We start from the raw sequence: 57,671 nt of genomic DNA, 5'->3' as shown, positions 1-57,671 counted from the left end.
ACCAGTTCGACATGGATCACCTGGACCCGGCCCAGGTCTACGTCTCGACCGAGATCTGCATCACCGCCCCCATCATGCGTGCCCTGACCGGCTACAAGATCGACGACAGGGGCGGTTGCACCCTCGTCGGCGACGCGGCCACCGACGCCGGCACCATGAAGGACGGCGGCAAGACCTGGTCGTTCACCCTCAAGGACGGACTGAAGTGGGAGGACGGCACGGACGTCTCCATGGACGACGTCCAGCACACCTTCGAGCGCCTCTTCGCCGACTTCGTCACCGAGGGTCCGCGCTACGTCCAGCAGTGGCTGGTCGGCGGTGACAAGTACAAGGGCCCGTACGAGGGCAAGCACCTCGACTCGATCGAGATCTCCGGGAAGACCATCACCTTCCGTCTCACCGAGGCGCGCAGCGACTTCAACTTCACGCTCGCCGAGCGTGCGTACTCCCTGGTGTCCAAGAAGCACGACACCAAGCAGAAGTACGACAAGCGTCCGTTCTCCTGCGGCCCCTACAAGATCGGCGACCGCAAGTTCGGCAAGTCGCTGACCTACGTGCGCAACGAGCACTGGGACGCGAAGACGGACCCGATCCGCAACGCCTACCCGGACAAGTACGTCTTCCAGTTCGGCTTCGAGCTGGTCGCGTCCACCGACCGCTACATCGCGGACCAGGGCAACGACCAGTACACGATGTCGATCTTCAACGAGGTGGCTCCCGAGCGCATCGCGCAGGTCCTCACCAACCCCCAGCTCAAGAAGCGCGTCCTCACGCAGGTCGACACGGTCACCTACTACTGGCCGATCAACATGACCCGCGTCAAGGACCTCAAGGTCCGTCAGGCCATCAACTGGGCCTGGCCGCACCAGCAGCTGCAGACCATCCGCGGCGGCAAGGCCACCAGCGAGCTGGCCACCACCATCCTCAGCCCGGTGACCCCCGGCTACACGAAGTTCGACCTCTACGGGACGGACAAGAAGCCCGGTGGCGACCCGGCCAAGGCCAAGGCCCTGCTGAAGGAGGCCGGCAAGCTCGGCCAGAAGCTGGTCATCGCCTACCAGCACTCGGACAGCATGGTCAAGCAGGCCGTCGCGATCAAGAACGCCCTGGAGGCCGCCGGCTTCAAGGTCGTCAACAAGCAGGTCGACAAGTCGACCTTCTACACCCAGATCGGCAAGATCGACAACGGCTACGACCTGTTCTCCGCCGGCTGGAGCCCGGACTGGCCGGGCGGCTACTCCGTGTTCTACCCCTGCTGGGACGGCAAGAACATCGGTGACGGCCGCAGCAACTACGCCCAGCTGAACAACGCGAGCGTCAACAAGGCGATCGACGCGGCGTCGAAGATCGCGGACCCGGAGCAGGCCAACAAGGCCTGGGGCGCCATCGACCGCCAGATCATGGAGCTGGCCCCGGTGGTCCCGGACTACCACTCCATCCGCAACTGGATGCACGGGTCCAAGGTCGGCAACGTCATCTTCGACCCGGGCAACACCTGCGTCGCGGTCTGCAAGATGTACGCGATGAAGTAAGAGCGCTCGACGCTCCGGGGGCGGCCACGACCTGGCCGCCCCCTCCGGCCCACCCCCTCACCCCGGCGACGGCGCCCCGTCCGGAAAGTCACGCCCTCATGCTCCGCTTCCTTGTCCGCCGAGTCCTCGGCGCGCTGGTCATCCTGTTGATCATCAGCGCGGTCACCTTCTGGCTCTTCTACGCCATCCCGCGTGACCCCGCCATGATGTCGTGCGGCAAGAACTGCACGCCCGACATGCTCGCCAAGGTCCGGCACAACCTGGGCATCGACCACCCGGTGCCGGTCCAGTACTGGTACTGGCTCAAGGGCGTCTTCGTCGGTCGCAGCTACGGCGACTTCGGCGACTGCAGCGCACCGTGCCTCGGCTACTCGTTCGCCAACAACCAGCCCGTCCTCGGCACGATCATGGACCGGCTGCCGCTGACCCTCTCCCTCGCCTTCGGCGCGGCCGTGGTCTTCCTCGTCATCGGCGTCGGCGCGGGCATGATCGCCGCCGTCAAGCAGGGCAAGTGGCAGGACAAGCTGGCCACCTCCGCCTCGCTGCTCGGCGCCTCCCTGCAGATCTACTTCGTCGGATACATCGCGCTGTATTTCCTGGTCTTCAAGATGGGCATCCTCGACAACCCGTCGTACACCCCGCTCACCGAGAACCCGGTCAAGTGGTTCTCCGGCATGCTGCTGCCGTGGCTGGTCCTCGCCATCATCTTCACCGCGAACTACACCCGTATGTCCCGCTCGCAGCTCGTGGAGCAGCTCAGCGAGGACTACGTCCGCACCGCCCGCGCCAAGGGCCTGTCCCGGGCCAACGTCTTCTTCCGCTTCGCCTGGCGTGGTGCGATGGGTCCGATCGTCACCATCTTCGGTGTCGACCTCGGCACTCTCATCGGCGGCGCGATCATCACGGAGACCGTCTTCAGCCTGCAGGGCGTGGGCCGGCTGGCGCTCGACTCCGTGAACAAGAGTGACCTCCCCATGGTGCTGGGTGTGACCGTGCTGGCGGCCGGGGCGATCGTGATCTTCAACATCATCGTCGACGCCGTCTACGCCCTCATCGACCCGCGGATCCGGCTCGCCTGACCTCCGCCCCACTCCCGACCTCTCGCATCACCCCCCAGGAGCGTCCCCGTGACGAGCACCGATCAGCAGCCGTTCCTCTCCGTCAAGGACCTCAAGGTCCACTTCTCCACCGAGGACGGCATCGTCAAGGCCGTTGACGGACTCAGCTTCGACCTCGTCAAGGGTCAGACCCTCGGCATCGTGGGTGAGTCGGGCTCCGGCAAGTCCGTGACCAACCTGACGATCCTCGGTCTGCACGACCCGGCCCGGACCGCCATCGACGGCGAGATCCTGCTGGACGGCAAGGAGCTGCTCACCGCAAGCGAGAAGGAGCTGGAGCGGCTCCGCGGCAACAAGATGTCCATGATCTTCCAGGACGCCCTGGCCTCGCTGTCGCCGTACCACACCATCGGCACGCAGATCGCCGAGACGTACCGCAGGCACACCGGTGCCTCCAAGTCCGAGGCCCGCAAGCGCGCCGTCGAGATGCTGCGCCGGGTCGGCATCCCGCAGCCGGACATGCGGGTGGACGACTATCCGCACCAGTTCTCCGGCGGTATGCGCCAGCGCGCGATGATCGCCATGGCGCTGGTGTGCGACCCCGAACTGCTGATCGCGGACGAGCCGACGACCGCCCTCGACGTGACGGTCCAGGCCCAGATCATGGACCTGCTCAAGGACCTCCAGCAGGAGTTCGGCACCGCGATCATCTTCATCACCCACGACCTGGGCGTCATCGCCGACATCGCGGACGACGTGCTGGTGATGTACGGCGGCCGGTGCGTGGAGCGCGGCAGCAAGAAGGAAGTGCTGAGCGACCCCCAGCACCCCTACACCGTCGGCCTGCTGAGCTCCATGCCGAGCCTGAACGGCCGCGTGGACGTGCCGCTGTCGCCGATCCCCGGCTCGCCGCCCTCGCTGCTCAACCCGCCGTCCGGCTGCCGCTTCCACCCGCGCTGCTCCTTCACCAAGGCGGTGCCGGGCAACCGGTGCTCCGGCGAGCAGCCGGTGCTGGAGATCGTCGGGGGCCGCGGCTCCGCGTGCCACCTCACCCAGGAGCAGAAGCGGGAACTCTTCGCCGACATCGCCGCGACCCGGCACAACTGACGGACACAGACGGGACTTCACGACCATGAGCAACAACCCCCTCCTGGACGTCTCCGGGCTGACGAAGCACTTTCCCATCAAGGGCGGCTTCCCGATCCGGCGGACCGTCGGCGCGGTACAGGCCGTGGACGGCCTGGACTTCCAGGTGTCCGAGGGCGAAAGCCTGGGCCTCGTCGGCGAGTCGGGCTGCGGCAAGTCGACCACCGGCCGGCTGATCACCCGCCTGCTGGAGCCGACGTCCGGCAAGATCCTCTACAGGGGCCAGGACATCACCCACGCGGGCCGCAAGGGTCTGGCACCGATCCGGTCCGAGATTCAGATGATCTTCCAGGACCCGTACGCCTCCCTCAACCCCCGCCAGACCGTCGGCAAGATCATCTCGGGCCCGATGGAGATCAACGACATCGACCCGCCCGGCGGCCGCGAGGCCCGGGTACGGGAACTGCTGGAGATCGTCGGCCTCAACCCCGAGCACTTCAACCGCTTCCCGCACGAGTTCTCCGGCGGCCAGCGCCAGCGCATCGGCGTCGCCCGCGCCCTCGCCCTGGAACCCAAGCTGATCGTCGCCGACGAGCCCGTCTCGGCCCTCGACGTCTCCATCCAGGCCCAGGTCGTCAACCTCCTGCAGAAGGTCCAGCAGGAGCTGGGCATCGCCTTCGTCTTCATCGCGCACGACCTTGCGATCGTCCGGCACTTCTCGCAGCGCGTCGCGGTCATGTACCTGGGCAAGATCGTCGAGATCGCCGACCGCGAGGACCTGTACGGAAATCCGCGCCACCCCTACACCAAGGCCCTGCTCTCCGCCGTCCCCGAGGCGACGGTGGACGTGGAGCCCCAGGAGCGCATCCGGCTGGCCGGCGACGTCCCCTCGCCCATCAACCCGCCCTCCGGCTGCCGCTTCCGCACCCGCTGCTGGAAGGCGACGGACAAGTGCGCGAGCGAGGCGCCGCCGCTGGTGCAGGTCGAGGGGAACAAGCCCGGCCATCTGACCGCGTGCCACTACCCCGAGACGGCTGGGACCGTGCCCTCCGGCGCGCTCTCCAAGGACCCCGAGGCGGCGGCCTGACACACCCCTTTTCCGTCAGCCGCCCCCTGCCGGAACGGACCTTCACGGCCCATTGACCCGAGCCCGAACGTCCGCTTCCCGGGGATGAAGGCCCACGTGGCGCTCGCGCGCCGCGTGGGCCTCTCTCATGCCGGGAGGGCTCGGTCAGGAGCCCTCCCGCTGGCGTTCCGGGGCCGGTGCCGGGGCCTCCGGGACGCCGGCACGCCGCTCCTTCTCCGTGCCGAGGGTGCGCACCTGGGGCGAGAGCAGGGCCGCCGTGGTGGCCAGGACGATCAGGGCGGCGCAGCCGGCCAGGGCCGGGCCGGTGCCCACGGCCTGTGCGACAGGTCCCGCCACCAGCAGGCCCAGCGGGGCGAGCGCCAGGGAGCCGAACCAGTCGTAGGAGCTGACGCGCGACAAGGCGTGCTCGGGGACCCGGCGCTGGATGGTGGTGGCCCACAGGACGCCGAAGACGTCACTCGCGACGCCGGAGCCGAACGTGGCCGCCGCGATCAGCCACACCGGCGCCCGGACGCTGAGCAGGGCGATGGGCACGGCGGCGGGGAACGTGCACACCACGGCCACCAGCATGGGCCGTCGCACCCTGACCCGGGCGGCGAGACCCGCGCCGGCGATGGTGCCCAGGGCCTGCGCGGCCACGATGACGGACCAGGCCCGCGCCCCGCCCAGATGCCGCTCGGCCATCAGCGGGCCGAGCACGCCGACGTTGGCGTTCTTCGCGGCGACCACGACCGCGTACTGGGCGACCACGACCCACAGCCACTGCCGGGAGGAGAACTCCTGCCAGCCCTCCCGCAGATCGGCCCAGCCCGACGCCTTCCTGCGCGGCGCCGCGGTCACACCGAGCCGGGCCGTCAGCGCCGCGCTGACCACGAAGGACGCGGCGTCGAGCGCGAGGGCCCAGCCGGGTCCGACCACGGCCACCGCGACCCCGGAGAGGGCCAGGCCGAGCAGCAGCGAGCTGTTGACGCCCATCCGCAGCAGGCCGTTGGCGCGTTGCAGCCGGTCGGCCGGCACGATCAGCGGCACCAGACCGTCCATCGCGGGCGCGAACAGGGCCGTCGCCGACCCCGCCACCACCGCGAGCAGACACAGCGCCACCAGGGGCGCGTGACCGGTCAGCACCATGGCGGCCAGGCCCCCGTAGGCCCCGGCCCCCAGGACGTCGGCCACGGCCATCAGCCTCGACCGCGACATCCGGTCCGCGACGACGCCACCGGCCAGGATGAACACCAGCTGCGGCAACGCCTGACACGCCAGCACCAGCGAGAGCCTGCCAGCGCTCGCTCCCGGAAGAGCCAGCACGGCGAACGCCAGGGCCACGCGCGCGAAGCCGTTGCCCAGCACGGAGACGACGCGCGCGGCGGCGAGCAGCAGGAATCGTCTTTCACGCCACAGCGGCGCCCCGCTCGAAGAATCCGTCACAGCGAGGCACCCTACGGTTCCCGGCCCGGCCCGGCCTTGGAACCGGCCACTCCAGGGAGGACGGGCCCGGCGCCCTCGGCCACTCGTCGACAAACGACTCCGCAGCCTCCGCCCCCTCCACCGGCCCCCTGAAGGACGCGGGGCCGGCAGCCCCGCGCCCCCGGCAGGGCTAGGCGTCCTCCTCCGACGCCGCCAGCGCCGGGTCCAGCACGATGTCCTTCACCCGCGCCTCGATCGACGGCTCCTCCGGGAAGTGGCAGGCCGTCAGGTGCCCGTCGTGGTTGCCGGAGAGCCGGAGCAGTGGCGGCTCCTCGGTCGCGCACTTGTCCTGGGCCTTCCAGCAGCGGGTGCGGAAGCGGCAGCCGGAGGGCGGGGAGATGGGAGACGGGACGTCACCGGCGAGGCGGATGCGCTCGCGCTGGGCGGTGTCCTCCTCGTCGGACAGGGTCACCTCGGGGACGGCGGAGAGCAGGGCGTGGGTGTAGGGGTGGCGGGGCCGGGTGTAGATGGACTCGCGGTCCCCGACCTCGATGATCTTGCCGAGGTACATCACGGCCACGCGGTGCGAGAAGTGGCGTACGACGGCCAGGTCGTGGGCGATGAAGAGGAACGCGATGCCCAGCTCCTGCTGGACCTTCTGCAGGAGGTTGACGACCTGGGCCTGGATGGAGACGTCGAGGGCCGAGACGGGCTCGTCGGCGACGATCAGCTTCGGTTCCAGGGCGAGGGCGCGGGCGACGCCGATGCGCTGGCGCTGGCCGCCGGAGAACTCGTGCGGGAAGCGGTTGAAGTGCTCGGGGTTGAGGCCGACGATCTCCAGCAGTTCCCGTACCCGGGCCTCGCGGCCGCCGGGCGGGTCGATGTCGTTGATCTCCATCGGGCCCGAGATGATCTTGCCGACGGTCTGCCGGGGGTTCAGCGACGAGTACGGGTCCTGGAAGATCATCTGGATCTCGGACCGGATCGGCGCCAGCTGCTTGCGGCTCGCGTGGGTGATGTCCCGGCCGCGGTAGGAGATCTTGCCGGACGTCGGCTCCAGCAGGCGGGTGATCAGCCGGCCGGTGGTCGACTTGCCGCAGCCGGACTCCCCCACCAGGCCGAAGCTCTCGCCGACGTGCACGGTCAGGTCGATGCCGTCGACCGCCTGCACGGCGCCGATCGTACGCCGGATCGGGAAGCCGCCCTTGACCGGGAAGTGCTTGGTGAGCCCGCTGACGTCGAGCAGCGGCTCCCCCTCCGGTCCGCCGGCCGTTTCCCCCGGAGCGGGGAGGACGAGGTCCTCTGTCATGGCGGTGTCCTCCTAGCCCAGACGGGGCTTGATTTCCTCGATGAAGATGGTGCGCTTCTGCTCCGCCGTGAGGTGGCACGCCGAGGCACGGTCCGGGGCCAGCAGCGGGCGTTCGGTGACGCAGCGGTTGCCGCCGACCCGGTCCTGAAAGGTGCAGCGGGGGTGGAAAGGGCAGCCCGAGGGCGGGTTGAGGAGCGAGGGCGGGGAGCCCGGGATCGGCGCGAGCGGGGCGGCGAGGTCCGAGTCGAGCCGGGGCATGGAGTTCAGCAGGCCCCAGGTGTAGGGGTGCTGCGGCGAGCGCATCACCTCGTTCACCGTGCCGTGCTCGATCGCGCGGCCGGCGTACATCACCATGATGTCGTCGGCCATGTCGGCGATGACGCCCAGGTCGTGCGTGATGAAGATGATCGCCGAGCCGAACTCCTGCTGGAGGTCCTTGAGCAGGTCGAGGATCTGGGCCTGGACGGTCACGTCCAGCGCCGTCGTCGGCTCGTCGGCGATCAGCAGGTCGGGGTCGCAGACCAGGGCCATGGCGATCATGGCGCGCTGGCGCATGCCCCCGGAGAACTGGTGCGGGTAGTCCTTCGCCCGTTCCTTGGGGTTGGGGATGCCGACCTTGCCGAGCATCTCCACCGCCCGGTCCCAGGCGGCCTTCTTGGAGGCGCCGGTGTGCTTCATGAACGGTTCGGCGATCTGCCGGCCCACCGTGTAGTACGGCGACAGGGCGGTGAGCGGGTCCTGGAAGATCATGGCGACCTTGTTGCCGCGCAGCCGCTCCAGCTCCGGCTCCCGCGCCGTCGTCAACTCCTGGCCCTCCAGGAGGATTTCCCCCTCGACGGTGGTGAACATCGGGTTGTGCAGGCCGAGGATGGTCAGGTTGGTGACGGACTTGCCGGAGCCCGACTCGCCCACGATGCCCAGCGTCCTGCCGCGCTCCAGGTCGAAGGAGAGCCCGTCGACGGCCCGCACCACGCCGTCCTCGGTCCTGAAGCTGACGTGCAGGTCCCGCACGGTGAGGAAGGCGCCCGTGTCGGCCTCGCCGGGCGCGCCGGCCGCCTTGGTCAATGTGGTCACGACAGTGCTCCTCTTACCCTGCCTAGGACAACCGCACGCGCGGGTCGATGAAGGCGTAGCAGGCGTCGACGATGATGTTGAACAGCAGGATCATGGAGGCGGAGAACAGCATCACGCCCAGCAGCAGCGGCAGGTCGCTGAACTGCACCGAATCCACCGCGAGCCGGCCGAGGCCGGGCAGTCCGAAGGTGTACTCGGTGATGATGGCACCGCCCAGCAGCGAGCCGAGGTCGATGCCGAAGATGGTGACGATCGGAATGAGCGAGCCCCGCCAGGCGTAGCGGAAGAAGACGTACTTGCGGGACATGCCCTTGGCGCGGGCCGTGCGTACGTGCTCCTCCTGCAGCTGCTCGATCATCGACGAGCGCGCCATACGGGTGTACTGCGAGGCGAAGATCGTGGACAGCACCACCCACGGGATCAGCAGCCCGCTGAACCAGCTGACGGGGTCGGTCGTGAAGCTGTTGTAGGCGGGCTTGCCGAAGATGTGCGTCTGGTACACGAGGACCGCGAGCGCCAGCGGGCCCAGGAAGTAGATCTGCAGTGAACTGATCACCATCGAGCCGGCGGTGACCGTCTTGTCCAGCAGTGTGCCCCGCCGCCACGCGGCCAGCATGCCCGTGCCGAGACCGACGAAGAGGAACACCACCGCGGCCCCGATCGTCAGCGAGACCGTGGTGGGCAGCCGGTCCATCATGGTGGCCCAGACCTGGTCGTTGGTGTGGTACGAGTACCCGAAGCAGGGCGCCGGGCAGGGGCCCTGGGCGAACTGGTTGCTGCCGAAGACGAGGTTGTGCAGGAAGATCCCGTACTGCTCGGGGATCGACTTGTCGAGGCCGAGCACATGGTGGATGTTCGCGATGCTGGACGGGTTGCACGTCTTGCCGCACATCAGCAGCGCCGGGTCGCGCGGCATCCCGAAGAACAACAGGAACGCCACGATGCTCAGCAGGAAGAGGATGACGGCGGCACCGAGGGTCCGGCGGAGTAGGAAGCGCAGCATGACAGGGTCAGCTCTCTGACGACGTCGGGCCGGGCGGTACCCGGTGCGGCCGCGCCGCGTGGGCGGGCGCACCGGGTACCGGTCGGGCGGTGGTTACTTGATGTACAGACGACGCGGGTCGACGCCGCCGATCACGTCGTCGTAGACGAAGCCGCCGACCTTGGAACCGGCGATCTGCACCTGCTTGTAGTACGCGGTCGGGACCTCGTTCACCACCTTGGTGAGCAGGTACTTGTCGAGCTTCTCCCACTCCGCCGCGGACTTGACCGGGTCGGTGATCTTGTTGATGCGGTCGATCTCGCTGTTCACGTGCGGGTCGTTGACCTGCGAGTAGTTCGACGCACCGTCGGCGATCTGCCGGCCGTCGTACAGCGGCGGGATGACCGTCGAGGCGGACGGCCAGTCGGCGCCCCACGCGGTGTGGAAGATGTCGTAGTTGTTGTTCAGCTTGCTGACCTGGTCGTAGTACGACTCGGCCGGGATCTCCTGGCGCTGGACGTCGAAGCCGGCCTTCTTCAGGCCCGCCGCCATGGCCGTGGAGTACTGCTGGCCCTCAGGGGTGTTGATGTAGCCGAAGGTCAGCTTCATGTTCAGCTTGCCGGCCTCCTTCAGCAGCTGCTTGGCCTTGGCCGGGTCGCCCGCGGGCTTCTCCTTCTTGCCGAACGGGTCGAACTTCGCGTCATAGCCGCTGACGGTGGGGCTGATCAGGCCGCCGGCGACCTCCATCGCGTCGGTGCCGCCGTAGGCGCGGATGAACGGCGTGACCGGCAGCGCGTAGGCGATGGCCTGGCGGACCTTGATGTCCTTGAGCTCCGGCTTGCTCATGTTGATGTTCATCTGGCCCACGTACGGCTGGTAGCCGGAGATGGTACGGGACTTCATCTTCGGGTCCTTCAGGACGCTGGACAGGTTGCCCGCGTCGACCTGGTTGGACAGGCTGACGCCGGCCGCGTCGGCGCCGCTGTCCGCGAGCAGGGCCTTGGTGGACTGCTCGAACTGCTGGTTGAAGGTGAACTTCCACTGGTCCACGTACTGGTTGCGGATCGGGTCCGTCTTCGGGTCCCAGTTGGGGTTCTTCACGAGCACCATGGACTTGCCCGACTTGAACGACTGGATCTTGTACGGGCCGGTCGTCACCGGGTTCTTGTCGTACTTCTCCTTGGTGTCGCCCTTGGCGGACACGACGGAGTAGCCGGACATGGCGAGCGCGTACGGCAGGTCGGGGTGCGGGGTCTTGAAGTGGAAGACGATGGTCTTGTCGTCGGGCGTGGCGAGGACGCTGCTCGGCAGGTGCTTGCCCTTGTAGGGGCCGCCCGGCAGCAGCTTGCGGTAGTCGGCGCCGGAGGAGTCGGCCAGCCACTGCTGGATGTAGGTCGGGCCCTGGTTGATGAACGGCGCGAACAGCCGCTCGAAGGTCTGGCGGACGTCCTTCGACGTGATCGGCGTGCCGTCGTCGAACTTCACGCCGTCCTTCAGCGTGTACTTCCAGGTCTTGCCGCCGTCCGTCGTGGTGCCGGAGTCGGTGGCGAGGTCACCGACGACCTCGTGCGACTTGCCGTCGGTGCCGGTCGCCTTGTAGCCGGTCAGGCCTCTGTGGATCAGCTGCGAGAGCGCCATCTCGTCGGAGACGTAGATCTGCCCGGGGTCGAGGTGGGCGAAGCTGTCGCGCTGGAGCACCTCCATCGTGCCGCCCGGCTTGGCACCTTTCACCGCTGCCGCGGGCCCGGCCGAGTCCGCCGCGTCGCCGAACTTGATCGACGACTGCTGCCGCTTGGCGTTCTGCTCGTCCTGCTTGTTGTTGTTGCTCGCGTCGCTGCCGCCCTTGCTGCAACCGGTGAGCACGAGTGCCCCGGCCGCGAGCACGGACAAAGCGGCATATGCTTGGCGTCCGCCCCTACTCATCACTCAGTTTCCACCCATCTGTGTGTCACCAGTGCCATCAGGAATTGCCGTGCGGTGTCAGGCGATACGCCCCAACTACGCGGTCAGCGCGACGACTTGGGATCGAAGGCGTCCCTGACCGAGTCCCCGAGCAGGTTGAACGCGACGACGAAGATGATCATCGAGACGCCGGGGAAGAACATGTAGGTGATGTCGTTCTGCAGCACGAGCTCGGTCGACGCCTTGGAGAACATCTGACCCCAGTCGGGCGTCGGCTCGACGATGCCGACCCCGAGGAACGACAGGCCGGCCTCGATCGTCACGAAGTTCGGCAGCAGATACGTCGACTGCACCAGCAGCGGTGTCACCACGTTCGGCAGGATCTCCTTGCGGATGATCCGCCAGGGAGAGGCGCCGCTCACCTTGGCCGCCTCGATGAACTCCCGTTCTCGCAGGGCGAGTGTGGTGCCGCGCAGGATGCGCGCGAGGCTCATCCAGCCCAGCACCCACTGGACCACGATCAGCGCGACCACGCGCACGTACGTCGGTGTCTCGTCCCGCGGGCTCACGAAGAGCGAGACCACGACCGGCATGCTCGCGATGAAGAAGAGCTGGGAGGGGAAGGCCAGCAGGAAGTCGATGACACGGCCGATCGCGTAGTCCGTCCGGCCGCCGACATAACCGGCCGTCACGCCCAGCAGGATGCCGGTGACGACGACCGCGAGGGTCACGGCCACGGAGATCATCAGCGAGGTGCGGATGCCGTAGATCAGCTTCGTGAACACGTCGTAGCCGTTGCCCGGTTCGAGGCCGAACCAGAACTCCGAGCTGATGCCCCCGTTGGGCTGCACCGGCACACCCGCGCTGTCGAACAGCTCCGGGCGCTCGTCGGCCCACACGGTGTACGGGCTCTTGCCGTACAGCTTGGCGATCAGCGGGGCGGCCACCGCGATCACGAAGAAGAAGAGCACGACGAACGCCGAGACCACGCCGGTGCGGTCGCGCCTGAAGCGGATCCACATCAGCTGGCCGGGAGAGCGCCCCTCCAGCTTCGCGGCCTCCTCCGTCGCCGGAGGCTGCGGCGCGCCGTCGACGACGACCGACGTACCGCCGTCTTCAACGTCGATAGGACTTGTCACAGTTCGCCCATTTCACAGGTGTGGGTGTGCCGAGCCGGCGATCCGCGCAGGGTGTGCGCGGACCGCGGACCGCGGACCGGATCATGAAGAAGCGTCGGGGCACCCGGAGGGAGGCGGGAAACCCGCAGCCGGACGCGCGTAGGCGTGGAACCGCACTACACGGCCGGCCGGGCCCTCAGAGTGAACCGCCGTATCCGCAAGGGCAGTTACCCGCAACGGACGGTATGGCCCACCTGGTGTTCGAGACACCGCGCATGGGGCTCCTCCTCATGACTCCACGTGTTCACCGACAGGCGGGGGTACGTTTCTGCCCTCCGACACCCCTGACGGAGGGTCAGGCACCCCACGGTGCTCGTGAGTCAGGCGCTGTCCCCACAGCGCTGGACCCATTGACCCGAGCTACGCGGCTAACTATCTGCCATGAGCCAGGGGCCGACCACCGTCTGTAAATCTCAATTCAGTCACAGCTGGCGCGTAGAACTTCCAAAACATGGACAAAGTGTTCGGAGGAGAAGGCCGCGAAACGGACGTGTTACATGGCTATCGGGCGCATAGGTCCGGAATCCGGACGACGGCAGCCGGAAAACCGGTTGCAAAAAGCCCGGCCGCCCCCACACTTGGGGCGACCGGGCTCGAACCCGCCTGATGTCAGCCGTGCTTGGCCCGGCTCGCCGCGCGGGCGCGCTCGCGGGCGTCCAGGTTCACCTTGCGGATACGGACCGCCTCCGGGGTCACCTCGACGCACTCGTCGTCGCGGCAGAACTCCAGGGACTGCTCCAGCGACAGCTTGCGCGGCGGCACGATCGACTCGGTCACGTCGGCCGTCGAGGACCGCATGTTGGTGAGCTTCTTCTCCTTGGTGATGTTGACGTCCATGTCGTCGGAGCGGGAGTTCTCACCAACGATCATGCCCTCGTACACCTCGGTGCCCGGCTCCACGAACAGCACGCCGCGCTCCTGGAGGTTCGTCATCGCGAACGCCGTGACCGCACCGGCCCGGTCGGCGACCAGCGAGCCGTTGTTGCGGGTCGTCAGCGTGCCGAACCAGGGCTCGTGACCCTCGTGGATGGAGTGGCCGATGCCGGTGCCCCGGGTCTGCGTCAGGAACTCGGTCCTGAAGCCGATGAGACCGCGCGAGGGCACCACGAACTCCATGCGGACCCAGCCCGAGCCGTGGTTGGACATGTTGTCCATGCGGCCCTTGCGGACGCCCATGAGCTGGGTGACGGCACCCATGTGCTCCTCGGGCACGTCGATCGTCATGCGCTCGACCGGCTCGTAGACCTTGCCGTCGACGTCCTTGGTGACGACCTGGGGCTTGCCGACGGTGAGCTCGTAGCCCTCCCGGCGCATGGTCTCGACCAGGATGGCCAGCGCCAGCTCACCGCGGCCCTGGACCTCCCAGGCGTCGGGGCGCTCGGTGTCGAGCACCCGCAGCGAGACGTTGCCGACGAGCTCGCGGTCGAGGCGGTCCTTGACCTGGCGGGCGGTGACCTTGCGGTCCTTGACGGCCGTCTTGGCGTCGGCGCCCTTGCCGGAGCCGCCGCGGCCGACCATCGGCGAGGTGTTGGTGCCGATGACCATGGAGATGGCGGGCTCGTCGACCGTGATCAGCGGCAGCGGGATCGGGTTCTCGGTGTCGGCCAGGGTCTCGCCGATCATGATGTCCGGGATACCGGCGACGGCGCAGATGTCGCCCGGGCCGGCCTTCTCGGCGGGCTTGCGGGTGAGCGCCTCGGTCATCATCAGCTCGGAGATGCGGACGTTGGCGACGCTGCCGTCGCGCTTGATCCAGGCGACCGTCTGGCCCTTGCGCAGCTCGCCCTGCTCGACCCGGAGCAGCGCGATACGGCCGAGGAAGTTGTCCGCGTCGAGGTTGGTGACGTGGGCCTGGAGCGGCGCGCCCTCGTCGTAGGTCGGGGCCGGGATGTGCTCCAGGATCGTGGAGAAGAACGGCTCCAGGCTGGTGGAGTCGGCCGGGACCGTGCCGTTGTCCGGCTTGGTCAGCGAGGCGATGCCGTCACGGCCGCAGGCATAGACGATCGGGAACTCGATCTGCTCCTCGTCCGCGTCGAGGTCGAGGAAGAGGTCGTAGGTCTCGTTGACGACCTCGTCGATCCGGGAGTCGGGGCGGTCCGTCTTGTTGATGCACAGGATGACGGGCAGCCGCTGCTGGAGGGCCTTGCGCAGCACGAAGCGGGTCTGCGGCAGCGGGCCCTCGGAGGCGTCGACGAGCAGGACGACGCCGTCGACCATCGACAGACCGCGCTCGACCTCGCCGCCGAAGTCGGCGTGGCCGGGGGTGTCGATGATGTTGATGGTGATGGGGTCCCCGCCGTCCTTGGGGTGGTACTTCACCGCCGTGTTCTTGGCGAGGATCGTGATGCCCTTCTCACGCTCCAGGTCGTTCGAGTCCATCATGCGGTCGTCGACCGAGTCGAGCTGGTGGGCGGCGAAGGCTCCGGCCTGCTTCAGCATGCCGTCGACGATGGTCGTCTTGCCGTGGTCGACGTGGGCGACGATGGCGACGTTGCGGATGTCGTGGCGCGTGGCCATATGAAGGCGTACTCCTGGAGTGTGCGGAAGGCCGTTCGCGTACGTCCGTGTGACGCGGGCCCTGCCGGGCTGGACACGCCACGGCCTTACCCCATGGTACGTGGCCCCGGCCGGGGTGGCTTTCGCAGGGCCGCGGGGCTCACCTGCCGGACGGGCCGGGCGCGGGCTTCGCCCCCTTCTTCAGGAAGCCCATGTCCTCGTAGACCGGCGTCTGGAAGCCGAACGAACCGGCGTTCACCAGGTTCTTCCTCGCGGCCGTCAGCTGCGGGCGCTGGTAGAGCGGGACGGAGCCGGCGGCGGCCCAGATGTGGGCGTCGGCCTTGCGGAGCAGGGAGCGGCGCTTGCCTCCGTCCAGGGTGGCCACCGCCTGCTCGAAGAGCTGGTCGATCCGGTCGGTGCCGACCCGGGTGTAGTTCTGCTGGACGTCCAGGGACCCGTCGGCGGCCGGGACCGGCTTGGCGTAGACGGGCCGGGCGTCGGTGGCGGGGAAGGCGGAGGCCGGCCAGGAGTACAGCGCCAGGTCGAACTGCCCGGAGGCGATGTGGTCCTTGAAGTAGCTTGCGTCGGAGACCTTGGTGATTCGCGTGGTGATGCCGACCCGCTGCAGCATGCGGCTGATCCGGTCGGCCACGGTGCGCAGCACCTGGGAGCCGGTCCCGGAGGGGAGCACGAAGCGCAGGGTGAGCTGCTTGCCGTTCTTGGCCAGCGGACGGGCCGCGACGCCCGCCGGGGCGGCGGTGCCCTTGGGGGCGTAGGCGCCGGGGGCCCCGCCCTGCCGCCCGGCGTACCGCCCGCCGTCGGTGAGGTGCTTGCCGGGCACCTCGCCGCCCTTGCCGTTCTCCTGCTTCCGCGCGTGGTCCCGGGGGTCCTTCCCGTCGCTCTCGCGGCTGTCGCCGTTCTTGTCGTCCTCGCCGACGATGTACGTGCCGTCGTCGTCGCTCCCGGAACCGGAATCGGACGTGGACGTGGAGTCGTTTCCGTCCTCGGACTTCTTCCCCTCGGACTTCTTCCCCCCGGACTTCTTCCCCTCGGCGCCGGCGGCCTTCTCGGCCTCCCCCTCCCCCTTCTTCTCCTTCTCCGTGACCGGGCCGCCGCGCACCCATCCCGCGTCCGCGAGCAGCGCCTGCGCCTTCGCGGTGTCCTCCTCGCCGAGCGCGCCGCTGCCGTCGGCGTAGGCGGCCTGCCCGGACAGGGCGAGGTGGCTGCCGACGGGCACCGCGGGCAGTCCGAGCGGCTTGAGGACGGTCCCGGCGATCGCCGCGCGGTCCAGGGAGCGGACCACGGCCCGGCGGACGCGCTCGTCCGCGAGGGGGCCCTCGGAGCCGTTGAGGGCGAGCTGGGTGTAGGCGGGCTCCAGCGACCTGCGGACCACGAAGCCGTTCAGGGCCTTCGCGGCGGCGCGCCGGGGGCCGGGCCCCATGAGCGGGGTGCCGGTGCCGCCCGGCCGGTCCGCCAGGGCGAAGCGGTCGGCGTCGGAGGGGTCGATCTCGGCCAGGTCGAGCTTGCCGTCGGCCAGCGCCTCGGCCCGCTTGCCGAGCGGTACGGCCTTCAGGTCGATCTCGTCGAGCTTGGCGGGCCGGCCCCACCAGCGCGGGTTGCGGACCAGGGTGACCTGGTCGTTCTTGGTGTCGACCCGCTTCAGCGAGAAGGGCCCGGCGGTGACCTTGAGCTTCCGGCGCGCGCCGTCGTTGAAGGCGTCCGGCGTCCCCATGACCTCCTTGGGGTACAGCGGCGTGAACAGCGAGCGCCAGTCGGCGTACGGCTTGGCGAAGGTGACCTTGACCTGGAGGTCGTCGGCACCGCGCTCGATCTTCTCGATGCGGTCGTAGCCGGCGTTGCGGGCCGTCCAGTACGCGCTGTCCTTGCCGGACAGGGCCCGCCACTGGGCGGCGAAGTCGGCGGCGCCGATCTCGCGGCCGTCGCTCCACACGGCCTGCTGGTTGAGCTTGTAGACCACGACCTGCTTGGGTTCGGTCCTGACGACCTTGGCGGACTCCAGGTAGTCGGCGTCGCGCACCGGCCGCCCCTCGCGGTCCAGCCGGTACATCGCGGGCAGGACGGCCTGCGCGATCCTGCCGGTGGCGGCGTCGGCGTCGGACTGGAACGTGTTGAGCGTCTCCGGCACGTCGTCCACGGCCCAGCGCAGCGTGCCGCCGTCGGCGACCAGGTCGCGGGCGGCGGGGGCGACGTCCGGCCCCGCGAGCGGCTTGCCCGCCGGGTCCTCGGAGCTGCACCCGGTGAGCGCCGGCACCGCGAGCGCGCCGACGGCCAGGAAGGCGGCCGAACGCAGTGCGGCGCGGGGGCGGACAGACCTGGGTCCGACGCCGTCGTGGGACATCTCTTCCTACCTCCGAGCAGCCGCTCCGGCCGGTGACACAAGTGGGGGTCTGATCGCATTTGGGGGTATTTTGGAGCTGATCAGATCTACGGCCCCACTGAAGAGGAAAGGGTTCGCCTCTCGACGGCGACACGGCGGCGGGCGCGGGCAAGCTCACTCGTGCGGAGCAACGTGCGCCGGGGGCGCATACAGAGCGCATGCGGGCGTACACGTGGAGGCGTGCAATCCGCCAATCGCTGCACATCCCTTCCCACCGGCAGGTGTGGCGCGCAACACTCGCAGGCGCATGAACGTTGCCACCTGGGGCCGGACGGCCCGTGGAAGTGAGGTCACGTCATGTCCGTGCAAGACGACCTGACGACAATCCAACGCTGCCTGGACGAGCTTTCCCGGTCCGTGGGCCGCCTGGAGAAGCAACTGGGCAGTGGCGGCCTGGACATGCGCCGCATCCGCACCGACGCGGACCACCTGCGGGAGAGCGTGGCGCTCCTGCGGGAGGCGGCGTCGGGCCCGGCCGCGCCGCACAAGCCGGAACTCGTCACCATCCCCGACACGCCGTACGACCCCTCGCTGTGGATCGACACGGACGACGAAGGACTCGGCGCCCGCGACCGCCACGCCCCCTGAACCCGACCGGAGTCATGAGTTGGCCACTGGTACGGAACCACATCTGAACAGCGGCGGCGTACGGACCGGTACGCGCGCCGCGATCGACGCCCCGCATCTGCGCACCGACCGCTGGTGGCTGGCCCCCGCCGCCACCGCGGCGGGTCTGCTGGCCTTCATCGTGTACTCGACATGGCGGGCCTTCGCGAACGCGGACTACTACTCGGCGCCGTACGTCTCCCCGTTCTACTCGCCGTGTCTGGCGGAGAACTGCCGGAACATGCCCTCGGGCCCCAACGCCGACCTCTTCGGCAGCTGGTGGGCGATCTCCCCGGCGATCATCATCCTGATCTTCCCGCTGGGCTTCCGCCTGACCTGCTACTACTACCGCAAGGCCTACTACCGGGGCTTCTGGGCGTCCCCGCCGGCCTGCGCGGTGGCCGAGCCGCACAAGAAGTACACCGGCGAGACGCGCTTCCCGCTGATCCTGCAGAACATCCACCGGTACTTCTTCTACGCGGCGCTCCTGGTCGCCGGCGTGCTGACGTACGACACGGTGCTGTCCTTCCGCGACACGGACGAGAACTGGGGCCACATGGGCCTCGGGACGGTCATCTTCCTGATCAACATCGTGCTGATCTGGACGTACACGATCTCCTGCCACTCCTGCCGGCACATCGTCGGCGGCAAGCTCAAACACTTCTCCAAACACCCCGTGCGCTACCGGGCCTGGCAGTTCGTCGGAAAACTGAATGCCCGTCACATGCTGCTCGCCTGGGCGTCGTTGGTGAGCGTCGCGCTCGCCGACCTCTACGTCTACCTGCTCGCCTCAGGCGCTTTCGACGATCCGCGATTCTTCTAGTGAGTGGGGCCTTGTGATGTCCGTGGTCGACCGCCAGGAGTGGGACGTGGTCGTGGTCGGCGCCGGGGGCGCCGGACTGCGTGCCGCCATCGAGGCGCGGGAGCGAGGAGCACGTACGGCAGTCATCTGCAAATCCCTGTTCGGCAAGGCGCACACGGTGATGGCCGAGGGCGGCATCGCGGCGGCCATGGCCAACGCCAACGAGCACGACAACTGGCAGGTCCACTTCCGCGACACCATGCGCGGCGGCAAGTTCCTCAACCAGTGGCGGATGGCCGAGCTGCACGCCCAGGAGGCCCCGCAGCGGGTGTGGGAACTGGAGACCTGGGGCGCGCTCTTCGACCGTACGAAGGACGGCCGGATCTCCCAGCGCAACTTCGGCGGCCACGAGTACCCGCGCCTGGCGCACGTCGGCGACCGCACCGGCCTGGAGCTGATCCGCACCCTCCAGCAGAAGATCGTCTCGCTCCAGCAGCAGGACAGGAAGGAGACCGGTGACTACGAGTCCCGCCTGAAGGTCTTCCAGGAGTGCACGGTCACCCGGATCCTCAAGGACGGCTCGCGGGTCTCCGGCGTCTTCGCCTACGAGCGCGAGAGCGGCCGTTTCATGGTGCTGGAGGCTCCGGCCGTCGTCATCGCGACCGGCGGCATCGGCAAGTCCTTCAAGGTGACGTCGAACTCCTGGGAGTACACCGGCGACGGGCACGCGCTCGCGCTGCTCGCCGGGGCGCCGCTGCTGAACATGGAGTTCGTTCAGTTCCACCCGACGGGCATGGTCTGGCCGCCGTCGGTGAAGGGCATCCTCGTCACGGAGTCGGTGCGCGGCGACGGAGGGGTGCTGCGCAACTCCGAGGACAAGCGGTTCATGTTCGACTACGTCCCCGACGTCTTCAAGGAGAAGTACGCGGAGTCGGAGGAGGAGGCGGACCGCTGGTACGAGGACCCGGACAACAACCGGCGCCCTCCCGAGCTGCTCCCCCGCGACGAGGTCGCCCGGGCGATCAACTCCGAGGTGAAGGCGGGCCGCGGCTCGCCGCACGGCGGGGTGTTCCTCGACGTGTCGACACGGATGCCCGCCGAGATCATCAGGCGCCGGCTGCCCTCGATGTACCACCAGTTCAAGGAGCTGGCGGACGTCGACATCACGGCCGAGTCCATGGAGGTCGGGCCGACCTGCCACTACGTGATGGGCGGCATCGCGGTCGAGTCCGACTCGGCGGCGGCGCGCGGGGTGCCGGGGCTGTTCGCGGCGGGCGAGGCCGCGGGCGGCATGCACGGCTCGAACCGGCTGGGCGGCAACTCCCTCTCCGACCTGCTGGTGTTCGGGCGCCGGGCGGGCTGGCACGCGGCGGAGTACGCGACGTCACTCACGGGCGGGCGCCCGCCGGTGGACGACGTCCAGCTCGACACGGCCGCCGCGGAGGCCCTGCGGCCCTTCTCCGCGGAGGGTCCGGCGCCCGGTGAGGACGACGGGCGCCCCCCGGAGAACCCCTACACCCTCCACCAGGAGCTGCAGCAGACCATGAACGACCTCGTGGGCATCATCCGCCGCGAGGGCGAGATGGAGCAGGCGCTCGAGAAGCTGGCGGATCTGCGGGTACGGGCCCGCCGGGCCGGTGTCGAGGGCCACCGCCAGTTCAACCCGGGCTGGCACCTCGCACTGGACCTGCGGAACATGCTGCTGGTCAGCGAGTGCGTGGCGCGGGCCGCGCTGGAGCGCACCGAGTCGCGCGGCGGCCACACCCGCGAGGACCACCCGACGATGGAACGCAAGTGGCGCAACATCAACCTGCTGTGCCGGCTGACCGACCCCACGGGCGGGCTGGCCGCCACGGACCCCGTCCGCGGCCAGATCACCCTGACCCGGGAGACCACCGAACCCGTCCGCGCCGACCTGCTCGCTCTCTTCGACAAGGAGGAGCTGGTCAAGTACCTCGCCGAAGAGGAGCTGTACGAGTGAGCAGCTACGAGGCCCGCTTCAAGGTGTGGCGGGGCGATCCGCAGGGCGGCGGCCTGGAGGACTTCAAGGTCGAAGTCAACGACGGCGAGGTGGTGCTGGACATCATCCACCGCCTGCAGGCCACCCAGGCCCCCGACCTCGCCGTGCGCTGGAACTGCAAGGCCGGCAAGTGCGGTTCGTGCTCGGCGGAGATCAACGGACGGCCGCGGCTGATGTGCATGACGCGCATGTCGGTGTTCACGCGGGAGGAGACCGTCACGGTCACCCCGCTGCGCGCCTTCCCGGTGATCCGCGACCTCGTCACCGACGTCGGCTTCAACTACGCCAAGGCGCGCGAGGTCCCGGCCTTCGTGCCGCCGGACGGACTCGCACCCGGCGAGTACCGGATGATGCAGGAGGACGTGGACCGCCCGCAGGAGTTCCGCAAGTGCATCGAGTGCTTCCTGTGCCAGGACGTCTGCCACGTCGTGCGCGACCACGAGGAGAACAAGCCGGCCTACGCAGGCCCGCGCTTCCTCATGCGCGTCGCCGAGCTCGACATGCACCCGCTGGACGCGGCCTCCGACACCGGTCTCGACCGCAAGAAGGCCGCCCAGGACGAGCACGGCCTCGGCTACTGCAACATCACCAAGTGCTGCACGGAAGTCTGCCCCGAGGGCATCAAGATCACGGACAATGCCCTGATCCCCCTGAAGGAACGGGCGGTCGACCGCAAGTACGACCCGCTGGTGTGGCTGGGCTCGAAGATCAGGAGGCGGCAGACCTGACGCGGTCCGGACGCGTCCTCAGCGCACCCAGCCCTCCCGGTACGCCCTCCAGTCCCCTTCCGTGGCCGCGAAGTCGACGTACAGGGCGACGCCGAAGTGCGCGCGGTGGGCGTCCGTGCGGGACAGGCCGAGGCGGACACCCCGGACGGCGGCGGGGACCGTCTCGGCGTGCGCCCAGTGGCCGAAGCGGTTCTCGTGGAAGAAGGGCAGGCCCATGAGGAGGTCGGTCGACTCCGGGGTGACCTCCAGGGCGAGCGAGGTCTGCTGGGCGACGTAGCCGCCGTACAGGCTCCGCAGCGGCTGCATGGTGTCGTACGACATCACGGCGATCTGGTCGACGCGGCGCGCCACCTGGCCGAAGTACGCCTGCGACCACCACTTGGGGTGGCCGGTGAGCGTGCCCCAGATCGAGTGGAAGGCGGGGAGCGGATCGATCTGGTGGGCCGCGACGGACAGCCGGACCCCGGCGGCCGCGGTGACCTCGTGCAGGGCGTCGAGAAGTGCCAGGTAGTGCCGGTCACCGGAGTGCAGCGGTTCGAGGTCGAAGTGGACGCCGTCGAAACCGGCGGCGAGGACCTGGCGGGCGGAGGTGACCACGGCGGCCCGCGTCGCGGCCCGCTCCAGACGCATGCCGTCGGGGCTCTCGCTCGCGAGTACGTCCCCCAGCCAGGCCTGGACCCGGACGCCCGGGGCCGCGCGGTGGACCGCGCCGACGAACCAACGGGCCCTGGAATAGTCCGACGTCGGCAAGGTGCCGTCGTGTTCCAGCGGGCCGGTGTGCACGTACAGGTCGCGGATGCCGGTGTCCTTCAGACGGTGTGCGAGGGCCGTGACGTCCGCGTCGGTCCTGCGCCCGTCGACCCAGGCGTGACCGAGCCAGATCGCGTCGCGGTTCCTGGTGTACGTGCCGGCCGCCGGGTCGCCGTTGTAGTTCAGGCGCAGTGCCGTCTCCGCGGCGAGGACGGGGAGGAGCAGCACGAGGACCACGGCGAGCACGGCACGCCTCAGCCGGCGGCGCCGCCCCGCCCCGCGCACGCCCTCGGGGCCGGGGGGTCCGCCGTCCGTCCCCGCCGCGTCCGCCGTCCCGGCTGTCTCCGCTTCGGCGACGGGCCGTCCAGGCGCCTCTGCCGTCCCGGCTCTGTCCCCCTCCGCGGCCGAGCGCCCCGCCGCCTCCGCCGTCCCCGACGTGTCCCCCTCCACGGCCGAGCGCTGCCCCGCCGTTCTCGCCGTGTCCGTCGTGTCCGTCGTCCGCTTCATTTCCGCCGGCCCTCCGCCGTCCGCTTCCGCGCTCGTCCGTCCCCCCGTGCGGCCCCTGCCCCACCGGGGGCGTATCCCGGTCGCGCGCCCGCATTCCTGCTCATACGCTCCGGAATGTGACGTCATCCTTGTTCCGGGGCCGGCCGCGGCGGGCCGTGTCCCACATATCCGTGCGGGTCGCGCACGCTCTGGTGGGTGGGCTCGCCGGGGCGGTGTGGCTGGTGCTGCCGTGGATGACGATCAACGACGACGTGCCGGTTCCGGCCACCCGCGCGGCCGCGTCCGCACCGAGCTCCCCCGCGGCGCGGCAGGACGAGACGTCGGCCGCCGACCTGGTGCTGCCACTGGTGGCGGTGGCCGTGGCGGGCGTGTTCGCGGGATACGGGTACGTGCGCCGCACGCGGCGGGCCCGGACGCGTACGACGCCGGGTGGCACCGTCGGCGGCGGTCCCGACGGCGGCCCGCCCGCGAGCTTCGGCGGGCCGGGCACCCGCGCCCGCCGGAGGGAGCCGTCCGGCTGAACTCGGCCGCACGTGCCGCGGTGGGCCGGCTGCCGCCCGCGCGGCGGCCGCCGTGCCCGGACCGGAGTGCGTGCCCGTCGCGTCGGTTCCGGGCGGTCCGTCAGAGCCGTCAGAGCCGTCAGAGCCGTCAGAGCCGTCAGAACAGACTCAGCAGGGCCTCCGCCGGATCGGTCAGCCCCGTCTCCCCGTCCGGCAGCGGCAGTTCGAACCACACCGTCTTGCCGCGCGGCGTACGGCGGGAGCCCCAGGCCGCGCTGAGGAGGCCGACGAGCTGGAGGCCGCGGCCGCCCTCGTCGGTGTCGCGGGCGCGGCGGCGGCGTGGCTGGACGAGGCCGGAGTCCCAGACCTCGCAGACCAGGGTGCGGTCGAGGAGGAGCCGGAGTCTTATCTCGCCCTCTCCGTAGCGCAGGGCGTTGGTGACCAGTTCGCTGACCAGCAACTCCGTGGTGTCGACCAGGGGTTCGAGGTCCCACGACAGCAGCTGGCCGCGGGCGTACTCGCGGGCCCGGCCCACGCTGCGCGGCTCGCGCGGCAGCGTCCAGTCGCCCACCGAGTCGGTGGGCAGCCCCTGGACGCGGGCCATCAGCAGCGCGATGTCGTCCTCGCCGTGGTGGGTGTCGAGGGTGTTGAGGACGTGGTCGCAGACGTCCTCGAGGGGCCGGGTCGGGTCCGTGAGCGCTCCTACGAAGGCCTGCAGGCCCTCGTCCAGGGGGTGATCGCGGCTTTCGACCAGTCCATCCGTGTAGAGCGCGAGCAGGGCGCCTTCGGGCAGTTCGACCTCCACCTCCTCGAAGGGCTCACCGCCGACGCCGAGCGGCATCCCCGGCGGCACGTCCAGCATCAGCGCGTCCTCACCGGGTTCGACCAGTACGGGCGGCAGATGGCCCGCGTTGGCGAAGGTGCAGCGGCGGGTGACGGAGTCGTACACGGCGTAGACACAGGTCGCGAGGTACACCTCGGACAGGTCCGCCTCCCGGGGGCGGCGGGCGGCCCGGGTCGCCTGCTGGACGCCCCCGGGGGCGCCGAGCCCGCGGGCGATCTCGTCCAGCGCGCTCAGCACCTCGGCCGGTTCGAGGTCGAGGAGGGCGAGCGTGCGCACCGCGGAGCGGAGTTCGCCCATCGCCACCGCGGCCCGCAGCCCGCGGCCCATGACGTCCCCGACCACCAGTGCCGTACGGTGTCCGGGCAGTTCGATCACGTCGAACCAGTCGCCGCCGACCTCGCTGGGGCGGTCCGCGGAGGAGGCGCCCGGCAGATACCGGCAGGCGATGTCCAGGCCGGAGGCCACCGGATCGCCCGGCGGGAGCAGTGAGCGCTGCAGGATCAGCGCGCGTTCGTGCTCGCGCCGGTACAGGCGCGCGTTGTCGATGCAGACCGCCGCGCGCGCCGCGAGTTCCACGGCCAGGTCCCGGTCCCGGTCCCCGAACGGCTCGCTGCCCTTGGTCCGGGCGAACTGGGCGAGCCCCACGACGGTGTCGTGGGCGACCATCGGCACGGCCAGCGTGGACTGGACGAGGCCGCCCTCCTCGGCGGGCACGGCCTGGGGCCGCGCGGTGCGCAGGGCGTCCGCGCAGGGGGAGTTGAAGGGGTAGTGGTGGACGGCGCCCACGGCGACGGGCGCGCCCCCGCCAACGAACGGCGCGTCGGAGACCGCGCTGGCGAAGGCGACCCGGCGCAGTTCCGCGCTGCCGTCGGCGAGCCCGGGCGGGGTCTCGTCGCCCGCGAGCAGGCCCTGGTAGAGGTCGACCGTGGCGAGGTCGCAGAAGCCGGGGACGACGACGTCGAGGAGTTCGCGGGCCGTCTTCTCCAGGTCGAGGGAGTTGCCGATGCGGGCGCCGGCCTCGTTCAGAAGGGCGAGATTGCGCCGCGCGGCGGCCGCCTCGCGGGCGGCCGCGCGACGGGAGGTGATGTCGGTTCCGAGCCACGCGACACCGATGGGACGGCCGGAACCGCTGTGCACGCGGTAGAGGTTGACGGACCAGTGACGGCGGTCGTCCGAGCCCGGTACGAAGCCCGTGACGTGCATGTCCGTGATCGAGTCGCCGGTCTCCAGGACCCGGCGCAGGGTCGCCGAGACCCGCTCGGCCTCCGGGCTGCGCAGATAGTCGTGGACACCGCGGCCGCGGTGGTCGTCGGGTGTGCCGCCGAAGGTGCTGGCGAACTGCTGGTTGGCGCGGCGGATCCGCAGATCGGGGTCGATCAGCAGGAATCCGAACGGTGATTGACCGAAAATCGACTGCGAGGCGGCGAGGTCGGTCTCGATGCGGCGCAGCGTGCGGACGTCGACCACGATGCAGACGGCGGCCTTCTCACCGTCCTCGGTCCGCGTCGGCATGACGTAGACCTCGGCCAGGGCTTCGCGACCGCCTCCGTCCTCGGCCGTCCCGGGCGTACGGAACGGCACGACGCCGGTCCACTCCCGGCCGTCGAGGATCTCGGCCATCTTGCGCTGGCCCCGTTCGTGGAGGCCGGGGTCGACGAACGCCTCGATGGGGTCCATGCCGACCGCGCGCTCGGCCGCGATCCCGAAGAGCTGCTCGGCGCGCAGGCTCCACTGGTCGACGAGCCCGTCGGGGCCGATGGAGAAGGACGCGACCTTGATGTAGTCGTACATGGAACCGGGCGGGCTGCTCTGCCAGATGGCGTCACCGGCGGGCACGTCGTCGCCGAGGCCGGTGTCCCTGCCGTGCGAGCGGGGTGCCGGGAACTCCTCGCGGGCGGGCAGGTCCGCCCCGCCCGTCGTCCCGCCCGGCGCGCCGGCCGCGGCGTCGCCCGCGGCCTCCGCCCTGGCGCCGTCCGACGGGTCCTCGGATTCCGTGGCCTTCGCTGGTATCTCGCTCACGCGAACCGTCCCCTCCAGCTCACCGCGTCCGGCATCGGTCACCGGGGGCGGCTGCCCGCAGTATCCAGCACTACGGCGCCGCACAACACGGTGTTCACGATCACAGCATGGTCCCGACGGTTTTCGGTCCCGGCTGCGACAACACTTCCAGTCTTCTAACCAGCCGACACCTCGTCGAATCACACTCGTCGCACCCGGCGGCCGGTCCGCACCCGCGGCTCGACAGGGTGACGGTTCGCGTACAGCCTCCGCCGACGGCCCCCGGCCGGACACGGGGCCGCCGGCGGAGGCGGTCACCGGGACCCGTCCCAGCCCGGCACGGCGAGCTCGAACCACACCGTCTTGCCCGCCTCCCCGGGCCGGGTACCCCAGCGGCGCGAGGCAAGCGCGACCAGTTGCAGTCCGCGTCCGCTCTCGTCCTCCGGGCGGGCGACACGCTCGCGCGGCGGGTCCGGGAGCGGGTCGGAGACCTCCACCAGCAGCACGTCCCGCAGTCCAGCGGGGCGTACCAGGCGCACCCCGATGGGTCCCGTGGCGTACCGCAGGGAGTTGGTCACCAGCTCGCTGACGAGCAGGGCCGCGAGATCCCCGAGGACGTCCAGCTCCCAGGTGTGCAGTTGGGCTCGGACCGCGGTACGGGCCGTGCGGACGGCACCCGGTTCCGCGGGGAAGCTCCACTCGGCGCAGCCGTCTTCGGTGTCGATCACGCCGATCACTTCCCAGCCAAGCCCACCTATGTCCGGTTTCGTGGGGTTAATGGGCACATACCCGATATTCAGTGGCGAGTACCGTCCATCACGGCGCGCTGTGGCACGGACGGCGCGGGAAGGGACGCTCAGCGGATGCCGGCGTCCAGACGCTCACTCACCTCGCGCACCGCGGCCACGTCCTGGTCCAGCCAGTCGACGTCCCAGATCTCGCCCGGGGCGAGCCAGCGCAGTTCGTCGTGGTCCTGGAGGGGTTGGGGGCCGGCGGAGCCGGGGTGCAGCCGGGCGGCCCACACCTGGAGGACGTACGGGGACCCCAGCGGCCACTCCCCCGGGATCCGCTCGGCGGTCTCGCAGTCGACACCGAGCTCCTCGCGCAACTCGCGCACCAGGGCGGCCTCGGGCGTCTCGCCCGGCTCCACCTTGCCTCCGGGCAGCTCCCAGCGGCCGGCCAGCTCGGCGGGCGCGCTCCGGCGCGCGGCGAGCAGGCGGCCGCCGTCGAGGAGGGCGGCACCCACGACCACGATCCGTTCCGTCATGCGCGGGAGCCTACGGGACCGCCCGGCCCGCTCGCGAAACCCCGCACGGGCCTGTCAGTTGCGGGTGGCGTCTCCGTTCTGACCGATCCGCTCGACCCAGTACAGCTGCTTGTGTTCGCGGTTGTCGAGGCTGTCCGCGATCTTCTGGGCCTCGGCCCTGGTCGCGTACCTGCCCACGCGGTAGCGATTGCCGTTGTCGTCCTGTCGTATGACGAGCCAGGGAAGAGTGATCGTGCCGTCGTTCATCACGCCCCACCGCTCCTTCCCGTCCTGGCCCGACCGCTGCCCGTCCGCGGTTCGTGCCGTGCCCCACCCGATAAGGAAACCGCAATCCGCATATGCCTGAGCCTACGCCTAACCTTTACGCAGCGAATACGAGTTCTCACAACGAGGTACGCAACCGGCCAGGCCGCAGGGGGCGCACGGCGGTGAGTGCGCCCCGCGAGGGCGGCGACGCGTCCGGTCAGGGGCATGTCGGACATGGCCGGGGACGACCTGCGAGAACGGCCAGATTCCACCGGCGGACGGGCGCACTCCGGGGGCGCCCGGCGGGCGGCACGGCGCGGGGGCGCCCGGGTCCGCCGCCGTGGAGGTGTGCGCTACTTCACTGGGAGGTGGTACGCGACGCGGTAGCGGTCGGCGGGGATGACGACGTCGGCGGTCTCGACGGGGCGGCCCGAGGCGAAGAAGGTGCGCTGGATGACCAGCACGACATGGCCGGGGACCCCGCCCAGCGCGTGCAGCTCCTCGGCGAGGCCGGGGCGGGCGCCGACCTCCTCGGTGACGTTGTCCACGATCACGTCGATCGCGGCCATGCGCTCGACGACGCCCATGCCGCCGAGCGGGCCTTCCTCGGGCAGCATCACGGGGGTGCGGCCGGTGACCGCGAGGGGCTCCCAGGAGGTGGAGAGCATCATCGCCTCGCCGGCCTCCCGGAAGACGTACCGCGTGCACATCACGCGGTCGCCGGGCTTGAGGGAGAGCCGCTCGGCGACGGAGGCGCTCGCCCCCGTCTGCTCGCTGCTCGACTCCCAGGTGCCGCGCCCCTCGCCGTCGGCCTGCTCCTGGCGGAAGGGCGTGGCCCCGCCCGCCGGGCGGTAGCCGGAGCGGGCGACGCTGCGGGGGACGGGGCGTTCGCGGACGTACGTCCCCGAACCGGAGCGGCCCTCGACCAGGCCCTCCGCCATCAGCACCTTGCGCGCCTCCAGCGCGACGGTGTCCGAGACGCCGTACTCCTCGCGGATCCGGGCCTGGGACGGCAGGCGGGTGTGCGGCGGCAGTGAGCCATTGACGATCTTCTGGCGGAGATCACCCGCGACGCGCAGGTACGCCGGCTGCTCACCGAAAGTCACTGGCCGCTCCCATCAGGCTGTACAGACAGCAACAGCCTGGCAACCGTGGGTTCGGCCATGCAAGCAAAGGCCAGAGAATCACTCGATGTAGTGACATGTGTGTGAGGAGGGCTTTACCCAGGCACTTTCTCCCCACTATGGCGGCGATCACACATCGAGTCCGGAACCGCCACCTCCGTCGCCCCGGCCGCCGCTCCCCTCGCCGGACGCGGGCGGAGTCGTGGCCAGGCCCAGAGCCTTGCGCGCGGTGACGGAGGTGTCGGGGTCGGCGAGGACCATGGCGCGGTCGTAGTGCGCGTAGAAGCTGTCCGCGTCGGGCGCCTCCGCTGCCAGGGCCCACTCCTTGCGGCCCGCCGCCACCTTCGCGGCGACCCCGGCCACCGGCTTCCGGACGCCGGCCGGCCACCTGTGGCCGCGCAGCAGCGTGCTCTCCCGGGCGAGCGCGGCCGACATCCGCCCGGCCCACGCACGGCTGCCCGGGAGGTCGTCGTCGGGGCTGTCCACGGGCTGCCGGTCCAGAGCGGCGTTCTCGACGTCGACCGCCTTGAGGTAGGCGACCTGGTCGGCCCCCAGGTCCCGCGCGTCGTTGCGCAGCGAACCCGTCAGGCCGGCCTTCTCGTCGGTGTTGCCGAACAGGCAGGTGACCTCACGGTCGCCGAACCGCCAGCTGTCCCGGGTGGGCGTCATGTAGTACACGTCGACGTAGTCCGGGACGGCCCAGGTGTCCATGGCGTAGCCGTAGCGCAGCCCGTAGCACCGGGCATCGGCGGTGTCCGTGACCTTGCCGTCGCCGGGGTAGGCGGAGCCGCCCGTCATCCGGAAGACGGCGAAGACCTCGCCGTCGTGCTCCCGGCCGCAGAGCACCTTGTCGACGTCGTAGGCCGTGCCCTCCAGGGATCCGCCCGGGGCGTCGAAGCAGTCGCCCTCGGTCAGGGAGTACGCGCTGCCGTGATCGCCGGCGGCGTGCTTGACGCCGGACCAGGTGGGGAAGGGGACGCCGGCGGCGAACGCCACCGCCCACAGCGCGAGCCCGGCGGTGGACAGGACCGAGCCCGCGACGGCCATGCTCCTGCCCCGGTCGCCCGTCCTCCCGATCCGGGCGAGCGCGATGATCCCGAGCACCAGCCCGACGGCCGGCACGAAGCAGAGGATGCCCAGGACCAGGGAGGCGATGGCGACCCCGTCGACCGGCACGGGGCGGTTGACGGGGCTGTAGCCCTGCCCCCAGGGCCGGTACGGAAACGGTCCGGGGGCGCCGTGGGCCCCGCTCCGGTGCCCGTCGTGGGTCCCTTGCGGATACGGCGGCGGGTACTCGCCCCGCGAGTACGGCCCGTGGGGTTCCCGGGGCTGCTGCGGCCCGGACGGCGGTGGGTTGGACAAGGGCACGGTGCTCCTGGTTCGGACACTGACGCCACCGAGCTGGCGTACGCCTGGGCGCATGGTAAGCGTGAGGTGAGCGGGGCGGGCCGGGGACGGGGCGGGGCTCGGTCTTCGCCCCCCGCCCGACCGCGCCGGCCCGCGCCGTACGCGAAGGTCCGCCGGATCGGGCCGGGCGGGCCGGTGCGGAGGGCGGAGGGCGGCGTCCGGCACGATCCCGCGGCGCGGGCTGCGCGAGCACGGGCCGGCGCCCGGGCGGCTGTCGGTACGTCACCAACCGGCCAGAGCGGGCGCCCCGGCCCCGCGGACCCGGCCATGCCCTATACAGTCGGTGCCGTGAGCGGCGCTCTGTACCACTTCGGGCCGTACGAACTGGACACGGAACGTCGTCGGCTCAGCCACGACGGAGAGCAGGTGCACGTCGGGCCCGAGGCCCTGGATCTGCTCTGTCACCTGGTCGAGCACCGGGACCGGGTCGTGCCCGCCCGGGAACTTCTCGACGCGGCGGGGCACGGGCGGGCGGACGGCGACGCCGCACTCGCCGGGTGGTTGCGCACCGCCCGTCTCGCGATCGGGGACGACGACACCGGACGGCGCTCCATCCGCACCGTGTCCGGGCGCGGCTTCCAGTTCGTCGCGCGCACCACGGCCGCCGGCACCGGCCCGTCCCGGCCCACCGCCCGCGGCACGGGGGCGGCGGCAGAGGCCGACCGCGAGGTCATACGCTTCTGCCGGTCCGCCGACGGCACCCGCATCGCCTACGCCCTCACCGGCGAGGGCCCGCCCCTGGTGAAGACCGCCAACTGGCTGACCCACCTCGATCTCGACCGGGCCACCCCGATGTTCGCCCACTGGTTCGACGGCCTCACCCGCGGCCGGCAACTCGTCCGCTACGACGAGCGGGGCTGCGGCCTGTCCGCGTGGGAGATGGGCAGTTTCACCCTCGACGACCTGGTCGGCGACCTCGACTCGGTGGTGGACGCCGTCGGACTCGACCGCTTCCCGCTGCTCGGGGTGTCGCAGGGCGGCGCCGTGGCGGTCGCCTACGCCGCGCGCAGGCCCGAGCGGGTCAGCCGGCTGGTCCTCACCTCGGCCTACGCCCGGGGACGGCTGATCCGGGCCGGCAGCGACGCCGAGCGCGACGCAGCCGAGGTGGATCTCAGCATCGCCCGCGCCGGATGGCGCTCGCAGGACAGCAGCTTCCTGCGCTACGTCGCCTCCCAGTTCCTCGCCGACGCCACACCCGCCGAGTGGGACGCGTTCGCCGCCTACCGGCGGCAGACGACCTCGCCCGCCAACGGAGCCCGGTTCCTGGAGGAGTTCGCCCGGATCGACGTCTCGGACATCGCGCACCGGGTGCGCTGCCCGACGCTGATCGTCCACGCGCGCGACGACGCGCGTATCCCCGTCTCGCAGGCCCTGGAACTGGCCACGCTCATCCCCGACAGCCGGCTGGTCCTGCTCGACAGCCGCAACCACCTGTTCACCGCCGACGACCCCGCCTGGCCGACCTTCCTCTCCCACCTCGACACCTTCCTCTCCGAATAGCGCGTCCGGCCGGCCGCGTTCCTCGGGCGCGGGCACCGCGGGAGCGAGCGAGGGGCCGCCCGGCGCGCGGCCGGACAGCCCCTCGGTGAGGATCCCGCCGCGGCTAGCCGATGACGATGTCGCAGTCGGCCCGTCCGTGATCGGCGATGGCGGCGAAGTCCGCCTGGATGGCCGGGTCGTACGCCGCCGACGTGATGGTGCGGGTCTTCTTGCCGGGTACGCCCTTGTCCGCCGTGGCGTGCGAGACGGAGGCGGCGTCCCAGGTCAGGTCGCACGTCCAGTGGAACGTGCGGACCAGGAGATGGGAGTTGTGCCCGCTTCCCGTGATCGACCAGTTGCCGGAGGCGTTCACCACGAAGGTGACGTTTCCGCTGACGCCGCGGCTGCTGTCGCCCGTGGCGAACGTGACCGACTGCCCGTCCGCCGAGACCGTCTTGGTCGTGTCGTTGGCCTGCGCGGGAATCGCTCCGAGCAGCAGGGAGCCCAGCCCGGCTCCCGAGGCGATCAGCAGCGCCAGCCCCCGCCGAGTCCGGATCGTGCCGGACGTCCTGGTGTTGTCGATGCGCATCGTGGTCCTTCTCTCTCGTCTGTCGGGTCCGGTCCGTGAGGTGAGCTCCGGGCGGGCGCGGTGTCCGTACGGCCCCCGCACCGGCCCGGCGCCGTTCCAGCATCGGGTCGGCCACCCGGCCGAAGCTTGGGGGAACTCTGAGGCACTTCTGAGGGGCGGCTGAGGGTGCCGTCCTCAGGCGGCGGCCAGAGGGGTGCCGGCAGCCGGAGTCACTCGGAGAGGGATCACTCGGAGAGAAAGGCGTCGATGTGGGACAGGAACTCGTCCCAGGCGGGTTCGAACGCGGTGAGCAGGTGGTTGCGGCTCTTGAGCAGGACCAGCCGGCTGTCGGGGATGAGCGCGGCCAGCTCACCGGCCTGCGACACCGGCACCCGCTCGTCGTCGCGCGCGTGGATGATCAGCGTCGGGCAGCGCACCCGGTGCGCGATGTCCGAGACGTCGATCCGGGCGAACTCCTCCAGGAAGCGGACCGCGTTGACCGCTGACGTCGTCTGCCGCTGGAAAGCGGTGAACCCGCCCCAGTCCTCGGGAGTGCCCTCGGGCAGGAACTGGGAGGCGAAGACCCGCAGGAACCGGGGGTCCTCGCTGCTCCACCCCACCCGGGCCAGGTCCAGGTCCAGGTCCGCCTCCTCGCGCTCGACCTCGTCCCGGGCGCGCACCCGCCGCCCCCGGGCGTAGGCGCCGGCGAGGATCAGCCGGCTGACCCGCTCGGGCCGGCGCGCGGCGTAGGCGACCGCCACCGCGCCGCCCTGCGACACCCCGAGCAGGGGGAAACGGTCGAGTCCTGCCGCCTCGACGACGGTGTCGAGATCGTCCACCCAGTCGTCGAAGGTGAAGCCGGGCACCGTCCAGTCCGAGAGACCGCAGCCCCGCTCGTCGTAGCGGACCAGCCGGCGGTTGCGGGCGAGGCCGGCCAGCCAGTGCGCCCACACCGGGGTCGTCCACTCGAGGTCGAGGTGGGTCAGCCAGTTGGCCGCCTTGAGCAGGGGCGGGCCCGAGCCGACGGAGGCGTAGGCGATACGGGTGCCGTCACCGGCCCGGCAGAACCGGATGGTCTGCCGGTCGGCACCGAGCGGCCCGGCGACCGGTGCCGGTGTGGCACCGGCGCCCGGCCCGGGCGAAGCGGACGTGTCCGCACCGACACGCGTCGTCGGGGCCACGAACTGGCAGCCCCGCCGGTGCACGGTACGGATCAGCTGCTGCCGGCTGCCCGTGTCGCCGACGGCCAGGCGCGCGGTCCGCAGCGCCGTGGTGAGCGCGGCCTCGCTGACGAAACGGTCGCCCCACACCGTGTCGAGCAACTCGCTCTTCGGCACCACCCGGTCCCGGTGCTCGACCAGGTGACACAGCAGGTTCAGGGCCCGGGGCTCGACGTGGACCGGCTCGCCGGCCCGGCGGAGCTGACGGCGGGCCAGGTCCAGCTCGTACTCCCCGAAGCGGTATGTGTCCCCCTCCACCTTCGCAGCGTACAACTCAGGCCTATCGGCGTACACATGAGCGAATTCACAGCCGCGTCGGCGCGGGACGGGCCGGTACCCGGCGGGTGGTGGGGGCCGGGAACAGCGGTCAGCCGACGCGTTCCCAGCCGCGGCGTGGCGGACGGGCGCCGAGCCGGCTGTCGCGGCTGCGGTAGACGATGTAGGGGCGGGTCAGGTAGCCGAGGGGGGCGGTGAGCATGTGCACGAGCCGGGTGAAGGGCCAGGCCGCGAACAGCAGCAGCGCGCTGATCGCGTGGAGCTGGAACAGCACCGGCGCGCCGGTCATCAGATCGGGGTCGGGCTGGAGGTAGAAGATCGAGCGGAACCACGGGGAGATCGTCTCGCGGTAGTCGTATCCCCCGCCGATGACGTTCGCGACCACCGTGGCGGACAGGCCGAGCGCGATGGTCAGGGTGAGCGAGACGTACATGGCCTTGTCGTTGCGGGTGGTGGCGGAGAAGACCGGGCCGACGGTGCGGCGGCGGTAGATCAGGATGGCCAGGCCGCCGAGCGTGGCGATGCCCGCGATCGTGCCGAGGACGACCGCACCCGCGTGGTAGGCGTCCTCACCGACACCGACCGCCTCGGTCCAGCTCTTGGGGATGACCAGGCCGCCGATGTGGCCCAGCAGCACGACGAGGATGCCGAAGTGGAACAGCGGGCTGCCGATCCGCAGCAGACGCCGTTCGTACAGCTGGGAGGAGCGGGTGGTCCAGCCGAACTTGTCGTAGCGGTAGCGCCAGACGTGGCCCAGTACGAAGACGGCGAGCGCGACGTAGGGCAGGACGACCCACAGCAGGATGCCGCCGGTGCCGGCCTGTGCCGCGAGGGTCAGGGGCTGGGCGGGAGCCGTCATCGGGGGCCTCCTACGCCGGGTCGGGCAGGAACACGGGGGTCGCGTACGGGTCGAGGCCGACCTGTTCCCCGGGCGGGCCCTGGGCGGCCAGGCGGATCACGGCCTCCCGCTCGTCGCCCGCGAGGGCGGGCAGGGTGGCGGAGACGGAGTCCAGCACGTGCGCCCAGGGTGAGGCGTCCTCGGTCAGGGCCAGGCGCAGCAGCTCCAGTCCGGCGCGGTGTTCGCCGAGCAGCCGCGCCCCGGCGGGCGGGTCGGCGGCGGCGAACTCCAGGACGACGGCGAGGTGGTCGGGCAGTTCGTCCTCTCCCAGGTGCCAGCCGGCCGCGGCGTAGGCCTGCTTCAGCCGCAGCAGGGCGAGTCCGCGCTTCCTGGTGTCGCCGTGCGCGTAGTAGGTCAGGTAGGGGCAGCAGCGCCTGCGGTGGTCGAAGGTGGCCACGTAGGCCTCCGCCAGGTCGGCCGGTGAGGTGCGCTCGGCGTGCCCGGTGAAGGCGAGCAGGGGCTCCCGTACGGGTCCGGGCAGTGTGGTGGCCGCGCTGCGGACCAGGGCCAGGCTCCGCGGGAACTCCTCGTCGGGGTAGGCGAGCAGCAGGGAGTGGGCCTGCCAGGCGTAGGGGTGCCAGGGTGCCGGGTGCGCGGTGCCCGGGTTTCCGCCTCGCCGCGCTCTCACGGCTTCGCCTCGCCCTCGCGCGCACCGCTGCCGCCCTCGGACGGGCGGTCCGGGAAGAGGCCGGGCGGAGAGCCCTTGCCGTCCCAGTTGAGGAGGTTGACGCGGGTGGCCCGGTCGGTGGGGGCGGCGGGGGTGTCGGAGCTCTGGCGGTCCCGCAGGGCGCGGTAGTTCTCCACGGCGATCGGGGCGGCGCCGCCGGAGGTCTCGCCGAAGGGCCCGGAGCCGCCCATGCCGGGGCCGCCCTCGTAGTCCAGGCTGCATTCGGTGGCCAGTTCCTCCAGGCGGTGGGCCTGTTCGGCGTGGGCGGGCGGGATGACGTAGCGCTCGTCGTACTTCGCCAGGGCGAGCAGCCGGTACATGTCGTACAGCTCCTCCTCGCTCATGCCGACCGCCCGCGGGATCGCCGCGTCGGGTTCGCGGCCGAGGTTGACGTCGCGCATGTAGGCGCGCATCGCGGCCAGCCGGCGCAGCGCCCCGTCGACGGGGGCGGGGTCCCCGGCGGTGAACAGCTGGGCGAGGTAGTCGACGGGGATGCGCAGCGCGTCGACGGCGGCGAAGAGGTTGCGGTGGTCCTCGGCGTCGTGCCCGGTGTCGCGAACGGCGTCGACGACCGGGGAGAGCGGGGGGATGTACCAGACCATGGGCAGGGTGCGGTACTCCGGGTGCAGCGGGAGGGCGACCCGGTAGGTGTCGATCAGGGCGTGGACCGGGGAGCGCCGGGCGGCCTCGATCCAGTCCCGGGGGATGTCCGCCCGCTCGGCCGCGGCGACGACGTCCGGGTCGTCCGGGTCGAGGAGGACGCCGCGCTGGGCCTCCAGGAGCCCCTGCTCGTCGGGGGTGGAGGCGGCTTCCAGGACCTTGTCGGCGTCGTAGAGGACGAGGCCGATGTAGCGCAGCCGGCCGACGCAGGTCTCGGAGCAGACGGTGGGCAGGCCGACCTCGACGCGGGGGAAGCAGAAGGTGCACTTCTCGGCCTTGCCGGTGCGGTGGTTGAAGTACACCTTCTTGTACGGGCATCCGGTCACGCACATCCGCCAGCCCCGGCAGCGGTCCTGGTCGACCAGGACGACGCCGTCCTCGGTGCGCTTGTAGATCGCGCCGGAGGGGCAGGAGGCCGCGCACGAGGGGTTGAGGCAGTGCTCGCAGATGCGCGGCAGGTAGAACATGAACGTCTGCTCGAACTCCATCCTGATCTTCTCGGAGACCTCACCGAGCAGCACGTCCCGCTCGCTGGTCGCGGCGGATCCGCCGAGGTCGTCGTCCCAGTTGGCCGACCAGGCGATCTTCATGTCCTTGCCGGAGATCAGGGACTTGGGGCGGGCGACCGGGGTGTGTTCCTGCAGCGGCGCGTTGGTCAGGGTCTCGTAGTCGTACGTCCACGGCTCGTAGTAGTCGTCGAGGGAGGGCAGCACCGGGTTGGAGAAGATCTGGATCAGCTTCTTGAACCGGCCGCCGGCCTTGAGCGCGAGCCGTCCGCGTGAGTTGAGCTCCCAGCCGCCCTTCCAGGTGTCCTGGTCCTCGTAGCGGCGGGGGTAGCCCTGGCCGGGGCGGGTCTCGACGTTGTTGAACCACACGTACTCGACGCCGGTCCGGTTGGTCCATGCCTGTTTGCAGGTGACCGAGCAGGTGTGGCAGCCGATGCACTTGTCGAGGTTCATCACCATCGCCATCTGGGCCATGACGCGCATGTCAGTACTCCACCTCCTGGTCGGCGCGGCGGCGGACGACGGTGACCTCGTCGCGCTGGTTCCCGGTCGGGCCGAGGTAGTTGAAGGCGTACGACAACTGCGCGTAGCCGCCGATGAGATGGCTGGGCTTGATCAGCAGGCGGGTCAGCGAGTTGTGGATGCCGCCCCGGCGTCCGGTGGTCTCGGTGCGCGGCACGTCGATCAGGCGGTCCTGGGCGTGGTGCATGTAGACGGTGCCCTCGGGCATGCGGTGCGAGACGACCGCGCGGGCGGCGACCACGCCGTTGCGGTTGACCGCCTCGACCCAGTCGTTGTCGCTCACGCCGATCTTCGCCGCGTCCTGGGTGCTCATCCAGATCGTCGGCCCGCCCCGCGACAGGGACAGCATGAACAGGTTGTCCTGGTACTCGGAGTGGATCGACCACTTGTTGTGCGGGGTCAGGTAGCGCACCGTCACGCCGAGCTCGCCCGTCTCCCCGACGCGCGGCTCGCCGAACAGGGCCCGCATGTCCAGCGGGGGCCGGTACACGGGCAGTTGCTCGCCCAGCGCGGTCATCCAGTCGTGGTCGAGGTAGAAGTGCTGTCGTCCGGTGAGGGTGTGCCACGGCTTGAGGCGCTCGACGTTGACGGTGAAGGGCGCGTAGCGGCGCCCGCCGGCCTCCGAACCCGACCACTCGGGCGAGGTGATCACCGGCACCGGGGCGGCCTGGGTGTCGGCGAACGTGACCCGCTTGCCCTCGTGCTCGGCGGCCAGGTCCGCCAGCCGCCTGCCGGTGCGCTCCTCCAGGGTGCGGAAACCCTGGGTGGCCAGATGGCCGTTGGTCGTGCCGGACAGGGCGAGGATCGCCTCGCACGCCTGCGCGTCCCGGGCGATCGACGGCCGGCCGTCGGCGGCCCCGCCCCGGACCACGCCGTTCTTGTGCCGCAGCCGCTCCAGCTCCTCGGCCAGGTGGAACGTGACGCCCTTGGTCGTCGCCCCCAGGTTGTCCAGCAGCGGGCCGAGGGCACCCATCTTGTCGGCGACGGCGCCGTAGTCCCGCTCCACGGTGATCAGCCTGGGCATGGTGCGCCCGGGGACCGGCTCGCACTGCCCCGCCTTCCAGTCGCGCACCCGGCCGTGCGGGGTGGCCAGTTCATCGGGGGTGTCGTGCAGCAGCGGGGCGGCGACGACGTCCGTGCGCACCCCGAGGTGCCCGGCCGCCTGCCGGCTGAACTCACGGGCGATGGTGTGGAAGGCGTCCCAGTCGGTGCGGGTCTGCCAGGGCGGGGAGATGGCCGGGTTGAAGGCGTGCACGAACGGGTGCATGTCCGTGCTGGACAGGTCGTGCTTCTCGTACCAGGTCGCCGCGGGCAGCACGACGTCCGAGTAGACGGTCGTGCTGGTCATGCGGAAGTCGAGGGTGAGCAGCAGGTCCAGCTTTCCGGTGGGGGCCTGCTCGCGCCAGGTCACCTCCCGCGGCCGGGCGTCGGGCGGTGCCTCGGTGGCGCGGACGGAGGAGTCCGTGCCCAGCAGGTGCTTGAGGAAGTACTCGTTGCCCTTCGCCGACGAGCCCAGCAGATTGGCCCGCCACACCGTCAGCACCCGGGGGAAGTTCTCCGGTGCGTCCGGGTCCTCCCCCGCGAACCCCAGCCGCCCCGCCCTGAGTTCGTCCACGGTGTACTCGGCGACCGGGCGGCCCGCCGCCCCTGCCTCGTCGGCGAGGTCCAGCGGGTTGCGGTCGAAGGTCGGGTACGACGGCATCCAGCCCATCCGCGCCGACTGCGCGATGACGTCCGCGGTGGACTTCCCGGCGAACGGGCCTCCCGCTCCGGCCGCCGCGAGGGTGTCGGCGGAGAACGGGTCGTAGCGGAACTGGTCGCCGTGCAGGTACCAGTACGCGGTCTGGATCATCAGCCGGGCGGGCCGGTTCCAGTCGGCGGCGGTCGCGATCGCGGAGTAGCCGGTGAGCGGGCGGACCTTCTCCTGCCCGACGTAGTGGGCCCAGCCGCCGCCGTTGACGCCCTGGCAGCCGGTGAGTGCCGTCAGGGTGAGGAAGGCCCGGTAGATGGTGTCGGAGTGGAACCAGTGATTGGTGCCCGCCCCCATGATGATCATCGAACGGCCGCCGGACTCCTCGGCGTTGGCCGCGAACTCCCGGGCGATCCGGGCCGCCTTCGCCGCGTCCACGCCGGTGATCGGCTCCTGCCAGGCCGGCGTGTACGGCTCGGCCGCGTCGTCGTAACCGGTGGGCCAGCGCCCCGGCAGGGCGTCGCGCGCCACCCCGTACTGGGCCAGCAGCAGATCGAAGACGGTGGTCACCAGGCGCCCGGCCACGCGCCGCACCGGCACCCCGCGCCGCAGCCGCCGCGGGCCGCCGTCCGGCGCGTCGAACCTGGGCAGCTCCACCAGGACGGGCTCCTCGCCGCCGCCGTCGGCGGACAGCAGCGGGTCGACGCCGCCGAGGTCCAGGTTCCACCTGCCCGCGCCCGTCTCGCCGTAGCGGTCGCCCAGGGTGCCGTTCGGCACGACGGGCCGCCCGGTCGCGGCGTCGAGCAGCACCGTACGGAACTCCGCGTGCTCCGCCGCGGCGTGCTCCCCGCCCAGGTCGGCGGCGGTCAGGAACTTGCCCGGTGCGTAGCAGCCGTCCTCGCCCTCCTCCAGGGCGATGAGGAAGGGCAGATCCGTGTACTGCTTGACGTAGCCGGTGAAGTACGGCGTGGCCCGGTCGACGAAGAACTCCTTGAGGATCACGTGCCCCATCGCCATGGCCAGCGCACCGTCGGTGCCGGGCTGGGCCGCGAGCCACTCGTCGGCGAACTTGACGTTGTCCGCGTAGTCGGGCGACACGGCCACGACCTTCTGCCCGCGGTAGCGGGCCTCGGCCATCCAGTGCGCGTCCGGGGTGCGCGTGACCGGCAGGTTGGAACCCCACATGATCAGGTACCCGGCGTCCCACCAGTCACCGGACTCCGGTACGTCGGTCTGGTCGCCGAACACCTGCGGCGAGGCCACCGGGAGGTCCGCGTACCAGTCGTAGAACGACAGCATCGCGCCGCCGAGCAGGGAGTAGAAGCGGGCCCCGGCCGCGTGCGAGACCATCGACATCGCCGGGATGGGCGAGAACCCCGCCAGCCGGTCCGGACCGTAGGTCTTGATCGTGTGCACGTGCGCGGCGGCGACCATCTCCACCGCCTCGTCCCAGCTCGCCCGCACCAGGCCGCCCCTGCCGCGCGCGGACTTGTAGCGGCGGGCGCGCTCCGGGTCGGAGACGACGTCCGCCCACGCGGCCACCGGGTCGCCCAGGCGCGCCTTGGCCTCCCGGTACATCCGCAGCAGCACCCCGCGCACGTACGGGTAGCGCACCCGCGTGGGCGAGTAGGTGTACCAGGAGAAGGCGGCTCCGCGCGGGCAGCCGCGGGGTTCGTACTCGGGGCGGTCGGGACCGACGGAGGGGTAGTCCGTCTGCTGCGCCTCCCAGGTGATGATGCCGTCCTTGACGTACACCTTCCAGGAGCACGAGCCGGTGCAGTTCACCCCGTGCGTGGAGCGCACCACCTTGTCGTGCGACCAGCGGTCCCGGTAGAACGCGTCCGCCTGGCGGCCGCCCGTCCGGTGCAGGGTGCGCAGGTCCTCAGAGACCTCCGCCCGGGTGAAGAACCGGCGGCTGCGCACCAGCGCCTCCGCCAGCTCGCCGTCCATTCCCGCCCGTGCCGCTTCCCGGCTGGTCTCCGCGCTCACCGTGCCACTCCGCCCCGGGCGCGTGGCCCGTTCGAATCGTGATCGGTTCCGGCTGCACTCGACTCTACGACCGCCGTCCCCGGCAAGGTCAACAGCCACACCGCGGACGGATGACGGCACGCCCGGGGTCCGCCTCCCCCGCACTCCGGTGTCCAGGGAGCGGACGGGCCGGTCATCAGGGCCAAACGGCCCTCGTCGCGCCGGCGCCTCGGATGGTTCAGTGAAGGGGACGGGGAGGGCCCCGTCACAGAGGCGCGGAGAAGCAGCCGGGGGGGGATGCGCACCGCGCAATCAGGAACCGCGAGAAGCGGTGGGGGCCCTCCCCGTCGAACGCGCTGCCGCCCGCCTGGATGCGGTCGCGGTCCAGGTCAGCCGGATGCGGTCCAGATCCTCCGGATGCGGTCCAGGTCAGCCGGATGCGGTCCAGATCCTCCGGATGCGGTCCAGGTCCCGGCCCCGGGACGGAGCGGGAACTCCGGCGAGGAGAGCCACATGGCGCGACCGCCGGCTCCCGGACGGCGGGCACCCCGACGGCCGGACCGATCGCACGGCAGCCTCCGCGGTGGCCGGAACGCCCGGACGCGGCGGAGGGTCGAGGGCGGAGGACCGAGGACCGAGGTCAGGCAGCGGGGTCGGCGGCGGGCAGCGGGACGGTCCAGTCCACGACCGTCCCGGTCGGCTCCCGGCGGGTGAGGGAGAGGCTTCCGCCCAGATCCTCGGCACGGGTGCGCATGTTGGCCAGCCCGCTGCGGCGCGTGACGGCGGGATCGAGGCCGCGTCCGTCGTCGGCGACGGTCAGCCGCAGCGTCCGGCCGGTGGCCTCGGCGGTGATGTCCACCGCGGTGGCGTGGGCGTGCCGGGCGGTGTTGGACAGCGCCTCGCGCAGGACGGCCATGAGGTGGTCGGCGTGCTGTGCGGGTACGTCGGTGTCGAGCAGGCCGCTCATCCGCAGGGCCGGGGCGAAACCGAGCGTCGCGGTGGCCTCGTCGGCCAGGGCGGCGAGCCGGGAGCGCAGGCCGCCGCGCCGGCCGGGACGGTCGCGCTCCCGGAGGCCGAAGATGGTGGAACGGATCACCTTCACGGTGTCGTCCAGGTCGTCCACCACCCGCTGGACCCGCTCCGCGGCCTCGGAGCGGTCGCCGATCCGTGCGAGTACGGACTGCAGGGTCAGCCCGTCGGCGAACAGCCGCTGGATGACGAGGTCGTGCAGGTCGCGGGCGATGCGGTCGCGCTCGCCGAGCAGGGCGAACTGCTCGGCGTCCCGGCGGTGCTCGGCGATCTCCAGGGCCAGGGCGGCCTGGTCGGCGAAGGACTTCACCATCTCCACCACCCCTTCGCCGAAGGGCGGCCCGCCGACCACGTTGGCGACCTGCAGCACCCCGCGTATCCGCTCCTGGCCGCCGACGGGAACGAAGAAGCCCGGTCCCAGGGGGACGAGGGAGGCGCTGCCGCCCGCCGATCGTGAGTCGTCGCTGAGGGTGTCGCTGCTGATGACCTGCCCGGTCGCGTAGACCTTCGCCGCCAGGGTGGTGGCCGGCAGCGCCAGGCCCAGCACCTGGCCGGCGGTCGGGCCGGCGGCCGTCTCGACCACCAGATCGCCGCCCTCGCCCACGGGCAGGGCCAGCGTCACCAGGTCCGCACCGGTCATCTCCCGCACGATGTCGGCCAGCGAACGCAGCGTCCGCCCGGGCGGTTCCCCGGACAGCAGGGCACGGGTGAGATCGGCGCTGGTGGCGAGGTGCCGCTCGCGGTGCCGGCTCTCCTCGTACAGGCGGGCGTTGTCGATGGCCACGCCGGCGGCCGCGGCCAGGCTCCGCAGTACGGCCTCGTCGTCGGCGTCGAACGGCCGGCCGCCGCGCTTGTCGGTCAGGTACAGGTTGCCGAAGATCTTGCTGCCCACCTGCACGGGAGCGCCGAGGAAGGTGTGCATGGGCGGGTGCCCCGCCGGGAAGCCGACGGCCTCCGGGTGGGACCCGAGCTCCTCCAGGCGCAGCGAGCGGGGCTCGCGGATGAGCAGGCCCAGAATGCCGTGGCCCTCCGGGTAGTGACCGATCCGCCCGACGGTCTCCTCGTCCATGCCGACGGTGACGAACTGCCGGATGCGCCCTTCCTCGCCCAGCACCCCGAGCGCGCCGTACTCGGCGTCCACCAGGTCCACGGCGGACTGCACGATCCGCCGCAGCAGGTCCTCCAGATCGAGGTCGCTGCCGATCGCCACGACCGCCTTCAGCAGCGTCTCCATCTGGTCCCGGCTGCTGCGGACCCGCTGGACGTGGGCCTGCAGCTCGTTCAGGAGGTCGTCCATCCTGAGCCGCGGGACCGACCCCTCACCGCTCGCACCCGGCTGGTCGTTCACCGCAGCCATCTCCTCGTGCCCGAACTGGCGTACACCTCCAGCATGCCCGAAGGGCCCTGCCGAAGCGCAACGCCGCCGTGCCCGCCACCGCGCCGGGTTTCCCGGACGCCACCCGTGGCAACCCGGGTCTGGACTCCACCGTAGGCAGCCCGGGTGGGGAGACCGGGTGGGGAGACAGGTCATGCAGGCGTCGGCGCACCGCGGCCCCGGACGGCGGCCCGGGGAGGCGTGCGAGGTCTTCGAGCGCCCGGCCGGGACCGGAGACCGCACGGCCGATCCGGCCGCCCGGTGACCGGCCGGTGCCCGCCGCCGTCCTGGTCGCTCCGGTCGCCCCGCCCGGCGCTGTCGGTCCCGTCCGCCCACGAGGGACGGCCGCTCCCCGGCCGCCGGACCTGTCCGCCGGACCCGTCCGGGGCGCGAAACACGCGCCACCATCCATGCGACACACCCATCCATCCGTACGACACGCCCCACCATCCGTACGACACGCCCCACCATCCGCACGAGAGGACCAGCATGTCCCCATCCCGAACCGGACCGGAGACCGGCCGCCCGGTCACCGCGCCGGAGATCGACAACGCCGGACTCGCCGGACACGAACGGCTGCGGCTGGTGGTCGGCGTCGACGGCTCGTACGGCAGCCACCTCGCCCTGAAGTGGGCGGCCGCGCAGGCCCGTGACCGGCACGCCACCCTCGACATCGTCGCCGTGTGGGAACAACTCGTCCCGCCGGACCCGGAGGTGGCGCGCCATCCCGACGGTCAGCTGCACGCGGCCCGCGAACGGCTGGAACGGGCGCTGACGCTGCTGGCCGAGGAACGCGCCCTGCCCGAGCACGTGATCACCGCCCCGCTGCACGGCCCGCCCGGCGAGCAGCTCGTGAGGCGGGCCCGCGAAGCCGAACTCCTGGTCCTGGGCACCACCGGCATCAGCTCACCCGAGATCCCCGGCGGCATCGGCCTGTACTGCCTGCGCCACAGCACCACCCCGGTCGTCTTCGTCCCGGCGCCCTCGCCGTGACGGGTCCCGGGCGGGGCGGTCCGGCTGCTTCCGGCACGGCGGGAGGAGCGGGGCGGCGGGCCCGCTCACACGGTCCCCGGACAGGCGGCCCGGCCTTTGACCGCCCGGCGGTCGTCGCGCGGGAGCGGCGACAGCGCCCGGGCGACGACCACCAGCGACGCGCTCGGCGCGTGGGCGCGCCCGCGGCGGCGGACGGTCCCGAGGCCACGCGCCCGGTCCGGGCGAGCGGCACCGTCGCGTGTCGGGGCGGGTGCGGAACCCATGTGCTTCTAGGGTGGCCCGCAGGGGCAGCAGCCGGGGGCCCGAGCGCTGGAAGGAACGTGACGGACATGCCGGCGTCGCCGTGGTGTGGTCGCGAACGCGTGGACAAGAGCCGCCGGTGAAGCGGGTGGTGGGCGCCGCGCGGGAGGTGCCGCTGCGCGGGAGTTATCCGGCGGCGGTGGCTCTGGCACTGCTGGCACTGTGCCCCTTCCTGGTACTGACGACCGCTTCGACGCTGCTGCGGCCGCAACTCATGCACGATCTGGGCGCCGGCGCATTCGCGGTTCAACTGACCAGCGCCCTGGCCAACGCCGGGTACGCGTTCGGCGCGGTCATGGCCGCCGACATCTTCCAGCGCGTCTCGCGCCGCTCCCTGTACATCGCCTGTGAGGCGGGGTTCGTACTGGGTTCGGTCCTGGCGTTCACGGCGCCAGGGGTCGTGGTCTTCGCCGTCGGCATGATCCTTCAGGGGGTGGCCACGGGCATGCTGCTGGTCGCCTCGCTGCCGCCGCTGGTCACGCGGCACGGCGCGGAGCGGCTGCCGCTGACGGCCGCGTTCGTCAATCTGGGACTGTTCGGTGTGGTGACCCTCGGGCCGCTCGTGGGCGGCCTGGCCGGCACCTTCCACGCCTGGCGTCCGCTGTACGCGGGTGTGGCCGTGCTGGGCCTGCTGGGCGTGGCCGTGGGCCTGCTGGCGTTCGAGCGCAATGAGCCGCCCATGCCGGGCATGGGCTTCGACTGGCTGGCCGTTCCGCTGGCGCTGGGCGCCACCGTGCTGCCGTTCTTCGCGGTGTCATGGCTGACCCGCGCGTCGTTCACCTCCGCGCTGTTCCTGGTGCCGGTGATCGTGGGACTGCTTCTCGTGGCGGGGCTGGTGGCGGCCCAGTACCGCAAGCGGGACCCGCTCATGCCCGTACGGCTGATCAGCTCGACCCTGCCCGTCACCGGGGTGGGCTGCGCGATGCTCGCCGGTGCCGCGTACACCACCTTGCTGGAGCTTGCCGAGGTCTACCTGTTCCGGGGGACCGGATGGGCGCCGTGGCGGGTGGGCGCGGTGATGACCAGTCAGGTACTGGGCATCGCCACGGCGGCGTGGCTGTTCAAGCGGGCGTTTCCCAGCCGCTGGACGCCGCTGCTGGCGCTGTCCGGCCTGCTGAGCACGCTGGCCGCGGCCACGGTTCTGCTGTTCCTGTCGCCGGGCTCTGCCTCCGTGCTCGCTCCGGTCGCTGCGGTGCTGCTCGGTTTCGGGGCGGGGGCCGGGGTGGCGCCCGGGCTGTTCATGGCGGGACTCAGCGTGCCGTCGTCGAAGCTTGGGCCGACGTTCGCCCTGGTGGAGCTGTTGCGTGCGGAGGCCGCGTTCCTGCTGGCGCCTGTGCTGGTGTTCGTCGCGCAGAGCGCCGCGTCGCTCCAGGACGGGGTGCACCTGGCCGTCGCCGTGGTGCTGGCAGTCTGCGCCGCCGGCACCGCCGTTCTTCTCAGCGTGTACGTTCTGGGCGGTGCCCGACCGCACGAGCCGAGGCTCCAGGCGTGGCTCGGCGGCGAGGAGTCGGCCTACCATTCGCCGCCGCTGGCCGACGCCGTCCGAGAGACCTGACACCTTGCTCGACACCCACCCGGTCCACACGCAGTCCCCTCCCGGCAAGCGGTCCGCCCGACGGGCAGCAGCGACGGCCTCGTCGGCACGGGTCTGGGCGGCGAGGCTGTCGCCGAGGTCTGCGTGGGTGGGGCGTGGACGCGCCCCAGCCCAGCCACTCCCGCGTCAGCGGCCCCGCCGCCGGCACCGTAGCCAGCCACACTGCCCGCACACCCGCTCCGCCGCAGGTCAGGCGACCTTTCGCCGGACGTATCAGACGTTGAAGCGGAACTGCCCCACAAAGCCCTGACCTGCGAATATGCGGCGCTTCCCAGCACCATCCCGGCACGGGAGCGGCCACAAAGCACAAGAAGATCCAGGAGACCAAGACTATGCACCATGGGTGCAGGTCACACGGGATCTCGGCGCTGTAATAGTTCCTGTACTAGACTGACCTCATGAAGTCACCCCGCCCCGGCGGCACGGAGAACATCTCCGTCTCGATGCCCTCGGAACTCCTCGGTGCTCTGCGCACACGTACCGGCAAGCGCGGCGTGTCCGCGTATGTGACCGCGGCGGTCCGGCATCAGCTGGAGATGGACGGCCTCGCCGAGATCGTGGCCGCCTACGAAGCCGGGCACGAGCCTTTGAGCGAGGCCGAAGTCCAGGTCGCGCAGCGCGAATTGTTCGGTGACGCACCGGCGCCCTACGCGTCGAACGACAGCGCCGTATGAAGGAGCCCGCGGCCAGGTCCCTGGTTCTGGACTCCCAGGCATTGTCGCTGCTGCTGTGCAACGACCGCCCGATGATCACCCGGATCGAGGCCGCCCGGCGCGTGGGCGTGCCCGTCCTCGTGTCGGCCCTGACCGTGGTGGAGGCCGTCTACGGGAAGACGGACACCGCCCGACTGCACTGGCTGCTCTCCCGCCTTCAGATCCAGGACGTCACCCAGGCGGACAGCCTCACCGCGGTGCAGCTGCTGAACGACGCCGGCGGCCTGCACGGCCACAAGTACGCCATCGACTCCCTCGTCGCCGCGATGGCGCTCCGCTCCCCCGCGCCCGTCCTTGTACTGACCTCGGATCGCGACGACTGGTCGAAACTGTGCAGTGATCGCCTACAGATCAAGGACGTCTGACATCTGCCGACATCATGGCGGGACAGCAGTACAGGGCTGGTGGCGCTGCGGCCATTTCACGCGGGGCGATGCCTCTGGACATTTCTGAAGCCGGATGCACCCTGACACTGCACCACCGTGCGAGGTATGAGCTGGAATTCCGTGCGGATGCAATCCGCGGCCGCGGCCTTCACCGCATCCTCGATCACCTGTGCGTACGCGACACCGGCAAGTGCCAGCAGCCGGGGCGCCTCCTCCACACCCACCTGCTGACCGGCGCCTCAATCGCCTCCCTCACACCCGCCACGAGGTACGCCGTGTGGAACCCAGCACGGGAGCCCTCATCTCATCCCAGCGCCATCCCAGCACGGTAGGGATGAGCAGGGGTGATGACAGGTGACGAGGGGTCGGCTATCCCAGCGCCATCCCAGCACGGGAAATAACGAAGGGCCCGACCCCGAAGAGTCGGACCCAATCTGACCTGCATGTTTGCCAGATCAGCGACGTGGTATGTCACCCGCTACACATTGAAGCGGAACTCCACCATGTTCCGTAACGGCCATGAGCGACCCTCACATCGGCTCGTAAACGAGTGTTCTCGCAGGTCAGACCACTGCTCGATCAAAGGTTGAACCGGAACTCGGCAGAGCGAAGCGGAGACCGTCGGCCAGCGCGCCAACGAGGAGAAGATGGCCGGGTTCTACGTCGACTTCGACGGGTCCGGCGACGCAGTCCCCCCGTCCACCGACATCTCGGCGGAGTCCATCGACGCAGATCTGCAGACCGCGGCGCAGGTCGTCGAGATGCTCCTCATCAAGGACCACAGCAGGATGAGGCTCGAGGCACAGACGCCGTATTCCAGCACTCACGAGCAGCAGCACCGGCTGGCGCCCATTTCCCACCCCGAGGACTGGAGCAAAGGGTCGGAGAAGCTCAGGGGGCGACTACTTCAAGGGTACAGAGGCCTGAGCGGCACCGGACGCACGCCGACGGAAGGAGAGGTCACTCGCAGGAGTCGGACTGCGGAGCCGCGCTTGCGAAATCACACCTACCGGCCGTCCCCTCGGACCCTGACCGAGGAGGCGCAAGCGGCTACCTCAATCACCTCCCCGGGCGGGTATACCCGATGTATTCTGTCGGGCATGGCACACACAACGATCAAGGTCGAGAGCAGCATCCGGGACCGGCTGGCGATCCTGGCCGCCGAGAAGGACACCACGATCGCGGGGCTCGTCGGCGAATTCGCCACCCACACCCTCACGCAGAGCGAGCGGGACGAGCAGGTCGCGAAGACCCTCGAAGTCCTGCACGCGCTCTCCGGCTACGCCCCGGATCCCGAGCAGGACCGCGCAGCGGACGATGAGCTCACGCGCCGGCTCGGCAGCGCCGCGTGAACCCTGTCGCCCCTGTCGATGTAGTCCTCGACGACAGCGCGCTGCTCGCTCTGGGCTCAGGCAACGTCCTGGCCTCCCGCCTTCTGTACCAGGCCGCCGAGACCGGGGCCTGGCGCGTCCACGTCGCGCTGGCCGCACTCGCCGAAGCGGACCGGGTACGCACCGGACTCGCCGGCCACCTCGGCATGCTCGACCAGGTGGTTTTTCATCCGCTCGATCTCGCCGCCGTCTTGGCCGCCTCGGGCCACGAGCGGTCTCTGGGCTGGTGCCACACCCACCATGTGGCCATGCCCGGCCCCGAGCGCTTGGATGGGGCACGCGTCGCCACCGTCCAGCCCAAGGCCTGGGACGGGACCGAGGTCCGGGTGCTCGACCTCTCTCCCTGAGCGATCCGCCCGGGTGGGGGTGGACTTCACCAGTGGATGTGATCCGAGCACTTCCCCAAGTGCACGGAACTCACCGGGTAGTTGACATCTGTTTTCTGATTCGCGAATCATGAATCATGGTTCAAAGCGCGCCCGAACGGTTGCGTGAGGTCTCGGCAAAGCTCTTCGGTAATCGTTATCGGGCCGAGGCGCCGACCCCGACGACATCGACACGGTGGCGGAGGTCCTGGAGCACCTCTTCCCCAAGACGATGCGTGAACGCGAGCGCGCCTTCTCCGCCGCCTCCACTCCCCTGAGCACCACCGCCGGCCTCGGTCTCGCGGGCGCGAGCCTGCTCCTCCCCAAGACGCGCTCGTGGCGGGAGGACACGGCCGTTGAGCGGTGACCGGCGTCCCGCGCGCCGTCCTTGGTTCGCCCGTCCCATGGCCCGCGCCGAGCTGCTGACCGGGATGCGCTCAACGGGGCTCGACGTGCGCGAGGTGGACAGGCCCGCCGACTTCGCGTCCGGGTTCACCGTCCAGGTCTACCCACACGTGCGGATCCTGCCCTCGCACAGTCTCCGCATCGTCTTCGCCCCCGGCGATCCGGCAGTCCCCCGCGTCCACGCACGCGGGCCCGACTGCCCCGCCCACCGCAACCCCGACGGTTCCCTGTGCCTCTGGTACCCGAAGGACGCGCCCTCGCGCCGCTGGTCGCCCGGTGACGGCGGGCGGCTCCTCGTCGCGATCATCGTCCGCCATCTGCGCTGGGAGTCTGCCTATCGCGCCACCAGCATCTGGCCGGGCTTCGAAGCACCCCACGGCCACGGTTCGCCGGGCCTCGACGAACAGGACCAAATCATTGGCTGACGCGATCAAGGCCTTCGGCCCCTACGCCGCCGTTCTCGCCGCACTCGTGACCGGCCTCATCCTCGGCGTCCAGGCGCGGATCAGCCGCCGCGCCCAGCTGCGGGAGCGGAAGCAGGAACTGTTAGCGAGCGCGTACGAGGTGAGCATCCAGTACGCGGAGATGGCGTACGCCGTGCGGCGCCGCCGCGCGGACGCCGCCGCCGAGGAGCGGGTCCGCCTGTCGGAGCAGCTGCGGGAGATCCAGGCCAGACTGACCTGGCACGAGGCGTGGGTCCGCTTCGAGGCCCCGGAGGTGGGCGCCGCGTATGACGAACTCGTCGCCCGTACGCGGACGGTGGCCGGGCGGAGCATGAAGGATGCGTGGCTCTCGCCCCCCGTGGCGGACGACACGGCGATGGTGATCCCGACGTCGGTCGTCGACCTGCGGGAGCTGGCGGATGTCCGCGAGCGGTACATGGCCGCGGTGGAGGCGCACCTTCGCCCCCGGGGCCGCGCCCGCCGCCTCCTCCCGCGCGTCCCGCGCCCGCGCCGCGCCATGCCACCCCCACCCGTGCCCGCTCCCCCGGCCGTTGGGACGGCCCCCGGTGCTCCCGGCGGCCCCGCGGGCGGCTCGCCGTGAGACGAAATACACATACGCCCCCGTCCCCAGCCCCTCTCCCTCCCCCTGACCTGCGCCTTCACCAACACTCGGCCCGCCCCGGTCGCAGTTGACCGCCCACATATGTGCCTTGCGTCTCACCCTCACCCGCAGCGCCAAGAGGCCCACCATGACCATGACCCTCGACGACGCCTCCACCACCCTCCTCGCCGCCTCCGACGGCAGGCCGCTCACCGTCGTGCAAGGGCTGGCGCTCGGCTGTTCGCGCGCGAACGCTCTACCGGCGTCTCAAGACCTGCGACCGGCAGCAGGTCGACGCCAAGGTCTGGACAGCATCGGGGCTCGCGCTCGACATCGGCATCCGGCTGCGCGCCGGGCCGGCTTGCGGCGCCGGGGCTCGTCGCGAGTCACACGGCTCGACCGCCAGTTCGCGCAGCATCACCGCGTTGCAGCAGCGGCTTGGGCGCTGATACCCCACGCCTCCGGGCGACACCGCATAGGAACCCTGCCCAGGGCCGATTCATGCCCTGTGATCGCGCGGGCTCTGAGGCCGTGCCAGTCCCTCCCGGAACAAGCTGTCACGGGGGTGCTGCTCGACGACCTGCGGGAGCACGGGATCAGCGGCCTTGCCGCGTATGGCCACGTCGTCGAGCGAGGCAATGACATCGAGAACCGAACGTGGCTCGAACTGCCCCGCCACCCGCTTCGCCTTGCTGCGCAGGGCCGGCGTCGAGGACCGAGTGGTGCCACAGCCGGCTGTGGTGGGCGCACCGGTTGCGCAGGTAGACCAACGACCTCACACGGTAAGCGAACCCGGCCTTCGCGACCCCGACGCTGGTCGCCACGGCGTCGGCCAGTGTGCCGCCGGCTCCGCGCTCGATGGCCTTGGAGAGCGTTCCGAACGACCACGCTTCAACGGCGGACCACACCGGCAGCTCGCTGTAGTCGGCACGGTCGCCTTCGGTGCCCTTGTACCTCAGGATGTGGCGGTCCTTGCTGCGTTCGATGTCGCGCAGGCATGACTCGACGGTCGGCTCAACGTTGCCGACGTCGGTGTAGAAGCTTTACTCAAGGAAGCTGCCGTACGGACCATGCCCGTCGGCGATCACTCGGGCGACATGCGTGCGCAGCAGGAGCTCGACGCGCGCGAGAGGTTGGCTGAGCGCGGTGCGTAGCGCCTCGTCCGCTTCGTAGACGCGGCGGATCTCAGCGAACGTCGTGCCGGGTACAAACGTGTCGTCGCCCATGTGGGGAGCTCGCTGGAAGTAGCGAGCGTATCCGGAGAATCGGTAGTAGTTGTTCGAGCCGAGGAACGCCGCGCAGACGGCCTCGTCGTCGATGACGAGGCCACGGTGGGCCAGGAGCGCGACCTGCTCCCCCACGGACAGGCTCGGCTTCACTCGCACCCCGGAAAGAAAGAGGCCCCTCCCATTTGAGCATCGTAGAGAGGCTTGGGAGGGGGTCGATTACTACCGTTCTAGCCGATGCGCCGGGCCGCGCACCAGCCGCTGCCTTCGGGTCGACCGGCTGAGCCCCGGATCGTCCTGCAGTTCCCAGGGAGTAATCCGGCTACTTCTTGCCACTCCCAGACGTTCCTCCATGCCGGAACTCCACCACGTCCCCGTCCTGCATCACGTAGTCCTTGCCCTCCATCCGTGCCTTGCCCTTCGCGCGGGCCTCGGCGACCGAGCCGGTCTCCACCAGGTCGGCGAAGGAGATGACCTCCGCCTTGATGAAGCCCTTCTGGAAGTCGGTGTGGATCACGCCGGCCGCCTCGGGGGCGGTGGCGCCCTTCTTGATCGTCCAGGCGCGGGATTCCTTGGGGCCTGCCGTGAGGTAGGTCTGCAGGCCGAGGGTGTCGAAGCCCACGCGGGCGAGGGTGGCGAGGCCCGGCTCGTCCTGGCCGACGGACTGGAGCAGTTCGAGCGCCTCGTCCTCGTCCAGTTCGGCGAGGTCGGCCTCCAGCTTGGCGTTGAGGAAGATGGCCTCGGCGGGGGCGACCAGGGCGCGCTGCTCGTTCTTGAAGTCCTCGTCGACCAGTTCGTCCTCGTCGACGTTGAAGACGTAGAGGAAGGGCTTGGTGGTGAGCAGGTGCAGGTCGTGCAGCAGTTCGTTGCGCTCGGAGCCCTGGACGATGCCGTGCGCGAAGAGCGTGTCGCCCTTCTCCAGGATCTCCTTGGCCTCCTCGACCGCCTTGACCCTGGGCGCGACGTCCTTCTTGATCCGCGACTCCTTCTGCAGCCGGGGCAGCACCTTCTCGATGGTCTGCAGGTCGGCGAGGATCAGCTCGGTGTTGATCGTCTCGATGTCGTCCTTCGGTGAGACCTTGCCGTCGACGTGCACGACGTTCTCGTCCTTGAAGGCGCGGATGACCTGGCAGATCGCGTCGGACTCACGGATGTTCGCGAGGAACTTGTTGCCCAGGCCCTCGCCCTCCGACGCGCCGCGCACGATGCCCGCGATGTCGACGAAGTCCACGGTCGCCGGGAGGACCCGCTGCGAGGCGAAGATTTCGGCCAATGTGGCCAGCCGGGCGTCGGGGACGCCGACCACGCCCACGTTCGGCTCGATCGTGGCGAACGGGTAGTTGGCCGCGAGCACGTCGTTCTTGGTCAGGGCGTTGAACAGGGTCGACTTGCCGACATTCGGCAGACCGACGATTCCGATCGTGAGCGACACGTTGCGACTTCCCGTACGTGAGAGACATCAGGGGGACTGGGGCTGCGGGCCCGGTCCTTCTTCGCTGCGGGGGCGGGCCGATCCACCAGTCTACGGCGTGCGCTCCCCCGCCCCGGCGCCCCGTCGAACGCATGGCCAAGCTCTTCCCATCGGCGTGTCAGAAGGGCTATTCGGCACATAAGCCGACCTAAGTTGGTCCGGTGGAGCAACACAGGACGCCACCCCCGCGCAACGGAACGCGACGCGGCAGGCCCCCGCTGCCCCCACAGGCGAAGCGCGGTGGCGGCAGCGGCGGGGCCGGCGGCGGCACCGGCGGCGGGCGGCCCGCGGGGCAGCGCTCCCCGGCCGCCCGCCCCGCGGAGCGCGCCGCCGCCGTACGACGGCCCGGTCCGCCGCTGGTGCGGGCGGTGCGGGCGGTGCGACGGCTGCGGCGGATGCGGCGGATGCCCGACCCGCGGCTGACCGGACTGGGCGGCGGGCTGTTCTGCGGCGTGCTGATGTTCGTGCTCGGCTGCCTCGACCGGCTGCTGCTCGGGGCGTCGCCGACGGTGTACGGCGTGCTGTTCCTGCCGGTCTGCCTGCTGACCGCGCTGTGGGTGCGCAAGGGCGACCTGTCCTCGCCGCCCGTCGTCGTGCCGATCGCCTTCGCGGTGGGCCTGCTACCCGTGGCGGGCGGCGACGGAGGGGTGCCCGGTCGGCTGATGGGACTGGTGACGGCGCTGGCGACGCAGGCCCTGTGGCTGTACGCGGGAACGTTCGTCGCGGGCGCCGTCGCCACCGTGCGCAAGATCAGCCTGATGCGCGGGCAGGCCGGCCGACGCCACCCGCCCGCGCGCTGAGACCGGCAGCGGTCCCCGGGGCCCGCTGCCGGAAGCGGCCTTGGTCCCGCCTCGGTCTGTGTCTCGGTCCCGCCTCGGTCCCCTGTCTCGGTCCCCTGTCTCGGTCCCGCCTCGGTCCCCTGTCTCGGTCCCGCCTTGGCCCCGTGCCTCGGGCCCGCCTCGGTCCCGTGCCTCGGGCCCGCCTCGGTCCCCCGCCTCGGTCCGTGTCTCGGTCCCGCCTCCGTCCCCTGCCTCGGTCCCGCCTCGGCCGCTAGCTCTCCGCCGCGCGCGTCAGCCTTCCACCGCCCGCATCGCCGCCCCCACGATGCCCGCGTTGTTCTGCAGCTGGGCCGGGACCATCTCGGCCTTGATGCCCTCGATGAAGGGCAGGAACTTGTGGGACTTGCGGCTGACTCCGCCGCCGATGACGATCAGTTCGGGCGAGAAGAGCATCTCGACGTGGGCGAGGTACTTCTGCACCCGGTGCGCCCAGTGCTCCCAGGTCAGCTCGCCGTCGTCCTTGGCCTTGCTGGAGGCCCGCTTCTCCGCGTCGTGGCCGCCGAGCTCCAGATGGCCCAGTTCGGTGTTGGGGACGAGCTTGCCGTCGATGAACAGGGCGCTGCCGATGCCGGTGCCGAAGGTCAGCAGGATGACCGTGCCGGCGCGGTCCTTGCCCGCGCCGAAGTGCATCTCGGCGACGCCCGCCGCGTCCGCGTCGTTGACGACCGTCACCGGCAGGCCGCCGAGGCGGCGGCTGAACAACGCGCGCGCGTCGGTGTCGATCCAGCTCTTGTCGACGTTCGCCGCCGTGCGCACGGTGGAGCCGCCGGTGACCACGCCGGGGAAGGTCAGGCCCACCGGGCCCCGCCAGCCGAAGTGCTCGACGACCTGCCGCACGCCGTCCGCCACGCCGTCGGGGGTGGCCGGCTGCGGAGTGAGCACCTTGAAGCGCTCCTCCACCAGGTCACCCTTGTCCAGGTCCACCGGGGCGCCCTTGATCCCGGACCCGCCGATGTCCACACCGAAGATCTGCATGGCCCTACGTTACGACGGACGACTGACGGTCACTCCGGCGAGGAGCCGGTCCGCTCCGCGATCAGCGACGCCGCCTCCTCGCGCAGATCCCGGCGCAGCTCCTTGGGCAGCGAGAAGGTGATGGACTCCTCGGCCGCCCGGACGATCTCCACGTCCTCGAACCCGCGCTGCGACAGCCACTCCAGGACCTGCTCGACCAGGACCTCGGGGACGGAGGCGCCGGAGGTGACGCCGACCGTGGAGACGCCCTCCAGCCAGCCCTCGTCGATCTCGTCGGCGTAGTCCACCAGGTACGCCGCCCGGGCGCCGGCGAGCTTGGCGACCTCGACGAGCCGCTTGGAGTTGGAGGAGTTGCGGGATCCGACGACGATCACCAGCTCGGCCTCGGCGCCCATCTGCTTCACCGCGAGCTGGCGGTTCTGCGTGGCGTAGCAGATGTCGTCGCTGGGCGGGGAGACCAGCTGCGGGAACTTCTCCTTCAGCGCGTCGACGGTCTCCATGGTCTCGTCGACGGAGAGCGTGGTCTGGGAGAGCCAGACGACCTTGGAGGGGTCGCGGACCTCCACCCCGGCAACGTCCTCGGGACCGTCGACCAGCGTGATGTGCTCGGGGGCCTCCCCGGAGGTGCCGATGACCTCCTCGTGGCCCTCGTGGCCGATCAGGAGGATGTCGTAGTCCTCCTTGGCGAAGCGGACGGCTTCCTTGTGGACCTTGGTGACCAGGGGGCAGGTCGCATCGATGGTGGCGAGCCTGCCGCGCTCGGCCTCCTCGTGGACGACGGGGGCGACGCCGTGCGCGGAGAACATCACGATGTTCCCCTCCGGCACCTCCTCGGTCCGCTCGACGAAGACCGCGCCCTTCTTCTCCAGGGTCTGCACGACGTACTTGTTGTGGACGATCTCGTGCCGGACGTAGACGGGAGCCCCGTACTGCTCCAGGGCTTTCTCGACGGCGATCACGGCGCGGTCCACACCCGCGCAGTAGCCCCGGGGGGCGGCGAGCAGGACACGGCGGCCAGACGAAGCAGTCATACATCCATCGTAGGGCCACGTTCGGCGGGTCAAAGATCGCGCCCTCGGGGACACTGGCCGTGAAGTGGGAGGGGTGGGGCACGACACGGCGGACGAGGCACCGGCGGAGGCGGCATGTCCAGGACCGGCACGGCGGCACGGGCCACCGACGAGGGGCATGGCCTGCGGCGCAGCCTCGGTCTGCGGGATCTGGTGGTCTACGGGCTGCTCTTCATCGCGCCCATGGCGCCCGTCGGCGTGTTCGGCACCCTGGACGCGAAGTCGCACGGGGCGGTCGCGCTCGTCTACGTCGTCGCCACGGTCGCGATGGCGTTCACCGCCTTCAGCTACGCGCAGATGGTGCGCGTGGTGCCCCGGGCGGGCTCGGTGTTCGCCTACGCGCGCGCCGCGCTCGGGGAGCAGGCCGGCTTCGTGGCCGGCTGGATGGCGATGCTGGACTACCTGCTGATCCCGGCGGTCGCCTACCTCTTCTCCGGGATCGCGATGAACTCCCTCGTGCCGGAGGTCTCGCGCTGGGTGTGGACGGCGCTCGCCGTCGTCGTCACCACGGCGCTGAACCTGCGGGGCGTGCGCGCCGCGGCCCGCGCCGGCTTTCTGGTGCTGGCCATGGAGGTGGTGGTGCTGCTGGTGTTCGTCGTGTCGGCACTGGTGGTGCTGGGGCAGGACGGCGCCCAGCGGGGCTGGTGGTCACCGCTTGCCGGGGACGGCACCCAGGGCCCCTTCGCGCTGTCGGCGGTGGTCGGCGCGGTCTCCGTCGCCGTCCTGTCCTATCTGGGCTTCGACGCGATCGCCACCTTCGCGGAGGAGGTCACCGGGGACGGGCCCGGCACGCGCCGCAAGGGTGGTGGCGGCAGACCGGCGGGCGGCTCGGAGACGGTGGCGCGGGCCCTGCTGTTCTGCCTCGCGCTGGCCGGCGTGCTGTTCGTCGCGCAGACGTATCTGGTGGCGCTGCTGGAACCGGCGCCGTCCGCGCGGCTGGCCGCCGATCCCGCGGCGCAGGGGTCCGCGTTCTACGACGCCGTGGACGCGTCGGTCGGCACGTGGCTGCACGACCTGGTGGCGGTGAGCAAGGCGATCGGGGCGGCGTTCGCGGCGCTGGCCGGGCAGGCGGCGGCCGGGCGGCTGCTGTTCGCCATGGGGCGCGAGCGGCGGCTGCCGCGCGCGCTGGCCCGGACCGACTCCGGGCTGCCGCGGGTCGCGCTGCTGTGCGCGGCCGTGATCACGCTGGTCGCGGCGGTGTGGGCGGCGCGTCGCGGGGACGGGATGGACCGGCTGGTGTCGGTGGTCGACATCGGCGCGCTGACCGCCTTCACGCTGCTGCACGCGAGCGTGGTGGGCTGGTTCGCGGTGCGGCGGGCCGGGGGGCCGGTGAGCTGGTGGCGGCACGTGCTGGTCCCGGTGGCGGGAGCGGCGATCACTGTGGCGGTGATCGTGGAGGCGTCCGCGGCGGCGCAGGCGGTGGGGGCGGCCTGGCTGGCGGTGGGACTGGTGGTGCTGGTGGTGCAGCGCGGGCGCGGGATGCCCGTCACCGGACGGCCCGGTCCGGGCTGAACCGCCGTGTCGGTCGGGGTCGGGGCCTGTCGGTCGCGGACCGGTCCGGGCTGACCCGCCGTGTCGGTCGGGGCCGGAGCCTGTCGGTCGCGGACCGGTCCTGGCTGAACCGCCGTGTCGGTCGGGGTCGGAGCCTGTCGGTCGCGGACCGGTCCTGGCTGACCCGCCGCGTCGGTCGGGGTCGGAGCCTGTCGGTCGCGGCCCGGTCCTGGCTGACCCGCCGC

46 protein-coding genes and 3 pseudogenes (1 of these 49 running past the window's edge) are annotated in these 57,671 nt (G+C 71.0%); 23 read left to right on the top strand and 26 right to left on the bottom strand.

Going from position 1 to position 57,671, the window contains the following annotated elements:
- From ACJ9NR_RS25655 to ACJ9NR_RS25640, 4 genes are all read left to right on the top strand, one after another.
- Window positions 1-1,532, top strand: partial view of an ABC transporter substrate-binding protein gene (locus ACJ9NR_RS25655; protein WP_412493279.1) — the 3' portion only. Its footprint begins 229 nt before the window's first position; only the last 1,532 of its 1,761 coding nucleotides appear in the window; its start codon lies off the left edge, out of view; it ends in the stop codon at window positions 1,530-1,532.
- Window positions 1,533-1,630: 98 nt separating this feature from the next.
- Window positions 1,631-2,611 (top strand): ABC transporter permease, encoded by a 981-nt coding sequence (locus ACJ9NR_RS25650; RefSeq protein ID WP_412493278.1) that lies wholly within the window; start codon window positions 1,631-1,633, stop codon window positions 2,609-2,611.
- A 48-nt stretch (window positions 2,612-2,659) separates the two neighbouring features.
- Window positions 2,660-3,697: an ABC transporter ATP-binding protein gene (locus ACJ9NR_RS25645; RefSeq protein ID WP_412493277.1), complete on the top strand. Its 1,038-nt coding sequence runs from the start codon at window positions 2,660-2,662 to the stop codon at window positions 3,695-3,697.
- Between the two features lie 25 nt (window positions 3,698-3,722).
- A complete protein-coding gene (locus ACJ9NR_RS25640; protein ID WP_412493276.1) occupies window positions 3,723-4,763 on the top strand; it encodes an ABC transporter ATP-binding protein in 1,041 nt (346 codons plus the stop codon).
- A 144-nt stretch (window positions 4,764-4,907) separates the two neighbouring features.
- Here ACJ9NR_RS25640 and ACJ9NR_RS25635 read toward each other — a convergent pair whose 3' ends face one another.
- The 8 genes from ACJ9NR_RS25635 to ACJ9NR_RS25600 all read right to left on the bottom strand — a co-directional run bounded on the left by ACJ9NR_RS25635 (window position 4,908) and on the right by ACJ9NR_RS25600 (window position 17,467).
- Entirely contained in the window at window positions 4,908-6,188 is a 1,281-nt protein-coding gene (locus ACJ9NR_RS25635) for an MFS transporter (protein WP_412493275.1), read from the bottom strand.
- A 169-nt stretch (window positions 6,189-6,357) separates the two neighbouring features.
- The gene (locus tag ACJ9NR_RS25630; RefSeq protein WP_412493274.1) at window positions 6,358-7,476 is read right to left on the bottom strand and encodes an ABC transporter ATP-binding protein; all 1,119 of its coding nucleotides are present in this window, start codon (window positions 7,474-7,476) and stop codon (window positions 6,358-6,360) included.
- 12 nt (window positions 7,477-7,488) lie between these two features.
- Window positions 7,489-8,550 carry an ABC transporter ATP-binding protein gene (locus ACJ9NR_RS25625; protein ID WP_412493273.1) on the bottom strand — a complete coding sequence of 354 codons (1,062 nt, stop codon included), beginning with the start codon at window positions 8,548-8,550 and terminating at the stop codon, window positions 7,489-7,491.
- Window positions 8,551-8,572: 22 nt separating this feature from the next.
- Window positions 8,573-9,553, bottom strand: a complete 981-nt coding sequence (locus ACJ9NR_RS25620) for an ABC transporter permease (protein ID WP_412493272.1) — start codon at window positions 9,551-9,553, stop codon at window positions 8,573-8,575.
- 93 nt (window positions 9,554-9,646) lie between these two features.
- On the bottom strand, window positions 9,647-11,455 hold the full coding sequence (locus ACJ9NR_RS25615; protein WP_412493271.1) for an ABC transporter substrate-binding protein: 1,809 nt from the start codon (window positions 11,453-11,455) through the stop codon (window positions 9,647-9,649).
- An 83-nt stretch (window positions 11,456-11,538) separates the two neighbouring features.
- The gene (locus ACJ9NR_RS25610) at window positions 11,539-12,573 is read right to left on the bottom strand and encodes an ABC transporter permease (RefSeq protein ID WP_412493270.1); all 1,035 of its coding nucleotides are present in this window, start codon (window positions 12,571-12,573) and stop codon (window positions 11,539-11,541) included.
- Between the two features lie 648 nt (window positions 12,574-13,221).
- Window positions 13,222-15,129, bottom strand: coding sequence for a translational GTPase TypA (typA, locus tag ACJ9NR_RS25605; protein ID WP_412493269.1), 1,908 nt, complete (start codon window positions 15,127-15,129; stop codon window positions 13,222-13,224).
- 139 nt (window positions 15,130-15,268) lie between these two features.
- A complete protein-coding gene (locus tag ACJ9NR_RS25600) occupies window positions 15,269-17,467 on the bottom strand; it encodes an ABC transporter family substrate-binding protein (RefSeq protein WP_412493268.1) in 2,199 nt (732 codons plus the stop codon).
- Between the two features lie 336 nt (window positions 17,468-17,803).
- Between ACJ9NR_RS25600 and ACJ9NR_RS25595 the strand changes: the two genes are divergently transcribed.
- From ACJ9NR_RS25595 to ACJ9NR_RS25580, 4 genes are read left to right on the top strand one after another with little or no spacing between them, the layout of a single operon-like run.
- On the top strand, window positions 17,804-18,094 hold the full coding sequence (locus ACJ9NR_RS25595) for an Rv0250c family protein (RefSeq protein ID WP_412493267.1): 291 nt from the start codon (window positions 17,804-17,806) through the stop codon (window positions 18,092-18,094).
- A gap of 19 nt (window positions 18,095-18,113) precedes the next feature.
- Window positions 18,114-18,935 (top strand): succinate dehydrogenase subunit SdhC, encoded by an 822-nt coding sequence (gene sdhC / locus ACJ9NR_RS25590; protein ID WP_412493266.1) that lies wholly within the window; start codon window positions 18,114-18,116, stop codon window positions 18,933-18,935.
- 16 nt (window positions 18,936-18,951) lie between these two features.
- Window positions 18,952-20,895, top strand: coding sequence for a fumarate reductase/succinate dehydrogenase flavoprotein subunit (locus ACJ9NR_RS25585; RefSeq protein ID WP_412493265.1), 1,944 nt, complete (start codon window positions 18,952-18,954; stop codon window positions 20,893-20,895).
- Window positions 20,892-21,662, top strand: a complete 771-nt coding sequence (locus ACJ9NR_RS25580) for a succinate dehydrogenase/fumarate reductase iron-sulfur subunit (RefSeq protein WP_412493264.1) — start codon at window positions 20,892-20,894, stop codon at window positions 21,660-21,662. Before ACJ9NR_RS25585 ends, ACJ9NR_RS25580 begins: the two co-directional genes overlap by 4 nt.
- Before the next feature lie 18 nt (window positions 21,663-21,680).
- On the opposite strand, the gene ACJ9NR_RS25575 is transcribed toward ACJ9NR_RS25580, so the two are convergent.
- Window positions 21,681-22,919 (bottom strand): glycoside hydrolase family 18 protein, encoded by a 1,239-nt coding sequence (locus ACJ9NR_RS25575; RefSeq protein WP_412493263.1) that lies wholly within the window; start codon window positions 22,917-22,919, stop codon window positions 21,681-21,683.
- Window positions 22,920-23,035: 116 nt separating this feature from the next.
- Here ACJ9NR_RS25575 and ACJ9NR_RS25570 point away from each other — a divergent pair, with 116 nt between their 5' ends.
- Window positions 23,036-23,440, top strand: coding sequence for a hypothetical protein (locus ACJ9NR_RS25570; protein ID WP_412493262.1), 405 nt, complete (start codon window positions 23,036-23,038; stop codon window positions 23,438-23,440).
- 136 nt (window positions 23,441-23,576) lie between these two features.
- Here the strand turns inward: ACJ9NR_RS25570 and ACJ9NR_RS25565 are convergent, their stop codons facing one another.
- The 6 genes from ACJ9NR_RS25565 to ACJ9NR_RS25540 form a co-directional block, all read right to left on the bottom strand.
- Entirely contained in the window at window positions 23,577-26,282 is a 2,706-nt protein-coding gene (locus tag ACJ9NR_RS25565; protein WP_412512737.1) for a SpoIIE family protein phosphatase, read from the bottom strand.
- Window positions 26,283-26,575: 293 nt separating this feature from the next.
- Entirely contained in the window at window positions 26,576-27,019 is a 444-nt protein-coding gene (locus tag ACJ9NR_RS25560) for an ATP-binding protein (protein WP_412493522.1), read from the bottom strand.
- A 98-nt stretch (window positions 27,020-27,117) separates the two neighbouring features.
- A complete protein-coding gene (locus ACJ9NR_RS25555) occupies window positions 27,118-27,528 on the bottom strand; it encodes a (deoxy)nucleoside triphosphate pyrophosphohydrolase (RefSeq protein ID WP_412493260.1) in 411 nt (136 codons plus the stop codon).
- 54 nt (window positions 27,529-27,582) lie between these two features.
- Entirely contained in the window at window positions 27,583-27,774 is a 192-nt protein-coding gene (locus ACJ9NR_RS25550) for an SPOR domain-containing protein (RefSeq protein ID WP_412493259.1), read from the bottom strand.
- 353 nt (window positions 27,775-28,127) lie between these two features.
- Window positions 28,128-28,880 (bottom strand): GntR family transcriptional regulator, encoded by a 753-nt coding sequence (locus tag ACJ9NR_RS25545; RefSeq protein WP_412493257.1) that lies wholly within the window; start codon window positions 28,878-28,880, stop codon window positions 28,128-28,130.
- A gap of 147 nt (window positions 28,881-29,027) precedes the next feature.
- On the bottom strand, window positions 29,028-30,266 hold the full coding sequence (locus tag ACJ9NR_RS25540; protein WP_412493256.1) for a DUF4190 domain-containing protein: 1,239 nt from the start codon (window positions 30,264-30,266) through the stop codon (window positions 29,028-29,030).
- Window positions 30,267-30,593: 327 nt separating this feature from the next.
- Between ACJ9NR_RS25540 and ACJ9NR_RS25535 the strand changes: the two genes are divergently transcribed.
- Window positions 30,594-31,805, top strand: coding sequence for an alpha/beta hydrolase (locus tag ACJ9NR_RS25535; protein WP_412493255.1), 1,212 nt, complete (start codon window positions 30,594-30,596; stop codon window positions 31,803-31,805).
- 103 nt (window positions 31,806-31,908) lie between these two features.
- On the opposite strand, the gene ACJ9NR_RS25530 is transcribed toward ACJ9NR_RS25535, so the two are convergent.
- The 7 genes from ACJ9NR_RS25530 to ACJ9NR_RS25500 all read right to left on the bottom strand — a co-directional run bounded on the left by ACJ9NR_RS25530 (window position 31,909) and on the right by ACJ9NR_RS25500 (window position 43,145).
- Complete coding sequence (locus ACJ9NR_RS25530; protein WP_412493254.1) at window positions 31,909-32,373, bottom strand: hypothetical protein; 465 nt, start codon at window positions 32,371-32,373, stop codon at window positions 31,909-31,911.
- A 224-nt stretch (window positions 32,374-32,597) separates the two neighbouring features.
- Window positions 32,598-33,830, bottom strand: coding sequence for an alpha/beta hydrolase (locus tag ACJ9NR_RS25525; RefSeq protein ID WP_412493253.1), 1,233 nt, complete (start codon window positions 33,828-33,830; stop codon window positions 32,598-32,600).
- Between the two features lie 109 nt (window positions 33,831-33,939).
- Window positions 33,940-34,707, bottom strand: a complete 768-nt coding sequence (gene narI / locus ACJ9NR_RS25520) for a respiratory nitrate reductase subunit gamma (protein WP_412493252.1) — start codon at window positions 34,705-34,707, stop codon at window positions 33,940-33,942.
- A gap of 10 nt (window positions 34,708-34,717) precedes the next feature.
- Complete coding sequence (gene narJ, locus ACJ9NR_RS25515; protein WP_412493251.1) at window positions 34,718-35,374, bottom strand: nitrate reductase molybdenum cofactor assembly chaperone; 657 nt, start codon at window positions 35,372-35,374, stop codon at window positions 34,718-34,720.
- On the bottom strand, window positions 35,371-37,062 hold the full coding sequence (narH, locus tag ACJ9NR_RS25510; RefSeq protein WP_412493250.1) for a nitrate reductase subunit beta: 1,692 nt from the start codon (window positions 37,060-37,062) through the stop codon (window positions 35,371-35,373). Before narH ends, narJ begins: the two co-directional genes overlap by 4 nt.
- Window position 37,063: 1 nt before the next feature.
- Window positions 37,064-40,741, bottom strand: a complete 3,678-nt coding sequence (locus ACJ9NR_RS25505) for a nitrate reductase subunit alpha (RefSeq protein ID WP_412493521.1) — start codon at window positions 40,739-40,741, stop codon at window positions 37,064-37,066.
- 658 nt (window positions 40,742-41,399) lie between these two features.
- Window positions 41,400-43,145, bottom strand: coding sequence for a GAF domain-containing sensor histidine kinase (locus tag ACJ9NR_RS25500; RefSeq protein ID WP_412493249.1), 1,746 nt, complete (start codon window positions 43,143-43,145; stop codon window positions 41,400-41,402).
- Between the two features lie 507 nt (window positions 43,146-43,652).
- On the opposite strand from ACJ9NR_RS25500, the gene ACJ9NR_RS25495 reads away from it, so the two are divergent.
- The 11 genes and pseudogenes from ACJ9NR_RS25495 (at window position 43,653) to ACJ9NR_RS25445 (ending at window position 50,354) form a co-directional block, all read left to right on the top strand.
- Window positions 43,653-44,156: a universal stress protein gene (locus ACJ9NR_RS25495; protein ID WP_412493248.1), complete on the top strand. Its 504-nt coding sequence runs from the start codon at window positions 43,653-43,655 to the stop codon at window positions 44,154-44,156.
- A gap of 379 nt (window positions 44,157-44,535) precedes the next feature.
- The gene (locus ACJ9NR_RS25490; RefSeq protein WP_412493247.1) at window positions 44,536-46,011 is read left to right on the top strand and encodes an MFS transporter; all 1,476 of its coding nucleotides are present in this window, start codon (window positions 44,536-44,538) and stop codon (window positions 46,009-46,011) included.
- Between the two features lie 137 nt (window positions 46,012-46,148).
- Window positions 46,149-46,223 (top strand): annotated as a pseudogene (locus ACJ9NR_RS25485) (tat (twin-arginine translocation) pathway signal sequence domain-containing protein); the annotation flags it as partial.
- Window positions 46,224-46,448: 225 nt separating this feature from the next.
- Entirely contained in the window at window positions 46,449-46,724 is a 276-nt protein-coding gene (locus tag ACJ9NR_RS25480) for a hypothetical protein (protein WP_412493246.1), read from the top strand.
- Window positions 46,721-47,128: a DNA-binding protein gene (locus tag ACJ9NR_RS25475; RefSeq protein ID WP_412493245.1), complete on the top strand. Its 408-nt coding sequence runs from the start codon at window positions 46,721-46,723 to the stop codon at window positions 47,126-47,128. The genes ACJ9NR_RS25480 and ACJ9NR_RS25475 overlap by 4 nt, the downstream gene beginning before the upstream one ends.
- A 635-nt stretch (window positions 47,129-47,763) precedes the next feature.
- Window positions 47,764-47,895 (top strand): annotated as a pseudogene (locus ACJ9NR_RS25470) (hypothetical protein); the annotation flags it as partial.
- Between the two features lie 354 nt (window positions 47,896-48,249).
- A complete protein-coding gene (locus ACJ9NR_RS25465) occupies window positions 48,250-48,501 on the top strand; it encodes a hypothetical protein (RefSeq protein WP_356656928.1) in 252 nt (83 codons plus the stop codon).
- The gene (locus ACJ9NR_RS25460) at window positions 48,498-48,887 is read left to right on the top strand and encodes a PIN domain-containing protein (RefSeq protein WP_412493244.1); all 390 of its coding nucleotides are present in this window, start codon (window positions 48,498-48,500) and stop codon (window positions 48,885-48,887) included. Before ACJ9NR_RS25465 ends, ACJ9NR_RS25460 begins: the two co-directional genes overlap by 4 nt.
- A 214-nt stretch (window positions 48,888-49,101) precedes the next feature.
- Window positions 49,102-49,272: a hypothetical protein gene (locus ACJ9NR_RS25455; RefSeq protein ID WP_412493243.1), complete on the top strand. Its 171-nt coding sequence runs from the start codon at window positions 49,102-49,104 to the stop codon at window positions 49,270-49,272.
- Complete coding sequence (locus ACJ9NR_RS25450; protein ID WP_412493242.1) at window positions 49,262-49,735, top strand: hypothetical protein; 474 nt, start codon at window positions 49,262-49,264, stop codon at window positions 49,733-49,735. The genes ACJ9NR_RS25455 and ACJ9NR_RS25450 overlap by 11 nt, the downstream gene beginning before the upstream one ends.
- On the top strand, window positions 49,728-50,354 hold the full coding sequence (locus ACJ9NR_RS25445; RefSeq protein ID WP_412493241.1) for a hypothetical protein: 627 nt from the start codon (window positions 49,728-49,730) through the stop codon (window positions 50,352-50,354). The genes ACJ9NR_RS25450 and ACJ9NR_RS25445 overlap by 8 nt, the downstream gene beginning before the upstream one ends.
- Window positions 50,355-50,950: 596 nt before the next feature.
- On the opposite strand, the pseudogene ACJ9NR_RS25440 reads toward ACJ9NR_RS25445, so the two are convergent.
- Window positions 50,951-51,715: pseudogene (locus ACJ9NR_RS25440) on the bottom strand (Abi family protein).
- A 187-nt stretch (window positions 51,716-51,902) separates the two neighbouring features.
- Window positions 51,903-53,012 (bottom strand): redox-regulated ATPase YchF, encoded by a 1,110-nt coding sequence (gene ychF, locus ACJ9NR_RS25435; RefSeq protein ID WP_412493240.1) that lies wholly within the window; start codon window positions 53,010-53,012, stop codon window positions 51,903-51,905.
- A 200-nt stretch (window positions 53,013-53,212) separates the two neighbouring features.
- Between ychF and ACJ9NR_RS25430 the strand changes: the two genes are divergently transcribed.
- Window positions 53,213-53,851: a DUF6542 domain-containing protein gene (locus ACJ9NR_RS25430; RefSeq protein ID WP_412493239.1), complete on the top strand. Its 639-nt coding sequence runs from the start codon at window positions 53,213-53,215 to the stop codon at window positions 53,849-53,851.
- A gap of 270 nt (window positions 53,852-54,121) precedes the next feature.
- Here ACJ9NR_RS25430 and ppgK read toward each other — a convergent pair whose 3' ends face one another.
- Together ppgK and ACJ9NR_RS25420 are read right to left on the bottom strand one after the other, a co-directional pair.
- Window positions 54,122-54,865: a polyphosphate--glucose phosphotransferase gene (ppgK, locus tag ACJ9NR_RS25425; RefSeq protein ID WP_412493238.1), complete on the bottom strand. Its 744-nt coding sequence runs from the start codon at window positions 54,863-54,865 to the stop codon at window positions 54,122-54,124.
- 29 nt (window positions 54,866-54,894) lie between these two features.
- Window positions 54,895-55,896, bottom strand: coding sequence for a 4-hydroxy-3-methylbut-2-enyl diphosphate reductase (locus tag ACJ9NR_RS25420; protein WP_412493237.1), 1,002 nt, complete (start codon window positions 55,894-55,896; stop codon window positions 54,895-54,897).
- A gap of 114 nt (window positions 55,897-56,010) precedes the next feature.
- Between ACJ9NR_RS25420 and ACJ9NR_RS25415 the strand changes: the two genes are divergently transcribed.
- Window positions 56,011-57,447: an APC family permease gene (locus ACJ9NR_RS25415; RefSeq protein ID WP_412493236.1), complete on the top strand. Its 1,437-nt coding sequence runs from the start codon at window positions 56,011-56,013 to the stop codon at window positions 57,445-57,447.
- Window positions 57,448-57,671: the final 224 nt, after the last annotated feature.

This window comes from Streptomyces sediminimaris, assembly GCF_047049295.1.
GTDB lineage: Bacteria > Actinomycetota > Actinomycetes > Streptomycetales > Streptomycetaceae > Streptomyces > Streptomyces sediminimaris.
This window is presented reverse-complemented; position numbering and strand designations above follow the sequence as displayed.

Bases quoted from the DNA above. Each gene is read 5' to 3' on its own strand.
- ACJ9NR_RS25620 (WP_412493272.1), bottom strand. From the start codon at position 9,553: ATGCTGCGCTTCCTACTCCGCCGGACCCTCGGTGCCGCCGTCATCCTC.
- ACJ9NR_RS25630 (WP_412493274.1), bottom strand. From the start codon at position 7,476: ATGACAGAGGACCTCGTCCTCCCCGCTCCGGGGGAAACGGCCGGCGGA.
- ACJ9NR_RS25530 (WP_412493254.1), bottom strand. From the start codon at position 32,373: ATGCGCATCGACAACACCAGGACGTCCGGCACGATCCGGACTCGGCGG.
- ACJ9NR_RS25475 (WP_412493245.1), top strand. From the start codon at position 46,721: ATGAAGGAGCCCGCGGCCAGGTCCCTGGTTCTGGACTCCCAGGCATTG.
- ACJ9NR_RS25465 (WP_356656928.1), top strand. From the start codon at position 48,250: ATGGCACACACAACGATCAAGGTCGAGAGCAGCATCCGGGACCGGCTG.
- ACJ9NR_RS25640 (WP_412493276.1), top strand. From the start codon at position 3,723: ATGAGCAACAACCCCCTCCTGGACGTCTCCGGGCTGACGAAGCACTTT.
- ACJ9NR_RS25555 (WP_412493260.1), bottom strand. From the start codon at position 27,528: ATGACGGAACGGATCGTGGTCGTGGGTGCCGCCCTCCTCGACGGCGGC.
- ACJ9NR_RS25550 (WP_412493259.1), bottom strand. From the start codon at position 27,774: ATGAACGACGGCACGATCACTCTTCCCTGGCTCGTCATACGACAGGAC.
- typA (WP_412493269.1), bottom strand. From the start codon at position 15,129: ATGGCCACGCGCCACGACATCCGCAACGTCGCCATCGTCGCCCACGTC.
- ACJ9NR_RS25500 (WP_412493249.1), bottom strand. From the start codon at position 43,145: ATGGCTGCGGTGAACGACCAGCCGGGTGCGAGCGGTGAGGGGTCGGTC.
- ACJ9NR_RS25495 (WP_412493248.1), top strand. From the start codon at position 43,653: ATGTCCCCATCCCGAACCGGACCGGAGACCGGCCGCCCGGTCACCGCG.
- ACJ9NR_RS25420 (WP_412493237.1), bottom strand. From the start codon at position 55,896: ATGACTGCTTCGTCTGGCCGCCGTGTCCTGCTCGCCGCCCCCCGGGGC.
- ACJ9NR_RS25585 (WP_412493265.1), top strand. From the start codon at position 18,952: ATGTCCGTGGTCGACCGCCAGGAGTGGGACGTGGTCGTGGTCGGCGCC.
- ACJ9NR_RS25505 (WP_412493521.1), bottom strand. From the start codon at position 40,741: ATGGACGGCGAGCTGGCGGAGGCGCTGGTGCGCAGCCGCCGGTTCTTC.
- narH (WP_412493250.1), bottom strand. From the start codon at position 37,062: ATGCGCGTCATGGCCCAGATGGCGATGGTGATGAACCTCGACAAGTGC.
- ppgK (WP_412493238.1), bottom strand. From the start codon at position 54,865: ATGCAGATCTTCGGTGTGGACATCGGCGGGTCCGGGATCAAGGGCGCC.
- narI (WP_412493252.1), bottom strand. From the start codon at position 34,707: ATGACGGCTCCCGCCCAGCCCCTGACCCTCGCGGCACAGGCCGGCACC.
- ACJ9NR_RS25480 (WP_412493246.1), top strand. From the start codon at position 46,449: ATGAAGTCACCCCGCCCCGGCGGCACGGAGAACATCTCCGTCTCGATG.
- ACJ9NR_RS25615 (WP_412493271.1), bottom strand. From the start codon at position 11,455: ATGAGTAGGGGCGGACGCCAAGCATATGCCGCTTTGTCCGTGCTCGCG.
- ACJ9NR_RS25575 (WP_412493263.1), bottom strand. From the start codon at position 22,919: ATGAAGCGGACGACGGACACGACGGACACGGCGAGAACGGCGGGGCAG.
- ACJ9NR_RS25415 (WP_412493236.1), top strand. From the start codon at position 56,011: ATGTCCAGGACCGGCACGGCGGCACGGGCCACCGACGAGGGGCATGGC.
- ACJ9NR_RS25650 (WP_412493278.1), top strand. From the start codon at position 1,631: ATGCTCCGCTTCCTTGTCCGCCGAGTCCTCGGCGCGCTGGTCATCCTG.
- ACJ9NR_RS25600 (WP_412493268.1), bottom strand. From the start codon at position 17,467: ATGTCCCACGACGGCGTCGGACCCAGGTCTGTCCGCCCCCGCGCCGCA.
- ACJ9NR_RS25595 (WP_412493267.1), top strand. From the start codon at position 17,804: ATGTCCGTGCAAGACGACCTGACGACAATCCAACGCTGCCTGGACGAG.